Here is a 55,792-nt window from a genome sequence, read left to right as displayed (position 1 = left end):
CTCCGCCCGCGTGCGGCTGAGCGATGTTGTGGCCGGACCTTACCGGAGCCTGCGAGCCTATCCGGGCGACCGCCTGACCGTCATTTCCGAACCGATGACCTTTTCCGTCCTCGGTGCCTCGGGCCGCGTGCAGCAGATGCCCTTTTCACGCAGCACGATGACAGTGCTGGAAGCGATCGCCGCAGCCGGTGGGCCCAACCCCAATTCGGGCGATCCCAAGGCGGTGTTCCTGTTCCGCTACAACGGACCCAACGAAACCGAGCCGACGGTTTATCATTTCAACATGATGCAAACGCCGACCTACTTCCTCGCCCAGCAATTCGCGCTGCACGATGAGGACGTGCTTTATTTCGGCAACTCCGCCTCCAACCAGCCGCGCAAGGTCATTCAAACCATCGGCCAGCTGTTCTCGCCGATCGTGACCGCGACTACCGTGGCCAACAGAATCAGCGACTAGCTGTCTAGCGAAAGCAAATGTCCCTGCTTGAACACGCCGCTGTCGCCCTCGCGCTGCAGATCGTCGTCGGGCTGGTGACGCGTAACTGGTGGGCCGGAGCCCTGCTCGCCTGCGGCTATTTCATCGGGCGCGAATTGGCTCAGGCGGAATATCGCTGGATCGAGCAATTCGGCGCAGGCCTGCGCGCCAATGCTCCATGGTGGGCCGCGCTCGATCCGAAGGTCTGGACCAAGGCCGATCAGATCGCCGATGTCGTCGGCCCCATTGCGGCGAACAGCCTGCTGTGGGCCGTAATGCGGCGAAGAGCCTCTGCGGCCTAATCGTCTGTCGGGCGGCGCCTGCCGACCTTCTGCCACGGTTGCCCGAGCTGCCGCTCGAACCGGTCGCGAAAGCCCCACAGCCAGCCGACTCGCCGCTCGGCCAGACCCGGCAGGCTGAGCAGATCGCCGCCCAGCCACGGCAGAAACGGATTGCGCCGCGAGTATGACCACAGCTCCACCCGCTCGCCCGGCCGCGTGGCCGCACCGCGCGCGTGGAAGCCACCCGTATCGGCCACCACCAGCGTGTTCTCGGGCAGCGCGAGGCCCTCGCCCGCGCCGAGCTGCATTTCCGCCAGATCCTCCGCGTCGACCCGCGGCGAACCACGCGCCGACAGCCGGTCGATAGCCTGCGGATCGGCGAGGCTGCGGCGATGCTCCCAGTCCAGCCGCTCGGGCGTGAAGCGATGCGAGCCGCGCACATAGGTGAACGGGCCGTCCTCCTGCGCCACCGGGTTGAGGAACAGCCAGGCCTTCATCGAGGCATGGAAGCTGTCGGCATGGATCGCCTGTTGCGGATCGAGATCGTCGCCGCCGCACTTGCTGACGATGGTCTGGACATAGTGCAGCGGTTTCGTGCGAAAGCTCGCGACGTAGTGGAACAGCGCGTTCAGATCGGGCCGGTCGAGCAACTGGCCCAGCGCAGGCACCGTTGCCAGCATCTCGGGATCGACCGCGATGCGCCGGGTGATGGCATCGCCCTGCCGCATCTCGCGCGCGGGCCATTCGTGCGTGAGGATCGTCTTGCGCATGGCGGCGAACTCGCCTGCGGGGAGCACATTTTCGATCACGACGAAACCGTCACGGTCGAAGGCCTCGCGCCACTCGGGCCGGACGTGGCGCGCCAGACGGCGGCGGCGCCAGCGGCACAGCTGATCCGCCAGCCGCACCCGCGCACGGTGCAACCCCATACGGTTCAGCCGCTTTGATCCGATCAGCGGGTGATCGAGAAAGCTCTTCGCCGAAGTCGCCAGTTGCAGGACATGGATCGGCGCAAGCGCGATCGCCCTGGCCCGGCTGGCAATGCTCATGATCAGCGGCCAGACAGCTCGGCATCGGTGCCCGGCGCGGCCTTGACCACCGCGTCGAGCGCCTTGAGCTGCGCGATCAAAGCCTCGAACCGGTCGAGCGGCAAGGCATTGGGACCATCCGACAGCGCCTTGGCCGGATCGGGGTGTGTCTCCATGAACACCCCGGCCACACCCACGGCCACCGCCGCACGGGCCAGCAGCGGCACGAACTCGCTCTGCCCGCCCGAACTGGTGCCGAGGCCGCCCGGTTGCTGCACCGAATGCGTCGCATCGAACACCACCGGGCAACCGGTGCGGGCCATGATCGCCAGCCCCCGCATGTCCGACACCAGCGTGTTGTAGCCGAACGACGTGCCGCGCTCGCACAGCAGGAAGTTGTCGGGATCGTGCCCCGCCGCGCTCGCCGCATCGCGCGCCTTGGCGACGACGTTGGCCATGTCGGCGGGCGCCATGAACTGGGCCTTTTTGATGTTCACCGGCTTGCCGGTGGCGGCAACGGCAGCGATGAAATCGGTCTGCCGGGCAAGGAAGGCCGGGGTCTGCAACACGTCGACCACCTGCGCGACCACCGCCGCCTGGCTGGCTTCGTGGACGTCGGTCAGCACGGGCAGGCCGGTTTCGGCCCGCACCTTCTCAAGGATACGCAATCCCTCGTCGATGCCGGGGCCGCGGTAGGATGCACCCGAGCTGCGGTTCGCCTTGTCGAACGAGCTTTTGAAGATCAGCAGCACGTCTTGTCGCCGGGCAATCTCGGCCAGCCGTTCGGCCACGGCAAGGCTATGGGCCTCGCTCTCAATCACGCAGGGGCCTGCGATCACAAACAGCGGAGAGCCCGGTTCGAGCGGATGGCCGCACAGTTGCATTATATCAGTGCCAATCCCTGGAAAGTACGCATTTCACTCATTTAGCAAATGCTGACTGTTCATGGCCAAAGTATGAACAAAGTGTTTTCGCATTTGCACACACCGCTTGACATACTGGCCCCTCCCGCCCGATCAAGCACAGATGTGCTGATGCTGGGGAGATCGGTGCAGACCCTCTTGCAGGGTTTGAACAATAGTTGTGTGGCAGATCAGCATATGAAAACAGAACTCTCCCGCCCGCAGGAAATCAGCGCTGCGATCAATACGCTCGATATCGAAATTGCGGGCCTCCACGAGCTGAGGGACTCTCTCGAGCAGTCCGACCTCGGGGCCAATTTCGTGAAGGCCGTCAAGCTGTTTGCCGGAAACAAGGGCCGCGTGATCGTCACCGGCATGGGCAAGAGCGGGCATATCGCGCGCAAGATTGCCGCCACCTTCTGCTCAACCGGAACGCCCGCCTTTTTCCTCCATCCCGGCGAGGCCAGCCATGGCGATCTGGGAGCGATCTCCACCGAGGATGTGGTGTTCGCCGTGACCTGGTCGGGCAACACTCCGGAACTGAGCGATATTTTCACCTATTGCGGGCTCAACCGGGTTCCGCTGGTCGTCGCCACCTCCAACCGCGACGGCATGGCCGGCGAAGCCGCCGATATCTGCCTGTGCCTGCCGCAGGTGCGCGAAGCCTGCCCCAATGAACTGGCCCCCACCTCCTCCACCACCGTGCAAATGGCGCTGGGCGATGCGCTGGCCGTGGCCCTGATCGAGACGCACGGGTTCTCCCCCAGCAACTTCCGGCTGTTCCATCCCGGCGGCCGCCTCGGTGCCCAGCTGGCGACTCTTAGCGATGTGATGGGCACCGGAATGGCGCTGCCCTGCGTACCGGTCCATGCCACCTTGCGCGAAGCGACGATCGAGATGAGCCGCAAGCGCTATGGCTGCACCGCCGTCGTCGACCGGGCCGACCACCTTGTCGGCGCCTTCACCGATGGCGACCTGCGCCGCGCGATCGCGCTGTCCGATCTCGACGAGCCGATCGACCGGCACATGTCGCCCCGGCCAGTCGCGGCAGAGCCGACGATGCTGGCAACCGAAGCGCTGACGCTGATGAACGACAACGCGGTTTCGGTGCTGTTCGTGACCGAAGGCCACAAGCTGGTCGGCATCGTCCACATGCACGACCTCGTGCGTCTGGGCACACTGTAAGCCTCGGGCTGGCCCTGATGGCCCCCGACCTCATCGTCATCCCGGCGCGCTATGCTTCGACGCGCCTTCCGGGCAAACCGCTGCGCAAGATCGCCGGGCGCACCATGCTCGAACGGGTGCTCGCGAACGGCAACCTTGCGGCACGCGTCGCGGGCGATTGCGAGCTGGTCGTAGCCACCGACGACGAACGCATCGCCGACCACGCCCGCGCGCTGGGGGCAAGGGTTGCCCTTACCGATCCTGCGCTCGATTCGGGCAGCGCCAGAACCCATGCCGCCGCGCTCCAGCAGGATCACCTGCCCGGGCGGGTGATCTGCCTGCAAGGCGACGCGCCGTTTATCTCGGGCGAGATCGTTGCGGGTCTGCTGACGCGCCTGCGCGAGGGCACGGCGCAGGTGGCAACCCCGGTTTATCAGCTCGACTGGGACCGGCTTGACCGTCTGCGCGAACACAAGCGCACCGCACCGTTCAGCGGCACGACCTGCCTGCGCGATGGCGAGGGCAAGGCGCTGTGGTTCTCCAAGGCGATCCTGCCCGCCCTGCGCGACGAGCAAAAACTGCGCGCACAGCCGCTTTCGCCGGTGTGGCAGCACCTCGGGCTTTATGCCTATACGATGGCAGCGCTCGACTGGTTCGTGGGCGCAGCGAAAGGCACTTACGAAACGCTCGAAAGCCTTGAGCAGCTGCGCTTCATGGAAAGCGGCTGGACCATCGCCACGGTGCCCGTGCCCATGCCCGCTCACGCCTTGTCCGGGATCGACACGCCCGAGGATCTCGCGCTCGCCGAACAGGCGATTGCGCGACTGGGCGACCCCTTTCCGGCATAACGCGTGCAGCCATTGCCGCGCGAAAGTCTGAGCCGTAAAGCCGGGGCGATGTTCATTATCGTCCGCCATGGCAACACCTTCGAAGCCGACGAGCAGCCGCGCCGCATCGGCGCCCGCACCGACCTGCCCCTGACCGCCAAGGGCAAGGAGCAGGCGCGCGCGCTTGGAGCCTGCTTTGCCGCGCGCGGCTGGCGCTTCGGGCGGATGCTGGTGTCCCCCTTGCTGCGCACACGGCAGACCGCCGAGGCAATTCTCGCGCATATGCCAAGTGCCCCACAGGTCGAGACCGCCGATTTTCTGCGCGAGGTCGATCACGGGCCCGACGAGAACTTGCCGGAGGAAGCGGTTGTCGCCCGGATCGGGAAGGAGGCGCTTAATGCATGGGAGCACGGCGCGGAGGTTCCTCCGGGCTGGGTGGCAGAACCCGAAGCGCGCATCGCGGCATGGCGGGACCTGTTTACCGCCGAACCTGCTTCCGACCAACCGACGCTGCTCGTCACCAGCAATGGCGCGGCCCGCTTTGCCCTGCTGGCCGACCCGCATCTGCATAAGGCCGCAAAGGCGCTGCCATCGCTCAAGCTGCCGACCGGCGGATACGGCATCGTTGCCCGCAATGGACAGCAGCAGTTGGTGCTGCAAGCCTGGGGCGAGCGGCCTTGAGCCACGCCCCCCCTCTCCTGCGCGCACCGCCGTTCCCATGGGCGCAGCATGCGGGCGCGCCCGCGAACCCCGCCCCGGATCTCGCGCCTGCTGACAGCGACGCCCTGCTCGAAGCCATGCGCACAGCGCGCGTGGGGGGAGCCTTCTGGGCCGCACCATGCGCGCCCGAGCGGCTTGCCGAAACGGTGCTCCGCCCGCGCAACAAGGCGGAACTCCCGCACTTGCAGACAGCCTATGGCGCGAGCGACGTCCTCGATTGCCCGCACGACTGCGACCCCTGGTCGATCCTGCCGCAAGCGAAGCGGCTGGTCGCCCATGGCGATGACGAGTGGATCGCCATCGCCGCCATCCTCGGGGTCGCGGTGCAAGTCCTCTCGCCAGGCCCCTATGGTGCCCCAGCGGACGACGAAGCCACGTTGAAGGCCACGGCGCTGACGGCGCTGGCCCAGCCCATGCGCGATCCGTTCTCCGGCAACTGGCTCACCCCGCACGAGGCCATCGCCCTGCTGGCGGAATGGCGGCGCGTGATCGACGGCAATCGCGGCACAAGCGGCCAGACCATCGTCGCCGCCTGCGGCATGAGCTGGTGGAAGCGCGCCGAAATCCGCCGCTTTCTCTGGGTGCCCGGCACGCGCCTGCGCATCGCCCACAGCGGCACCAGTGCTCTCGCCCATGCGCAGCGACACGGCGGCGCGGTGGCGGTCTGGCCCTCGCGCATCTCGCCAAGGCTGATCGCACAGGCCCGCGAAAGGGGTGTGGCGCTGGTGCGGGTGGAAGACGGCTTCGTTCGTTCCGCCGGTCTGGGCAGCAATCTGGTGCCTCCCTCTTCTGTAGTGGTCGACCGGCAGGGCATCCATTTCGATCCCTCTGCGCCAAGCGATCTCGAAACGATCCTCGCGGTCACCGACTTCGCCCCGGCGCTGATCGAGCGCGCCCGCCAGCTGCGCAAAAACATCGTTGCCGCCGGGATCAGCAAATATGCCCGCAGCAGCGGCGCACGCGGCAAGTCTGACGAAAGCCTGAAACGGACGCGCCGCGTGGTGCTCGTGCCCGGTCAGGTCGAGGACGACATGTCGGTGCTGGCGGGCGGCGGCGGGCTGGCCTCCAATCTCGAACTGCTCAAACGCGCCCGCGCCCGCGAGCCCGAGGCGGAAATCTGGTGGCGTCCGCACCCCGATGTCGATGCCGGGCACCGCAACGGCGCGGTGGCCGACGAAGACGCGCTCCACTATGCCGACCGCATCGTGCGCGAAGGCAGCATGGCCGATCTGCTCGACGAGGTCGACGCGCTGCATGTGCTGACCTCGCTCTCCGGCTTCGAGGCGCTGCTGCGCGGGCGCGAGGTGACCTGCCACGGCACCCCGTTCTTCGCCGGCTGGGGGCTGACCCGCGATCTGGGCACGGTGCCCGACCGGCGCGGACGCCAGCTCACGCTCGACGAACTGGTGGCGGGCGTGCTGCTGCTCTACCCGCGCTATCTCGACCCCGTCACCGGCCTGCCCTGCCCGCCCGAAGTGCTGATCCGGCGCATGGCGGAAGGTACGATGCCCAATCGCCAGGGCTGGATAGAGCCGCTGCGGCGGCTGCAAGGCCGGATCGTCTCGCGTTTCCAGAAACGCAAAGCTAAGGCCGCGCAGCCATGACCAGGGTAGTGCTCGATATCTCGCGGCTGATCTCGCGCGTCCGCCATTTCACGCCTTCGGGCGTCGACCGGGTGGAGATGGCCTATGCCCGCGGCCTGCTGGAGGCCTATGGCGACGCGCTGGCGTTCAGCGCTGTTCATCCCTCGGGCATCTACGGCCGGATTGCACGCCCGGCGGCGCTCGCCTACCTCGACGAGCTGGACCGGCGCTGGGCCAACAGCGAAAGCCGGAAAGGCAAGCGCTCGCTGGCCGATGCCGCGCCGTGGATCTCGCGGTTGTTGCCGCGCAACGCCGGGGTCGGCTCGGCTGACGTGCTGGTGCAGGTCTCGCCGCACCACCTCCACCACCCGGACAAGGTCCGCCGCAAACTGGGGCGCGAACAGGCCCGCTTCGTGTGCATGGTCCACGACCTCATCCCGATCGAGTTTCCCGAATATGCCCGTCCCGGCGGCGCCGCACTGCACGAGCGGCGGATGGCAACCGTGGCCGAGCTGGCCGATGCGGTGATCGTCAATTCGGCTGCCACCGGCGCGTCGCTGGCGCGCTGGATCGAAGGACGCGGGCTGCTGCCGCCGCCGATTGCGGCCGCCTTGCTGGGCACACAAGCCATCCCCGAGGCCGCTCCGCGCGATGACCGGCAGGCGCGGCCCTACCTGCTGTGTCTTGGCACCATCGAGCCGCGCAAGAACCACCTGTTGCTGCTGCACCTGTGGCGAAGCATGGCCGAGCGCCTGCCCGCCGCCGAAATTCCGCGCCTGGTGGTGATCGGCCGCCGCGGCTGGGAAAACGAACAGGTCCTCGACCTGCTCGACCGCTGCCCGGCGCTAAAGCCCTTCGTCGAGGAGGTGAACAGCTGCGGCGATGGCGATCTCGCGCGATGGCTGCGCGGGGCCAATGCTCTGGTGATGCCGTCGTTCACGGAAGGCTTCGGCATGCCGATTGCCGAGGCACTGTCGGTCGGCACCCCAGTCATCGCCAGCGACATCGCGGCCCATCGCGAGGTCGGCGGCGATGCGCCCGACTACCGCGACCCGCTCGATGGACCGGGCTGGCGCGACGCCATACTCGACCATGCGCAGCGCGGCCCGATGCACCGGGCGCAGATGACGCGAATGAAAGACTGGCACGCCCCGGACTGGCCTGCGCACATGCAGATTGCGGTGCAGCTCATCGAGAACTGCGCGCGCAAATAGGAAAGGCTACTTGCCCGCTTCCTGTTGCCGACGAGCACCGTGGACCCGTGTTGCGAACAGGCGATCCCAGAACAGCGCAGTAATGGCAAAGTTGCCGTTCTCGTCGGTGAAGTGGTGCCGCATATGATGGCGCTTGAGCATCCGGCCCAGCCGACCGCGCATCGGCCACTGATGGCACGCATAATGGATCAGGTCATAGAGGACATAGCCGCTCATGAACCCGAGAAACAGCCAGGTCCCGGCATGGCCGACCAGCGCGAAGCACAAGGCCCACACGATCAGCCCGACGGGCACACTGACGACCGGCGGCATGAGGTTGCGCAAAAGGTCACGCGGTTGTTCGTGATGGTTGCCGTGAATCAGAAAAACCAGCTGCTGCACCGGCTTCCACGAAGCTTCCCAGTGGAACAGGTAGCGGTGTGCCCAATATTCGAACAGCGTCCATACCAACAGGCCAAGACCCACCAGCGCCAGCCCGTCGAGAGCGGACACTCGCCCCCATCCGGCCCAGGCGATAAGCGGCAGGAGCACGGACCAAACCACGACAAACCAGCGAAGCGAGATTACTGTAAGCTTCTCAACCGCCTGGTTTTCAAAGAGAACGAGCCGGTTTGGGTTATCGTCGGAGGTCGGCATCATCATCTCTTCTGGACAGAAAAGGCTACTGGCTGTCAAGGAACTTGCGCCGAAAACCCTTTTTCAAGGTTAATACATGGCACGCTTGCAATCCCGGTGTAGCCAATCACCCACACCCCAAATTGCCAAGCACTTGCTGATCACAGGTGCTTCAGGTGCGCTGGGCCGTGCCTTGGCGCTGTATCATGCCGGGCCCGACACGGTCCTGAGCCTGTGGGGCCGCAACGAAGTGCGCCTTGCCGACACCGCCGAGGCTGCCCGCACGGCTGGTGCCGAGGCCAGCGAACGCAGTCTCGACCTCACCGACTGCGACGCCGCTGTCGCCGCGCTCGTTGCCGAAGACAGCGAGACTGCGTTCGATGTGGTTTACCTCGTTGCAGGGATTGGCGATGTCTGCCCGGCAGATGCGCTTGTGGAGCCGCCGGAACAGGTCGCACGGATGGTGCAAACCAACTTCACCGCGCCTGCCGCCATGGCCACGGCGATAGCGCAGCGGATGGCTGAGCGCGGGCGCGGGCGGATCGTGATCATTGGCTCGGCAGCAGGGCATCATGCGCTGCCGTCGGCTGCCAGCTATGCAGCCTCCAAGGCCGGGCTGGCGCACTTCGCCGACGCGCTACGGATCGCGATGAAGCCGCACGGCGTTTCGGTTGTGCTGGTCGCACCGGGCTTCATCGCCAGCGGTGCCAACAAGAGGCCTATGGCCATACCCGTCGAGGTCGCCGCAAGGAGGATTGCGCAGGCGGCGGAGCGCGGCAAACGCCACTATGTGACGCCCTGGCCCTTCACCGCGCTGAGGCTTCTCGAGAAGCTGCTGCCCACATTTCTGCGCGACCGGGTACTGGCGGCTCTCAAACCCTGAGCCAGCCCGGTCGCGTCAGACCATGCCCAGAATGGCGCGATGCAATTGCGCGGGCGTAATGTCCTCGCGCGCATTGGTGCCCGGGACCAGATCACCGTTGCGGTCCAGCTTCAGGATCACATAGGGCGTGTGGCGAGGCCCGCCCGGCTGGCTGAGCCCCGGAATGCTCGGGCGGTGGTCGCCGAAGAAGGCCAGCACCGCCGGTCGGCGAAGGGCCGCCAGTCCATCGAGCAACTGGCCAAGCATCGCGTCGCTCGCCTGAACGCGGCGGAGATACTGGTTCAGCAGGCTGTCGTCTTCCAGCGCCCCGTCGACCGACCACGGACCGTGATTCTCGATCGTGACGGCATAGATGAACCGGCGCTCCTCGGCAGCTTGTGCCAGCTGCAGGATCTTGTCGGCCACGGCCTTGTCGGTGACGTAACGGCCCTCGCCCGGAAGCGGCGGAGCGAAAGCATCCTCGCTCACCAGTTCGGCAAAGCCGGCCGCCGGCATGATCGCGTGGCGATTGTAGAAGCGCATGTCGTGCGGGTGGACGAACAGGCTGCGCCACGCCCCGGTGCCGAGCCTGTGCGGCAGCGCCCATTCGGCCTCGCGCGCGGCGGTGAGGAACGGATCGTAACGGCAGAAGCCCAGCGCCTCCTCCTCGCGTCCGAACAACACGCCATATTCGGTGCGCATGGTGTAGGCACCAAAGCCGCTGACCAGCAGGTTGCCCCATTGGGCCGCCTGCAAGCGGGCGCTCTCCAGCGCGGGCAGCGCATATTTCCTGTCGCCGAACAGCTCGACCGGATCGGCAAAGCTCTCGCACTGGATCGCGATGACGATCTCTGCCTCGTTCGCAACTGTCGCAGCATGTGGCTCTGCCGAGCGCAGCGTCTGTGGCGGGGTGCCCCGCCACCGCAACCAGTAGAGCAGCAAGGTCGGCACCAGCCCCAGCTTTGCCACATCGCCTTCGGCATCGGGCCTTGCGGCGAGCTTGCGGAATGCTGGCAGGCGCAGCGAGAGTGCGATCGCCATGATCCCGATCACAGCGATTGTCGCACCGCCCAGATGGATCGCCACCGAGGTATCGAAGCGCCAGACAAACGCCGCGATCAGCGACGCCAGCACGGCCAGTCCAACGATCTTCTGCCAGATCGACAGGGCCGAGAAATAGAATTGCGGATGCTGAAATACCGCGAAGAACAGCGCCAGATCGGAAAAGTGCAGTGGCTCGCCCAGAATACGCAGCTTGGCATTGGACGAGACCACCAGCAGCACTTGCAACGCCAAAGCCGTCAGGGCCGCCAGCAAGGTGTCTCCACTCAGGGCGAGGAACAGACCGAATGCCACCATGCTCGAAAGCGCGGTCAGCCACAGACCGGCCTCCTGCCGCAGACCTGACCGGCGGGGATGGGCAAGGCAATCGGCCAGCAGGGAGCCGATCACGGCAAGCGACAAGGGGAGAGTGAATTCCATGAAATGCGCGGCAGGCGTTAACCGGACAACCGTCTCAAGGCTAGCCCACACGGAGATCGCACTCGTGTAACGAGCTATTCCGCTGGGGATTTCTTCCACGTTGGATTCATTTTTCTTACGCTTTTCCTCTAGGCCTCCTTATGAGGGGGCATTGAGGTTTGACGTTGTGGGTTTTGAAAGTTTTCCCGATTTGAATTCAGCCCAGGAAGAGCGGGCCAATCGCATGCTGCATGACAAGCTTGCGAGCATCTCCGCCGGTGGGCGAAGCGCGCCTGACGGTGGCCCTCACCCCCGCAACGTTCTGTTGCTTCAAGGCCTGATGGGACGTCTGTTTCGCCGTCTGGGTCAAGGGCTTATCGATTCTGGGCACAACGTCTTCAAGGTCAATTTCAACGGCGGCGACCGGCTGTTCTGGCGTTTGCCGGGCGGAATCGATTACCGTGGCACGTTGAAGGAATGGCCGGCAGCCTTTCGCGCGATCGTGCACGATAACGCCATTACCGATGTAGTTCTGTTCGGCGACTGTCGCGCGCACCATGTCCCTGCCGTGGCAATCTGCCGCGAACTGGGCGTGCCGGTTCACGTGTTCGAGGAAGGCTATATTCGGCCTGACTGGGTCACGCTGGAGCTTGGGGGAGTAAACGGCCATTCGGAGCTGCCCAGCGATCCGACCTGGTATCGCCAGCTCGCCGCCGAACTGCCACCAATTCCCCAGCACAAGCAGGTGCCAGCCTCGTTCACCCGCAGGGCACTCGAAGGGCTAGCCTATAACGTCGCCGACGTGTTCACCCGCTGGTACTATCCGCATTGGGAAAATCACCGGCCCTGGCACCCGCTGATCGAAGGCGTCGGCTGGGCCCGCAAGCTGCTGCGCGGAAAAGAGCGGCGCGAGAACGCCGCCGCACTGATGCATCAGTTGCTCAAGTCAGACAGGCCTTACTATCTTTTCCCGCTGCAACTGGCGTCGGATGCGCAGATTCGCCTGCATTCGCCCTTTGCCACCATGCACGACGCGATCCTGCTGGTCCTGCGCTCGTTCGCCAGAAACGCGCCTCGGGGCACGCGGCTGGTGGTGAAGGAACACCCGCTCGACAACGGTGTGGTCGACTGGCACGAAGAAGTGCGCTCGATGGCCGAAACGCTCGGTATCGAGGAGCGGGTCGACTATCTCGGGTTCGGCGACATCGTCCCGGTGGCCCAGCACGCCAAGGGTATGGTGACAATCAACAGTACGAGCGGAACATTCGCGCTCGACATGGGCATACCGGTCATCGCCTTGGGCCAGGCGATCTACGATATGGCCGACCTCACGTTCCAGCATGGCATCGACCGGTTCTGGACCGAAGGCACCCCGCCCGACGAAGAAACCTTCGCCGCCTTCCGCCGCGTGCTGGTCGAAAAATGCCTGATCCCCGGCGGGTTCTTCTCCGAAGAGGCGCTAGACAAGGTGGTGCGGCACGCGGTCGCGCGACTCGAAGGCCACGCGCTGACGCCCGAATAGCTAGCGCCGCGACGCCGCGACGCGGGCGATGCTCGCCAGCTCCTGCGCCAGCAGCAGTTCGGCCACCTGGCTGTTCGACAGCAGCAGGCGGTGCAACTGCGTGAGGCGCGGCACAAGCCGTTCGAGTTTGCCGCCGCTCCACTGCTGCAACTGCTGGCCGATTTCGCGCCGTTCCTTGAAGAACACCCGTTCGTTTTCGAGAAAGCGGCCGATGTCCTCGCCGGGGCGCAGCTTCGCGCTCAGCGAGGCGAGCTGCGCCGCGCGCCGCTCCAGCGCCAGCGCCACGCCCACCGGGTTTATCGACAAATCGCGCATCCGCCGCACTTCGCCCGGCAGCTTGCGCAGGTCACCCGAGAGCGCGACGTTCACAAGCGCGGCAAAGCCATCCTCCTCGGTGCTTGCACAGATCGCCTCGTAGCTCGCCACATCGGCGCTCTTGGGCGAGGTGTGCGACGCGTCGAGATAGAGCGCCAGCTTCTCGACCTCGGCCCCGGCCAGCCGGATGTCGAGATTGACCGAACGCGCGATCCGTTCGGCCAGATCACCGCCAAGGCGCACCCCCGCCGCATCGGCCAGCGCGCGCACGTCGATGATCATGTCCTTGAGGTCGCGCGGGTAGAAGATGCCGACCATGGCATCGTCACGCTTCAGCAGCAGCTTGGCCGAGCGCGACTTGTCGGTGGCTCCGCTCGCGACAATGAACACCGGCCAGGCCTGATCGGCCTCGCCGCGGTCTTTCAGATCGAGGAACGTCTTGAGCGCATCGTGCGCATCCTCGCCATTGACGCGCACCAGCAGGTGTCGCCGGTCGCCGAACAGCGAGGTCGAGCGCGCCTCGTCGACCAGCCGTACCGGGTCCGAGCGCAGGTCCGAGCCGTTCAACTCGTAGCGCTCCCCCGGATCGGGCAGCGCGGCGATCAGCCTGGCCGCTGCAGCAGCAGCGCCGGCCTCATCGGGGCCACACAGAAAGTAGAGACGGCAGGCATCGCCGGCCCGCTGCGCGGAGCGAAAGATGTCGCGCTGGGTCGCCTTCACCGCTGCTCGCGCAGAGCGCGCGCCAGCCTGACCTGAATTTGCCCGGCGACATCCTGCGCCAGATTTTCCATCGCCGTCTGCTCGGCGGCGATGGTGGCGAATTCGGAGGAGACGACGTCGATACCGGCATCGGACCCGGCAGTCGCATCGACGAGAATCTCGCCCGTCGCCAGCTCCACCAGCTGGTAGCGCGCCCGCAGCGACAGCCGCTCACGCCCGATGGTGTCGTCGGTCAGCAGGCCGAGCCCTTCCAACTGCTGGTCGAGCACGACATCGAGCCGATAGCGCGGCGAACCCTCAGTGCCCGCCTCGCTGAACCTGTCGTTCAGGGCATTGCGCACCAGCCAGCCCTCGCGCCCCGGAATGGGGGCCACCTCGATCGCACCGAGCCCCTGCGCCACCACGCCCGACGAGCCGCCCGAATAGAGCGGCTGCAACCCGCAGGCGGAAAGGCTCGCCAGCAGCAACAGAGGCGCGATCATCCTCATGCGACGATGTTCACCAGTCGGTCGGGCACCACGATCACCTTGCGAATTTCCGCGCCATCGATGGCACGTTGCACCTTTTCGCTGGCAAGCGCCATGGCTTCAAGCGTCTCTTTTGCCGCGCCCTTGGGAGCGGTGAGCGTATCGCGCAGCTTGCCCTTGACCTGCACCGCGATGGTGACCTCGTCCTCCACCAGCAGCGCGGGGTCGACCTCGGGCCATGCGGCCTCGGCAATCAGGCCGCTTTGGCCGAGCGCTTCCCAGCCCTCTTCGGCAAGGTGCGGCATCATCGGCGAGACCAGCGCCAGCAAGGTGCGGATCGCCGCATTGCGATCAGCCGTGGGCGCGGCTTTCTCGGTCGCGCCGGTCAACTCGTAGATGCGGGCCACGGCCTTGTTGAAGGCCAGCGCCCCGATATCCTCGGCTACGGCAGCGACAGTCTGGTGCGTGCGGCGGGCCAGAGCCTTGTCCTCACCCTCGGCGCTCTCGTCAAGCTGGCCGAACAGACGCCACAGGCGCTGCACGAAGCGGCCGCAGCCCTCGATCCCCGCTTCGGACCACGGCAGGTCGCGCTCGGGCGGGCTGTCCGACAGCATGAACCAGCGCACGGCGTCGGCGCCATACTGAGCGATGATGTCCTCGGGGTCGACGACGTTCTTCTTCGACTTGGACATCTTGATGACCTTGCCGATATCGACCGGCTGACCATCGGCCTTGAGCGAGGCACCCTCGCCGCTGCGGTCGATCTCGGCCGGGCTGAAGAACACTTCACGCGGGCCGTCCTTGCGCGAATAGGTCTCGTGCGTGACCATGCCTTGCGTGAACAGCGAGGCAAACGGCTCCTTCACGTCGAGCAGCCCCACATGGGCCAGCGCGCGGGTCCAGAAGCGGGCGTAGAGCAGGTGCAAAATCGCGTGCTCGATGCCGCCGATATATTGCTGCACCGGCATCCACTGCGCGACCTCGGCCTTGTCGAAGGCCTTGTCGGCAGGCTGACTGGCGAAGCGCAGGAAATACCACGAGCTGTTGACGAAGGTATCGAGCGTATCGGTCTCGCGCCGGGCCGCCGCACCGCACTTGGGGCAGTCGACCTGCTTCCACGTCGGGTGGCGTTCGAGCGGGTTGCCCGGAATCGAGAAATCGACATCCTCGGGCAGCGTGACCGGAAGCTGGTCGGCGGGCACGGGCACCACGCCGCAGGCATCGCAGTGGATGAACGGGATCGGCGTGCCCCAATAGCGCTGGCGCGATACGCCCCAGTCGCGCAGGCGCCACACGGTCTTGCCCTCGCCCCAGCCGCCTTGCTCGGCGCGCGCGATGATCGCGGCCTTGGCCTCGTCCACGCGCATGCCGTCAAGGAAGTCGGAGTGGACCAGAACGCCGTCACCGGTTTCCGCCTCGCGCAGCGGCACCTCGGCATCGCCCGGATTGGCTGCAATCACGCGGATAATGGGCAGGCTGTACTTGGTCGCGAACTCGAAGTCGCGCTGGTCGTGGCCGGGCACCGCCATCACCGCACCGGTGCCGTAGTCCATCAGCACGAAGTTGGCGATGAACACTGGCAGGTCGGCCCCGGTGAACGGGTGCCTGGCCGTGAGGCCGGTGTCAAAGCCCAGCTTCTCGGCGGTTTCGAGTTCGGCAGCAGTGGTGCCGCCCTCGCGGCACTTGGCGATGAAGGCCTGTGCCTCGGGGTTACCTGCGGCAACGCCCTGCGCGATCGGGTGGTCGGCAGCGACCGCCACAAAGCTAGCACCGAAGATGGTGTCGGGCCGGGTCGAATAGACCTCCACCGTGCCGCCGTCGGAAAGGTCGAAGCGGAACTGCAAGCCCTGCGACTTGCCGATCCAGTTCTCCTGCATCGTACGGACCTTCTGCGGCCAGCCATCGAGCGTATCGAGGCCTTCGAGCAGATCGTCGGCGAACTGAGTGATCTTGAGGAACCACTGGTTAAGCTTGCGCTTCTCCACCAGCGCGCCCGAGCGCCAGCCGCGCCCGTCCACGACCTGCTCGTTGGCGAGCACGGTCATGTCGACCGGGTCCCAGTTCACCGCCGATTCACGGCGATAGACAAGGCCCGCCTCGTACAGCGCGAGAAACAGCGCCTGTTCGTGGCCGTAATAGGAGGGATCGCAGGTAGCGATCTCGCGGCTCCAGTCGAGCGCAAAGCCGAGCTGTTTAAGCTGCCGCTTCATCGTGGCGATGTTGTCGTAGGTCCAGCCTGCCGGGTGGACGCCCTTTTCCATCGCCGCGTTTTCGGCCGGCATCCCGAAGGCGTCCCAGCCCATCGGATGCAGCACCTCGCGCCCGCGCATCTTGTGATAGCGCGCCAGCACATCGCCCATCGTGTAGTTGCGCACGTGGCCGATGTGGATGCGCCCCGAGGGATAGGGGAACATCTCGAGGATGAAGCTCTTGGGCCTGGCGCTGGTGCTGTCGGCCTCGAAGCAGCGTGCTTCGTCCCACGCCTGCTGCCAGCGCGAATCGGCTTGGCCAGGATTGAACCTGGTTGCGAATCGGGAATTTGTCATAGCGGGCCCCTAGGCCAGATCAGCCGATGGCGGAACGCCGGAGATCGCGCGCCTTGGTAAGGATGATGTCCTCCAGCCGCTGCACGGTGGCAGCCTGCACCGGCGCCTCGATCCACGTTCCGTCGCGCAGCACCTGACGGCTGGCGGCAACGCGCAGGGCATCGGCGCGCAGATCCTGATCGAGGATCGTCACCGACAGCTTCACCCGCTCTTCCGGGCTGCTGGGGTTGGCATACCAGTCGGTCACGATGACACCGCCCGCGCTGTCCGCCTGGGTCAGCGGCATGAACGACAGCGTTTCGAGGCTGGCGCGCCAGAGGTAGGAGTTGACGCCAATCGCAGTGACCTGCGAGGCGGCGAGGTCCGCCCGCAGGCGCTTGTCGTTGCCGCCACCGCAAGCGGCCAGCGCGGCAACCCCTGCGCCCAGCAGCAGCACGCGAGCAAAGCGGCCAGCACGTTCAGTCGAAAAAGCCATTGGCGTTCCTGTCAGCAAATTCCATGTTGCGCTCCGCTATAAACCGGCCACTTGACGCGGCAAGGCCCGGTGCGAAGCGCGGCGCACTTGCGGCGACTAGCCGTGAACCACCGCTTAATCAAACCGGCGATTGTGGATCGCGTGCAACACCTTATCCACAACCTGACACGAATGCAGCTTATTCATGGCCATATCGCCGTCATATGCGTATCACATATAAGCAATAGGCGAAGACTCGTGAGTTACCCGCATAAGGGGCTTAAGGGTCTGGCCATCTTGGCCCGATAAGTTACGTTGGGTCTGGTAAGTTGAGGAAGCATGATGTTCAGGGGGTTTTCCAGATTGGCACCGAAGCTGGCGCTTGCCGCCGGCGGCGTGCTGCTGGCTGCTGCCCTGCCCAGCTCGGTGGTTGCGATCGGCCTTATCGGCAACGATTCGACCTATTCTGAAGCCGGTCCTTCTGTTTCCTTTACCCCGGCTTCCGCCGATCCGCGCATTGCCCGCATCGTGGCGCAGCGGGCCGGTGGCAAGGCGCCGCTGATGCGCTTCACCCCCGCCAATTCGGCCAGTGACGGCTCCGGCCGCGCGGTTACCGTGGCGGTGCGGGTCGATCAGCGAGTCGCACAGATCCTTTCAGGCCGCACCTCGGTCGATGGCGGGCGTGATGGCGCCTCCGCCGATGGCAGCCTGCGCCTGGCTTCGTCGCGCTACAACCTCGGCCTTGCACGCGGTTACAGCAGCTTCGCCCAGTCGCCCACGCAGACGAGCGGGCTTGCCGCCAGCCTGTCCTCGGCCGAAGTTCCCGATCTCGCCGAGTTCAAGCCTCGCGCTGGCGCGGCTGAGAAGCCGAGCCGCTTCGCCGCCCGAATCGAGCTGGAAGAAGAAGCGCCCGCAGGTCGGCCAGCCAATACAAACGATCAGCTGGGTGACCGGATGCTCGACGTCGGCGGCAGCTACAGCCTGACGCGCAACCTCAATGTGACTGCCGGCGTGCGCTACCAGCAGGAACGCGACCTGCGCCCGCTGCCCGATGTGCGCCAGCAGGATAGCCAGGCCGTCTATATCGGAACGCAATTCCGCTTCTGATCGCAGCGCCAAAAGCGTTGGTTTCCCTTTACCTTAGCTCATCGCTTTGCCATGATTCTCCTATCGTTGTTGGGAGAGAAGCATGGCTCGCGTTGCAGTAGTTACCGGCGGAACCCGCGGCATTGGCCGCGCCATTTGCGAAGCGCTGAAAGCCGATGGCTTTACCGTGGCTGCGAACTACGCGGGGAACGATGAAAAGGCCAAGGCCTTCGCCGAAGAAACCGGCATTCCCGTGTTCAAGTTCGACGTGGGCGACTACGAGGCAACGCTCGCCGGGTGCGAGCAGATCGCCAGCGAGGTCGGCCCGATCGACGTGGTGGTCAACAATGCCGGCATCACCCGCGACGGCACGCTGCTGAAGATGAGCTATGAAGACTGGAGCGACGTGCTGCGAATCAACCTCGGCGGCTGCTTCAACATGGCCAAGGCGACCTTCGCCGGCATGAAGGAGCGTGGCTGGGGCCGGGTGGTCAACATCGGCTCGATCAACGGGCAGGCCGGACAATATGGCCAGGTCAACTATGCCGCCGCCAAGAGCGGCATCCACGGCTTCACCAAGGCGCTGGCGCAGGAAGGCGCGCGTTTCGGTATTACCGTCAACGCCATCGCACCCGGCTATATCGACACCGACATGGTCGCTGCCGTGCCCGAGAACGTGCTGGAAAAGATCGTCGCCAAGATCCCGGTGGGCCGTCTCGGCCATGCCGACGAAATTGCCCGCGGCGTGAGCTTCCTCGCATCCGAACAAGGCGCCTTCGTCACCGGGTCGACACTGTCGATCAACGGCGGGCAGCACATGTACTGAGGCGCTCCCGCGCCGATTGACCGGACAGGCGCAAAGGTCAGCTCATGAAAATGCCGACGACGTGCCAAACGCCGTCTTCGCGCACCAGCGTCATGGTCTCGACCACGCCCGTCCGGTTGGCGAAGTCGGTGCGGAACTTCACGCTGCTGTAGCGTTCGGGCGTGGGCGGGAAGTCGACTGACAGCAGGAGCGCGGCCTACGTGTTGCCCGTCAGGGTTTCGTAGCCGGACAACCTCTGCCACCCAATCGTTCTGCGCGTTCAATTGAGCCTGGGGTGGGCGGCGGCTGCCAGCCACCCCAAAAAATTCGTAGGGCCCCCGGCCCGCCTCGCCTAGCGTGAGAAACCATGGACACGCTCTATCACCCGCCGGTCAAACGCTCGGTCGAGATTGCCGGCCACAAGACCTCGATCAGCCTTGAGCCGCTGTTCTGGGAGCTGTTGCAAAGCGCTGCCCAACGCGAGGGCCTGCCTCTGAACGCACTGGTGGCGCAGATCGACGCCGAACGCATCGACGCCGATCCTGCGCCCGGTCTCGCCACGGCGCTGAGATTGTGGCTGGTTGCCGATCTGGCCGGGCGGCGCGATCAGTAGTTGGCGGGCGGATCGCTGGCAGGGAAACTCTGATCACTTTCCTCGTCCACTCCGGTCCACTCGCGACGCGGCTTGTCAGCCATTGCGGAAGGCCCCGAATCGCGCACCTGTGCGAAATTCTCGCCATCGCCCTGCCCGTCCGCGAAGGCCGCATGCTGGCCTCGCCGCAACTTGTCGAAATAACGGTATCCAAGTGCGCCTGCAGCAGCGAGCGCAGCCAGCCTGATCAAGGTCATGAGACTATCCTCCAGTTTCCCACCCAACGCGCAGGCTGACAAAAAGTTCATTCTGTCGCAGGAATGTGCCCCAATGTTGCACTGCGGTGACGATCCGCCTTGACCACTTTGTGCCCTCGCTTCATCACCTTAACCATGAGCAAACCCAAAGCGATCCGCAAAGCTGTCTTCCCGGTTGCCGGGCTTGGCACCCGCTTCCTTCCCGCCACCAAGGCTATCCCGAAAGAGCTGCTCCCTATCGTTGACCGGCCACTGATTCAGTATGCCGTGGACGAGGCCCGCGAGGCGGGGATCGAGCAGATGATCTTCGTCACCGGCCGCGGCAAGACCGCCATCGTCGAGCATTTCGACAAGGCGTTCGAGCTGGAAACCACCATGGAAGAGCGCGGCAAGGACATGTCGGTGCTCGAACCGACCCGCGCCACGCCGGGCGATATCATCACGGTGCGCCAGCAGGTGCCGCTGGGTCTTGGCCACGCGATCTGGTGCGCCCGCGCCATCGTCGGTGACGAGCCCTTCGCCATCCTGCTGCCCGACGAGATGATGGTCGGCAAGCCGGGCTGCATGGCGCAGATGGTCGAGGCCTATAATGAAGTGGGCGGAAACCTCATTTCGGTGCTCGAAGTTCCGCACGAGGAGGTCTCGTCCTACGGCGTGATCGATCCGGGCGCGAGCAGCGGCGCGCTGACGGAGGTCAAGGGCCTGGTCGAGAAGCCGCCGGTGGCAGAAGCACCGTCGAACAAGATCATCTCCGGCCGTTACATCCTTCAGCCCGAAGTGATGCGCACGCTGGAAACGCAGGGCAAGGGCGCGGGCGGCGAAATTCAGCTCACCGATGCCATGGCGCGCATGATCGGCACCCAGCCGTTCCATGCCGTCACCTTTGCCGGTCGCCGGTTCGACTGCGGCAGCAAGCTCGGCTTCGTCGAGGCGACGCTGGCGCTGGCGCTTGAACGCGAGGACATGGGCGCCGATGTCCGCGCCATGGCGGAGCGCCTGCTCGCAGAGTAGGCCTCCTTCAAGGCATCACCCAAGCAAAAGGGCGGCAATCGCGAGATTGCCGCCCTTTTGCTTGGGCCTGAAGCTCAGTTGCCGGAGATCATTCCGGCCCGCCGCGCGCGGCCAGCGGGCTGTTGTCGATCGCGAGTTCGGCGGTCATGTAGGGGATCGGGTTGACCGCTTCGCCAGCCACGCGGACTTCGTAGTGGAGGTGCGGGCCGGTCGAACGGCCGGTGGAACCGACGTAGCCGATCAGGTCGCCCTTCTGCACGTTGTCGCCCACGTTCACGACATAGCTCGACAGGTGCGCATAGCGGGTCTGCATCGCGCCGCCGTGCTCGATCTGGACGTAGTTGCCATAGGAGCTGAACGGCTGCGCCATGCCCACCATGCCGTCAGCCGTGGCATAGACCGGAGTGCCGGTCGGCGCGGCAAGGTCGACGCCCTTGTGGCCGCGGCGCTGGCGCAGGATCGGATGGTTGCGCATGCCATAACCGCTGGTCAGCACGGCGTTTTCGAGCGGCATCCGCGAAGGGACCGAGATCGCGATGCTGGGGCCGGCCATGATGTCGCCCGACTGGGTCACACGGCCACCGGTTTCGAGGGTCTGCCAGTTGGCGAACAGTTCGCTGAATTCGGTATCGACACCGCCCGATGCGGTGGAGGCGCCGGCCGAAGCCGCAACGCCGACGGTGGTTTCGTTAGCAAGAGCCGGGGCTGCGGCAAGGCCAGTCAGCGCCACGAGCGCGGTTGCAATTTTCGAGAGCATACGATCCCTTTTGCTCTTTCTTGGGGCCAGCCTTCCGGCCGATCCCGCAGTTCCCAAAGCAGCGATGTGTTCGCGCTTTTTCCGTCGGGAACCAATAGAGCGGTCAAAGGTTAATCAGGCAATCGCAGTATAATATTCTCGCGGCAGACCGGCAGCTTGGCGCGCTGAGTCGTTGAACGGCGGCTTAATGCGTGCGCCGAAACGTTCCCGAACCAGCTTTTGCCAGTGATTCTCCGGCACGAATCCGCGCTTTTCGCAGAGCCTGTCGAAATGGCTTGTGCCCGCCGCGACGTGGCGGATCTCATCGTCAAGCACCCGCTCAAGGATCTTCGCGCCCCGCTCATCGCCCTGCGCTCTTACGCGTTCCAGCGTAGCAGGTGTTACATCAAGCGCCCGCGCTTCCAGCACCATCGGCACGATTGCCAGCCGCGCGAGCACGTCGTCGGCGGTGTCGCTCGCGGCCTGCCACAGACCGCCGTGGACGGGCAGATCGCCATAGCGCGCGCCCATTTGCGCAAGATGGCGCTCGATAATCGCGAAGTGCATCGCCTCATCCGCCGCCACGCGCAGGAAGTCGGCGATAAAGCCTTCGCCCTGCGCCGGGCCGAAACGGCCGACCATGTCGAGCGCCAAGTCGATGGCGACGAACTCGATATGGGCGAGCGAATGCCACAGGGCGATCCGGTTGCGCTCCGAGCCGCCGCGCCCGCGCTTGGGCATGTGCGAGGGCGGCAGCACCTCCAGCCCCGCGGGCCATTCGGGGTGATCGGGCATGGCCACCGAAAACCCGGTCGGCAGGCGGCCCAGCCGCCAGTCGCGCACCAGTTTGCGCGTCGCCATCACTTTGGCGCGCGCGTCACCAGTGAGCAGCGCAGCGCGGATCGCCTGCGACAGATCGAGTTCGGCAGGAATGGTTACAACTCCTGCGCTGCGGCCAGCACCTCGGCAGCGTGGCCCTTCACCTTCACCTTGCGCCAGACGCGCGCGATCTTGCCCTCGCCGTCGACCAGATAGGTGGTGCGCTCCATGCCCATATACTGGCGGCCATACATGCTCTTCTCGACCCAGATGCCCAGCGCATCGGCGAGGCCATCGGTCTCGGGGTCGGTGGCGAGCGGGGCTTTCAGATCGTGCTTGGCGATGAAGTTCTGGTGCTTCTTCGCCGAATCCTTGCTGATGCCGAGCAGCTTCGTGCCCGCCGCCGCGAAGTCTGCGGCCAGCGCCGAGAAGTCGACGTTCTCGGTGGTGCAGCCGGGGGTATTGTCCTTCGGGTAGAAGAACAGCACCAGCTTCTCGCCCTTGAAGTCCGACACCTTCACGCTCCCGCCTTCGGGCGTTTCCAGTGCAATGTCGGGGACGCTATCGCCGATATCGGGTCTTTCGCTCATCATTCGATCTCCAGTTTCTGGTCAAACACCGCTGCCCATTGCGCGGCGATGGCTTGCCGCGAGGCCATGATCGCGCGGCGCAGCGCGGGCAGGTCGTCCGTCCCGCAGGCCTGCGCCAGCACCGCGCTCGCAGGCGGTGAGGGCTCGCTGCTTCCCGGTGCGAGCAAGCGCGCGGCCACCAGCACGCGGGTCAACGCAAGGTGATGCTCGACATAGCCCGCAGGCAGTAAACCCGCTGCCTCCAGCCCGCCGATGGCGGTCTCCAGCGCAGGCGCAAGGCCCACGCCGTGGCGCAGTTGCAGGTAGTGGACGAGGAACTCGCTATCCATCAGCCCGCCGCGCTGAAGCTTCACATCGAGATCGCCGCGCGGCGGCTTGTGGGTGGCGACATCGCCGCGCATCTTGAGCACGTCGGCGCGCAGTTTCTCGGGGTCGCGCGGGGCGAGCAGCACCTCGCGGATCGCCTGCTGCAAACCCGCCTGCCCCTCGGCGCTACCGAAGATCGGCCGCGCGCGGGCGAGCGCCATGTGCTCCCAGGTCCAGGCCTCGCTCGCCTGATAGCGCGCGAAGCTCTCGACACTGACCGCGAGCGGCCCCTGCTTGCCCTGCGGACGCAGCCGCGTGTCGATCTCGTAGAGCGCGCCCTCGGCGGTCGGCACCGACAGCGCGGCAGTGACCCGCGTCGCCAGCCGGTTGAAATAGAGCGAGGTCGAGAGCGGACGCCGCCCGTCCGATTCCTCACCGATCTCGCCGTTGAACAGGTAAACCACATCGAGATCGGAGGCGTGGGTGAGCGCCCCGCCGCCCAGCCGCCCGAGGCCGAGAACGATCAACTCGCTGCCCGCGATTGTCCCGTGGACCTGTTCGAACTCGTCGATGGCGGCCTCGGCCCCGGTGCGCACCGCGCCTTCGGCCACGCGGCACAGCCCCTCGGCAATGGCGAGCGGATCGTGGCGGCAGTCGATCAGCTGCACCCCGAGCGCGAACCGCTCCTCGCCCACCACCTGCCGGATGCGGCTGAGCCGGGTCTCGTAGTCGGGCTCCTCGCACTGGCGCATGGCCTCGGCGAGATCGTCGACACTGCCGGGCAGGTCGAGCGCGCGGGCGTCGATCAGCGCATCGAGCAGCTCGGGCCTGCGCGCCAGTTCATCGGCGAGCGGCTGGGTCAGCGTCAGCACCCGCAGCACGGTGTCGAGCAGGCCGGGGCGCTGTTCGAACAGGCGGAACAGGTTGATCGCGGTCGGCAAGCGTTCGAGCAAGGTCTCCCACCGCGCCATGGCGCGCGCCGGGTCGGGCGCTTCGGCCAGCGCTTCGAGCAAACGCGGGCGGATCACCGCGAAGGCCTGCTGCGCCCCGGCGCTGCGCATCACGCGCAGGCTGCCGGTCCAGTGATCGACCCGCGCGTCGAAATCGGCGCGGAACGTCTCGGGCACGGTGATGCCGCCCGATGCGCCATCGTCGCCCTCCCCGAGCAGCCCATCGTAATGTGCGCCCACGCGCGCGCAGATGTCGCGCAATTCGGTCAGCAGCGCCGCGCCGTCCGCCATCCCGTCAAGCCGCGCGACATTGTCGAGCGCCTCGGCGCTGGCGGGCAGTTCGTGGGTTTGCCGGTCCTCGACCATTTGCAGCCGGTGCTCGACCACGCGCAGCCGGTCGTAAGCCTCGCCCAGTTCCTGCGCCGTCGCCGGGGTGATAATCCCCTCGCCCGCCAGCGCATCGAGCGCCGCGCGGGTGCCGCGCAGCCGCAAAGAGGGCAGGCGGCCGCCGTAGATCAGCTGGTGGGTCTGGGCGAAGAACTCGATCTCGCGGATGCCGCCGCGCCCGCGCTTTACGTCGAAACCGGCTCCGGGCTCGCGCGGGCCGGGATAGGCTTCGCGAATGCGCAAGGTGAGGCGGCGGATTTCCTCAATCGCGGTAAAGTCGAGACTGCGTCGCCAGACGAACGGGCGCACCTCGTCAAGGAAATGCTCGCCCGCTGCGATATCGCCCGCCGCCGCGCGGGCCCGGATATAGGCCGCGCGCTCCCACGCCAACGCCGAGCTTTCGTAGTGCGAAAGCGCGGTCGGAAAGGAGATCGCCAGCGGGCTGACTTCCGCCGCCGGACGCAGCCGCAGGTCGACGCGCATCACATAGCCCTCGCCGGTGTGCGAGGAGAGCAGCTCGACCAGCTGGCGCGAATAGCGCTGCGCGGCCTCGCCCGGATCGTCGCGCTCGCGGCGCGGGAGGGTGGCGGGGTCGTAAAGCAGGATCGGGTCGATGTCGGAGCTGTAGTTCAGCTCGCCCGCGCCCTGTTTGCCCAGCGCCAGCGCGGTGAACCCGGCGAACTCGGCCTCGGGGCAGCGCCGCGCGACCACCGCGCGCATCGCCCGGTCAAGCGCGCTGTCGGCAAAGCCCGTCAATTCGCGCAGCACCTGACTGAGCGGGAAGGCCCCCGCCAGATCGCCAATCGCCAGCACCAGCGCATGCGAGAGCCGCTCGATCCGCAGCGCCGCGCCGATATCCTCGACGCCCTCGCCCGAGCGGCGTGCTGCGACAAGCGCCTCTTCGCCGCGTCCCTGCGCCAACAGCTCAGCCAGTTCGGGCCGACGGCGCAGCGCCAGCGCGAGAAACGGAGCATGCGCCTGGGCGCGGGCGAGTGCGGATTGCCAGTCGGCGGTCATGCCTGCCTCCTGCCTTGTGCCGCGCGCGCGGGCAAGTGTTGCGCTTGCGATAGGGCGGCGGTCCTGCCATTGCTCGCGCCATGACAAATTTCGGACGAAACCATATGCTCACCCGCACGCTCGCTCCGCTTTGCGCCTTGGCGCTGTCCACCGTGGCCTCGGCGCAGGAGGCCCCGCCGGTCCCGGTCGACACGCTGAAGGAGGTCACGCGCGTCCTCTCGTCCGACGAATTCGAGGGCCGCGCCCCCGGCACGCCGGGCGAGGAAAAGACCATCGCCTATCTTGAGGAGCAGTTCGCCGCCGCCGGGCTCGAGCCGGGCAACAACGGCAGCTGGGTGCAGGAGGTGCCGCTGGTCGAGATCGCCGCGCAGAACATCGCCCCGCTCACCATTGCCGGCGCCGACTACAGCTTCGGCGACCAATGGGTCGGCGTGACCTACCGCGAGCAGGATCACGTGGCGCTCGACGATAGCGAGATCGTGTTCGTCGGCTTCGGCATCAACGCGCCCGAGCGCGGCTGGAACGACTATGCCGGCGTCGACATGCACGGCAAGACCGCGCTCATCCTCGTCAACGATGCCGACTATGCCGCCGACACGCTCGAAGGCACGTTCAACGGTCGCGCCATGACCTACTATGGCCGCTGGACCTACAAGTTCGAGGAAGCCGCGCGTCAGGGTGCGGCGGGCGCGATCATCATCCATGCCGATTTCCCCGCCGCTTATGGCTGGAACGTGGTCGAATCGAGCTGGTCCGGCCCGCAGGTCTATGCCGCGCGCAACGATGGCGGGATGAGCCAGACGCTCGTCAACGGCTGGGTCACGCACGATGTTGCCGAAAAGATCGCCAGCGCGGCAGGCATGGACCTCGCGCAGATGGAGCAAGCCGCCACGCAGCCCGGTTTCACCGCCGTCCCGCTCGGCATCACGGCCAGCACCTCGTTCGACAACGATATCCGCCGCTTCGCCTCGGCCAATGTTGTGGGCGTACTGCCCGGCTCCGAGCGGCCCGACGAATATGTGCTCCACACCGCGCACTGGGATCACCTCGGCCGCTGCACTCCCGCCCCCGATGGCGACGACATCTGCAACGGCGCGGTCGACAATGCCACCGGCACTGCCGCGCTGGTCGCGCTTGCGAAGATGCATCACGAGGCCGGGGCACCGGCACGCTCGCTCGCCTTCGTGGCAGTGACTGCGGAGGAATCGGGCCTGCTCGGCTCGGAGTACTATGGTGCCAACCCGGTGTTCCCGCTCAGCCAGACGGTGGGCGGGGTGAACATGGATGCGCTCTATGTGCTCGGCCCGGCGCGCGACGTGGTCGCCATCGGCGGCGGCAAGAGCGAGCTTGACGCAACGCTTGAGCGCGCCGTTGCTGCACAGGGCCGCACGATCACCGCCGACCCCAGCCCGCAGGCCGGGTACTACTACCGCTCGGACCACTTCAGCCTCGCCAAGCGCGGCGTGCCGATGCTCTATGTGAAGAGCGGCGAAGACCTGTTCGACGGCGGGTTCGAAGCGGGCGAAGAAGGCCACGCCGACTATACCGCCCACCGCTATCACGGCCCCAAGGACGAGTACGATCCGAACTGGGACTGGAGCGGCGTGGCACAGGATGTCGGGCTTTACTATGCGATTGGCCGCGAGCTGGCCGAAAGCGCGGACTGGCCGAACTGGGTCGAGGGCGACGAATTCCGCGCCACCCGCGATGCCAGCTGCGCTGCCGGCGAGGGGTGCTGAACGCATGAGCCAGACGATGCCGCCCGAGTGGGCCGAGCAGGAGTGGATCTGGATCGGCTTTCCCGCCGCTGCCGACCTGTGGGAGGACGATCTCGCCCCGGCGCAGGCGCAGGTTGCCGCCTTCGCCAATGCCATTGCGGAAAGCGGCCAGCAGGTGCGCCTCGTGGTGCGCGATGATGAGAGCGAGGCCGCCGCGCGGGCGCTGGCGCATCCGGCGGTGGTCTTCGAGCGCCACCCCTATGGCGACATCTGGATTCGCGACACCGGCCCGCTGATCGTCCGCACCGACGATGGCAAGCGGCTCGCACAGGGCTTCGGCTTCAATGGCTGGGGCGAGAAGTATCTGCTCGATGGCGATCAGGAGACTGGCGCCTCGCTCGCCGAGGCGGGCCATTTTGCCTATCGCAAGGCCGACTGGGTGCTGGAGGGCGGCTCGATCGATCCCGATGGCACCGGCCTCGTGGTGACGACCGAGCAGTGCCTGCTCAACCGCAACCGCAACCCCGATTTGTCGCGCGAGGAAATCGCGGAGCATCTGGCACAGGAGCTGGGCTTCGAGCGCATCCTGTGGCTCGGTGACGGCCTGCTCGGCGACCACACCGATGGCCATGTCGACAACCTCGCGCGGTTCGTCGCGCCGGGGGAAATCGCTATTCCCGTGGCGACCAGCGACGACGATCCCAATGCGGCCGTCTATGACGATGCGGCGCAACGGGCCGCCGACTTCGGGCTGACGGTCCACCGCATCCCCTCCGCCGGGCTTTACGGTGAGGAGGATGCCGAGCCGGCGAGCTACATGAACTTCGTGATCGCGAACAAGGTGGTAGTGGTGCCGATCTACGGCTGCGCCAACGATGCGGCGGCAGTCGAGGCGATCGGAAAGCTGTTTCCGGGGCGCAAGGCAGTGGGCCTGATGGCCGACGCGGTGCTGACCGGCGGCGGCTCGTTCCACTGTTGCAGCCAGCACGTGCCCGTCGCCTAGGCTGGCACTTTAACAGTTTGTTTACCGGAGCGCGGTCATACTTTTCGGGTATGACCGCTTCTTTCGCCCGCATCCGTCAGCTCGCCGCCAGCCCGGTGGACCTGCTGCGCATTGCCGTGGTCATGGGCTGCGCTCTGGCGCTGATTCTCGCCGGACAGGCGCTCCCCTTCTAAAGCAGGCGGCCAAGCGCCACCATTGCCGTCACCGCCAGCACCGCGCCTGTCGCCACCTGCCATTGCCGCGTGGTGACGCGGCCGAAGGCGTGGTGGCCAAGCCAGTCGCCTGCCAGCACGGCGGGAAAGAGCAGCGCCGCCAGCACCAGTTCGCGCCATGAGCCCACGCCTCGCCACCAAAAGAAGGCCACCGACAGCGGCGAAAGGACGAGGAAGATCGCCATCATGCTTGCCCGTGCCGCGCGCGGGGCGAAGCTGCCGCGCAGGTAGAACGGCCCCATCCCCGGCCCCGGCATCCCCGCAAAACCGCCGAGAAAGCCCGTCGCGATCCCCGCCAGTGGCAGCGCGACAGGGCGCGGCAGCCGCAGCGGCCCCATCGGCGCGACCACCAGCACGAAGGCCCCCAGCGAAACCAGCGCGATCAGCACGCGCGCCAGATCGGCTGAGAGCGCATTGAGCGCCCACAGGCCCAGCGGCGTGGCCGCCACGGCAACCAGCACGAAGGGAACAGACGAACGGTCGGCATCGCGGCGGATGCGTCCGAGGTCGGTCAGCGCGATCAGCGACAGCGACACCAGCCCGACGAACACCGCCAGCTGCGGCGCCATGGTCAGTTGCAGCACCGGCACCAGCACCACCGACAGCCCGAACCCGGCCAGCCCCCGCACGAAGCCCGCCGCCAGCGCCGCGCCGAGTGCCAGCGCGAGTTGCAGTGCCGTGAACCCCGCAAGGGCGTCCATCTTCGCGCCCTAGGCCCTGGCCGGGAAGCGGAAATGGACGAGCGGGTAAGGCCGCCCCTCGTTATCGCACTCCGAACGGCCAATCCGCTCGAACCCCTTGGCAAGGTAGAATGGGACCGCGTTATCGGCCTGCTCGTTGGCATCGACCCGCGCCTGCGGGGCAAGCGACAGGGCATGGGCGACAAGCGCCGAGCCGACGCCCTGTCCGTGCCGCGCGGGAGCGACGAACAGCGCCTCGATCATGTCGCCGTCAAGCACCATGAACCCGGCCACCTCGCCGCCCAATTCCGCCACCCACAGCGGCGACTGCGGCAGGAACGCGCCGACCTGCGCGTCAATCGTCTGACGGTCTGCGGGCGTCAGGAAGCCGTGGGTCGCGTCCACCGCAGCCCGCCAGATTGCCAGAGCAGCCGCGCAGTCACGCGGCTCGCCAGCGCGGATAATCACGCCAGATCGGGCGGGCTCGACGCACCCGCGATCAGCGCCACGGCCTCGTCGAGGGTCAGCACCTGCTGGTCCTTCTCGCCGAGGATACGCAGCGCCACCTTGCCCTCTTCCGCCTCGCGCATGCCGAGCACGAGCAGATAGGGCACCTTGGCGAGGCTGTGCTCGCGCACCTTGTAGTTGATCTTCTCGTTGCGATAGTCGCTCTCGCAGCGGATGCCCGCCGCCTTGAGCTTCGCCATCACCTGTTCGCCATAAGGATCGGCGTCGGAGACGATGGTCGCCACCACCGCCTGCACCGGCGCGAGCCAGGCGGGCAGGCGGCCCGCAAAGTGCTCGATCAGGATGCCGATGAAGCGCTCGTAGCTGCCGAAGATCGCGCGGTGGAGCATCACCGGGCGATGCCGTCCGCCGTCCTCGCCAATATAGCTCGCGTCGAGCCGCTCGGGCAGCACGCGGTCGGACTGGATCGTGCCGACCTGCCAGGTGCGGCCAATCGCGTCGGTCAGGTGCCATTCGAGCTTGGGGGCATAGAACGCGCCTTCGCCGGGCAGCTCTTCCCAGCCATAGTCGTCGTTGGCCATGCCTGCCGCCGCGACCGCATCGCGCAGCTCCTGCTCGGCCTTGTCCCACATTTCGTCGGAGCCGAAGCGCTTCTCGGGGCGCAGCGCCAGCTTCACATGATAGGTGAAGCCGAAGTCGCGATAGACGCGGTCGGCCAGCTCGCAGAACTGGCGCACTTCGTCGACCACCTGATTCTCGGTGCAGAAGATATGCGCATCGTCCTGCGTGAACTGGCGCACGCGCATCAGGCCGTGGAGCGCGCCGTGCGGCTCGTTGCGGTGGCAGCAGCCCATTTCGCCCAGCCGGATCGGCAGGTCGCGGTAGGAGGTGATGCCCTGCTTGAACACCAGCACGTGGGCCGGGCAGTTCATCGGCTTGAGCGCCATCCATTCGGCCGCATCGCTGACGATCGGGCCTTCGTCCTCGGTGTTGGGCACCTCGTCGGGGATCACGAACATGTTTTCGCGATACTTGCCCCAGTGGCCCGACTGCTCCCACTGGCGTGCGTCCATCACCTGCGGGGTCTTGATCTCGCGGTAGCCGCCGCCGTCCATCTTGCGGCGCATATAGGCTTCCAGCTCGCGCCAGATGCGATAGCCCTTGGGGTGCCAGAACACCGAGCCATGCGCCTCTTCCTGCAAGTGGAACAGGTCCATCTCGCGGCCGAGCTTGCGGTGGTCGCGCTTGGCGGCCTCTTCCAGCCGGGTGAGGTGCGCGTTCAATTGCTTCTTGGTCAGCCAGCCGGTGCCGTAGATGCGCGTGAGCTGCGCGTTCTTCTGGTCGCCGCGCCAGTAGGCCCCGGCAACGCGCATCAGCTTGAAGGCATCGGGATCGAGCTTGCCGGTGGAGGGCAGGTGCGGCCCGCGGCACATGTCGAGCCAGGAATCCTCAGAGTCTTTTGGGCCGCTCCTGTAAACGGTCAGTTCCTCGCCCTCGGGCAGTTCCTTCGCCCACTCGGCCTTGAAGGTCTCGCCATCGGCCTGCCACTTGTCGATCAGCTGCTGGCGGGTCCAGACCTCGCGCGTGAGCACCTTATCGGCGCGGATGATTTCGCGCATCTTCTCTTCGATGGCCGGAAGGTCGTCCATCGAGAACGGCGCGCGGCTCTCGGGCGCCTTCACGTCGTAGTAGAAGCCGTCGTCGGTGGCGGGACCGAAGGTGATCTGGGTGCCCGGCCACAGCGCCTGCACCGCCTCGGCCAGCACGTGGGCATAGTCGTGCCGCGCCAGCTCCAGCGCCTCGGCCTCGTCGCGGCTGGTGACCAGCGCCAGCTCGGCGTCGCCCTCGAACGGGCGGGTGAGATCGCGCAGCTCGCCATTTACGCGCGCGGCCAGCGCCGCCTTGGCCAGCCCCGGCCCGATTTCCGCCGCCACATCGGCCGGAGTCGAGCCCGGTGCCATCTCGCGAACGGAACCATCGGGAAGGGAGATCTTGAAGTGATTGCTCATGATACCAGATATCTGTCGATTGCCTGCGCGCGCCATGGCACAAGGCGCGGCGCGCTGAAAGGTTTTAGCGCGTTGCTGGCGGCGCCAATGGAGAGGAGTGCCGAATGGAACTGGCCGAACAAGCTTGCGACTTCCACGAAGTCGACGGGCGCCGGATCGCTTTTCGCCATGTCGCGGGCACTGGCCCGACCATCGTGTTCCTGCCCGGCTACATGTCCGACATGGACGGTTCCAAGGCCACTGCCATCTATGACTGGGCCGCCAGCGAAGGCCGCGCCTGCCTCCTGCTCGACTATTCGGGCTGCGGCCACAGCGACGGCACTTTCGGCGAGGGCACGCTAACCCGCTGGAAAGACGAGGTGCTCGCGCTGATCGCGGCGCAGGTGCAAGGCCCGGTGCTGCTGGTCGGCTCGTCGATGGGCGGCTGGCTGATGCTGCTGGTGGGCATGGCTTTGGGTGAGCGGCTGCACGCAATGATCGGCATCGCCGCCGCGCCCGACTTCACCTCCTGGGGCTATGACCGGGAACAGAAAGCCGCGCTGGCCGCTGGTCAGACGGTGTTCGAAGACAATCCCTACGGCCCCATGCCCACCCCCACCTATCCGGGTTTCTGGCAGGACGCGCAGCTCCAGCGGATGCTGATTCGCCAGGTGCCGCTCACCTGCCCGGTGCGCCTGCTGCACGGGCAGGAGGATGACGAGGTGCCGTCCGATATCTCGGTGCTGCTGATGCGCGCGCTCGCGTCGGACGACGTGCAGGGCATTCTGGTGAAGGGTGGCGACCATCGCCTGTCGCGCCCGCAGGACATTGCCCTGCTAGAACGCACGCTGGAGAGCCTGTTGTGACGCAATTCTCCGTTCTCGACCTCGTCACCGTGCGCGAGGGCAGCGACGTTTCCGAAGCCCTCGCCGATGCCGCCGCCTTGGCGCAGACTGCCGAGAAGGTCGGCTACAAGCGCTTCTGGGTGGCCGAGCACCATGGCTCGCCGGGCATTGCCGGGGGCGCGACGTCGGTGGTGCTGGCGCATATCGGCCATGCCACCCGCACGATCCGCGTGGGCTCGGGCGGAGTGATGCTGCCCAACCACAACCCTTTCGTGATCGCCGAGCAGTTCGGCACGCTCGACGCTCTGTTTCCGGGGCGGATCGACCTCGGGCTGGGCCGTGCGCCCGGTGCGGGGCAGGTGCTGGCACAGGCGCTGCGCAAGGATCTGCACCGCGCCGCCGAATATTTCCCGCAGGACGTGGTCGAGCTGCGCGCGCTGCTGACCGGCGATCTCGAGCTGCCGATCATGGCCACCCCCGGCCTCGGCGCGAAGGTGGAGATGTGGATGCTGGGGTCAAGCCTGTTCGGCGCGCAGCTCGCCGCGCGGCTGGGCATGCCCTATGCCTTTGCCAGCCACTTCGCCCCCGCGCACCTCGATGCCGCGCTGGAGGCCTACCGCACGCAGTTCCGCCCCTCGGAATACCTCGACAAGCCGCATCTCATGGCCGCTATGACGATGATCGCCGCCGAGACCGACCACGAAGCCGAAACACTCGCCAGCAGCCACGAACAGGCCTTCGTGCGCCTGCGCAGCGGCGATCCGGGCCGCCTGCCGCCGCCGATCCCCGAATATCGCGCCACGCTGCCGATGCAGGCGCAGGCGATGCTCGAAAGCCTCTCGACTGCCGCTGCCGTGGGTTCACCCCGCACCGTGGCCGAGCGGGTCGAACGCTTCATTGCCCGCACCAATGCCGACGAGATCATCTTCTCCGGCGCAACCTACGATCCGGCGGCCCGCCGCCGCTCGCTCGAACTGGCGATGGAACGCATCGCCGCCTGATTCCCCCCAAGGCCCACTGCTGCGCTACGGCGCAAGGAGACTACCCAAATGGCCACGACCACGCCGACCTCGCCCGCTTCCACAGCCGCTGACCTGACCGAGCAGGAGCGCGGCTTTGCCGAGGTGCTCAAGCGCCGCATCACCGGCAGCTTCCTGCCCGGCGAAGCGGGGCTCGATGGCGCAGCGCTCGACGAGGCGGCCGCCTTCGTGCTCGCCACCGCCCGCCAGCGCGAAGACGGCAAGCCCGCCATCCGCATGAGCAACGAGGCCGGGGCGCGCCGCTTCCTGCGCATCGCGGTGGTCAACAAGGACGTGCCGTTCCTCGTCGATTCGATTGCCGCCGCCATGCAGGCGCGCAACCTGCCGATCGACCTGCTGATCCACCCGATCCTGCCCGTCCGCCGCGAGGGCGGGGCGCTGGTCGACGTGCCCGAGGGCGCGGGCACCGGCGAAAAGCGCGAATCGTGGATCTATATCGAAACCGCGCGGGTCGATGCGCGCGAACGCAAGGCGCTCGAACAGGCGCTCGAAACCGCGATTCTCGACGTGCGCGCCGCCGTCGCCGACTGGCCCGCGATGCAGGCGCGCATCATGCAGGATGCCGACCTCGTGGCCGATGGCGAGGGCGCGGCACTGCTGCGCTGGCTCGGCGACGGGATGATGACCCAGCTCGGCCATCTCCTGCGCCGGCGCGACGGCGGAATTGAGAATGCGCTCGGCATTTTCCGCCGCCCCGGCGATCCCGTAGTGGCCGACGATACCTTCGCCCGCGCCTTCGCCTGGTTCGACGGCGAAAATGGCGCGCCGGGCCGCGCGCCGCTGGTGATCAAGGCCAACCGCCTCTCGCGCGTTCACCGCACGGTGCCGCTCGATCTGTTCATCGTGCCGGTTTACGAGGATGGCCGGGTGGCCGCGCTGTCGGTCCATGCGGGCCTGTGGACCAGCGCCGCGCTGTCCTCGCCGCCCGAGAAGGTGCCCGTACTGCGCCGCCAGTTCGCCACCCTGATGGAGAGGTTCGCCTTCTCGCCGCAGAGCCACGACTACAAGGCGCTGGTCCATTCGCTGACCGTGCTGCCGCACGACCTCGTGATCAGTTTCTCGGATGACGATCTGGTGCGCGTGGTCGCCGCCATGATTGCGCTGGGCGAACGCCCGCGCCCGCGCGCCACGCTCGTTACCGCGCCGCTGGGCCGCCACCTGTTCGCCTTCGTCTGGCTGCCGCGCGACCTGCTCTCGACCTCGGTCCGGCAAGAGATTCAGAGTTTGGTCGAAAGCGAGACCGGTGCCGCCACGCTCGACTGGAGCCTCATGGTCGAAGGCGGCAACCTCGCGCTGCTGCGCTATGTGCTCGACTACCGCGGGCAGGAGCAGACGCCCGATGCCGAAGCGCTCGACCGCGCGGTGCAGACCTTGCTGCGCGGCTGGCTCGACGCGGTGGAGGATGCACTGGGCGAAACCGACCGGAAGGCCGACGCCGCCGCGCTCGCGATGCGCTATGCCAATGCCCTGCCCACTGCATATCGCACGCGCTACGGCCCGGCCGAGGCGGCGCAGGACATCATCCGCCTGCGCGCGCTCGACGACGAGAATGCGCCCGAACGCGGGGTACGGCTCTATTGCGCCGAGGAACACTGCACCGGCCCGCTGCGGCTGAAGATCTATCAGCACGCCGGGGCGATGCCGCTGTCCGACGCGGTGCCCGCGCTGGAGAACTTCGGCTTCCGCGTACTGTCCGAAATGCCGACCGAACTCGCGGTCGACAACGCCGGGACGATCCACGATTTCGGACTAGCCGTGCAGCCGGGGGTCGATCCGGTCAGCCTGCTCAAGCGCGCCGACGTGATCGAGGAGGCCATCGGCCATGTCATCAACGGCGGGGCCGAGAACGACATTTTCAACCGGCTGGTGATCAGTGCCGGGCTCGATGCGCAAGACACCGAATGGCTGCGCGCGATCTACCGCTATCTGCGGCAGGCCAATATCGCCTTCACGATCCACACCGTGGTCGAGGCGCTGGCAGGCGCACCGGCGGTCACACGCGGGCTGATCGACCTGTTCACCGCTCGCCACGATCCCGCCTGCAAGGGCGACCGGGCCAAGGCGGAAGAGGCCGCCGAGGATGCCATCCGCGCCGGCCTCGCCGAAGTTTCCGCGATCAACGATGACCGCGTGCTACGGCTCTACTGGAACACCATCAAGGCGATCCTGCGCACCAACGTGTTCGCCCCGGCGGGGCGCGAGGCGCTGGCCTTCAAGTTCGATTCCTCGCTCGTACCGGGGCTCCCCAAGCCGGTGCCGTGGCGCGAGATCTTCGTCTATTCGCGCCGGGTGGAGGGCATTCACCTGCGCGCTGGCCCCGTGGCGCGCGGCGGCCTCAGGTGGTCGGACCGGCGCGACGACTTCCGCACCGAGGTGCTCGGCCTGATGAAGGCGCAGACGACCAAGAACGCCGTGATCGTGCCGACCGGGGCCAAGGGCGGGTTCTATCCCAAGCAGCTGCCCAACCCCGCGCTCGACCGCGATGCCTGGTTCGCCGAGGGCAAGGAGAGCTATAAACTGTTCATCCGCACACTGCTGTCGCTGACCGACAATCTGGTCGAGGGCAAGGTGGTTCACCCGGCGGGCGTGGTGATCCACGACGGCGAAGACCCCTATTTCGTGGTCGCCGCCGACAAGGGCACGGCCACCTTCTCCGACACCGCCAATGCCATCGCCATCGAACACGACTTCTGGCTCGGCGACGCTTTCGCCAGCGGCGGCTCGAACGGCTATGACCACAAGGCGATGGGCATCACCGCGCGCGGGGCCTGGGTCTCGGTCCAGCGGCACTTCCGCGAAATGGGCGTGGATGTGCAGGAAGAGCCGGTGCGCGTGGTCGGCGTGGGCGACATGTCGGGCGACGTGTTCGGCAACGGGATGCTGCTGTCGAAGGCGATCAAACTGGTCGCCGCCTTCGACCACCGCCACATCTTCATCGACCCCGATCCCGATCCGGCCACCAGCTGGGCGGAACGCAGGCGGCTGTTCGACCTCCCTCGGTCAAGCTGGGCGGACTATGAAGCCGACCTCATCAGCAAGGGCGGCGGCGTGTTCCCGCGCACCCTGAAGCGGATCGAACTCTCGCCCGAAGCGCGCGCGGCGCTGGGCATTGCCGAGGAGGCGCTCGACCCGGAAAGCCTGATGAGCGCGATCCTCACATCGCCCAACGACCTGCTGTGGTTCGGCGGCATCGGCACCTATGTGAAGGCCGCTCACGAGAGCAATGCCGAGGTCGGCGATCCGGCCAACGACGGGCTGCGCGTCAATGCGGCGGACCTGCGCGTGAAGGTGGTCGGCGAGGGGGCCAACCTTGGCGTTACCCAGGCCGGACGCATCGCCTTCGGCCTCAAGGGCGGGCGGATCAACACCGACTTCATCGACAACTCGGCGGGCGTCGACTGCTCGGACAACGAGGTCAACATCAAGATCGCGCTGAGCGCCGCGCTCAAGGCGGGCAAGCTCACCGAAGACCAGCGCAATGCCCTGCTCAAGGACATGACCGACGAGGTCGCCGGGCTGGTGCTGGAGGATAACCGGTTGCAGGCGCTGGCGCTGTCGATTGCCGAGAGCGGCGGGGCGCGCTCGATGGGCGCGCATGTGCGGCTTATCGAGATGCTGGAGGACATCGGCGTGCTCGACCGCGTGACCGAGGGCCTCGCCAGCGACGACGAACTGGCGCGGCGTGGCAGCGATGGGCAGGGCCTGACGCGCCCCGAACTCGCCGTGCTGCTGTCGAGCACCAAGATGGCGCTGCAGGATGCGGTCGAGCACTCGCCACTCGCGCAGGACGACGATGCCGATGCGCTGGTGCTGGCCGACTTCCCGCGCCTGTTGCAGGAGAAGTTCCCGCAGCAATTGCTCGATCACCAGCTGCGGCGCGAGATTGTCGGCACGGTGGTGGCCAACCGGATGGTCAACCGCATGGGCCTGATCCATCCGTTCGAACTGTCGGAGGAAGAGGGCGTCGGCCTGTCCATCGTCGGCAGCGCCTTCGTGGCGGCCGCGGCCATGTTCGAGATGGAGGCGCTGTGGGAAGAAATCGACGCCACAGCCATGCCCGAAGCCGCGCGGCTCGGCCTGTTCGAACAGGCGGCGAGCGGCCTGCGCGCGCATATCGCCGACGTGATCCGGGCCGCCAACGGTGCCTCCAACCCGGCCGATCTGCGCGAGCGCCTCGGAAAGGTGGTGAGCCAGCTCGCCGCGCACGTCGATACGCTGATCGGCAAGCAGGCCTCGGCCCACGTCAGTGCAATTGCCGACGACCTCGAAGCACTCGGCGCGCCCGAAGTGCTGGCGCGCAAGGTGGCGCGGCTGTTCGCGCTCGACGGGGCCATCGGCATCGCCAGCCTTGCCAACTCCTCGGGGATCGATCCGCTCGCCCTGGTTCGCGCCTTCACGCTCACGGGTGCTTCGCTCGGCATCGACTGGGCGCAGGGCGAGGCTTCGGTGATGAGCCCGGCCGACCCGTGGGAGCGGCTGCTGGTGGCGGGCCTCGCGCGCGATTTCCAGCAGATCCGCCGCGAGTTCCTCGCCCGCCTTGCCGCCATGACGCCGGGCTTCGCCCAGGACCCCGAAGGCGCAGTGCGGCAGTGGGCCGAGCAGAACGAGGATCAGATCGGCCAGTTCCGCCAGACCGTCGCGCGCGCACAAGCGGTGCAGCCGGTCCGTCCGGCGGTGCTGGCGCAGCTCGCAGGGCAGGCGCGCAACCTGTTGCTCGATCAGGATCGGCCCGCGCCTGTCGCGGAGGCTTGACGCTGGGCCAGTAAACCGGGCAACACGCCGCCATGACAAGCTACGACGTGATCATCGTGGGAGCCGGCCATGGCGGCGCTCAGGCCGCCATCGCCTTGCGGCAACAGGGTTTCACCGGCTCGATCGCCATGATCGGGCGCGACCCGCTGCCCCCTTACGAGCGACCTCCGCTGTCGAAGGAGTACCTTTCGGGCGACAAGCCGTTCGAGCGGCTGTTGATCCGGCCCGAGGCCTTCTGGACCGAAAAGGAGGTGACGCTGCACCTCGGCAAGGCGGTGACGCGGATCGATCCCGAGGCGCATCAGGTCACGCTCTCGGGCGGCGAGACGATGGGCTATGGCAAGCTGATCTGGTCGGCGGGCGGCAATGCGCGCAGGCTCTCGTGCAGCGGCGGCAATCTCGAAGGCGTCCACGCGGTGCGCGACAAGGCCGATGTCGACACGCTGATGGCCGAACTCGCCGAGGGCAGACGCCGGATCGTGGTGATCGGCGGCGGCTATATCGGGCTGGAGGCGGCAGCGGTGCTGCGCAAGCTGGGCTGTGAGGTCGTGCTGATCGAATCGCTCGACCGCGTGCTCTCGCGCGTGGCGGGCGAAGATCTGTCGCGCTTCTATGAAGCCGAACACCGCGCGCAGGGCGTCGACCTGCGGCTCGGCGTCGGGGTCGAATGCCTGCAGGGCGACGGCACCCGCGTAACCGGGGTCGAGCTGACCAATGGCGAAGTGGTGCCTTGCGATGCGGTGGTGGTCGGGATCGGGATCGTGCCTGCGGTCGGTCCGCTGATCGATGCCGGTGCTGCCGGGGCCAACGGCGTCGATGTCGACGAATTCTGCCACACCAGCCTGCCCGACATCTATGCCATCGGCGACTGTGCGGCCCATGCCAACGGCCATGCCGGCGGTGCGGTAATCCGGCTCGAAAGCGTGCAGAACGCCAACGACATGGCGACCACCGCCGCCCGCTCGATCTGCGGCGCGCCGGTGCCCTACGAGGCCTTCCCGTGGTTCTGGTCGAACCAGTACGACCTCCGGTTGCAGACCGCCGGGATCAGCTCTGGGCATGACGCCACGGTGCTGCGCGGCGACCCGGCGGAGCGGAGTTTTTCGGTGGTTTATCTGAAGGATGGCCGCATCCTCGCCATCGACGCCGTCAACCGCACCAAGGACTATGTGCAGGGCCGCAAGCTGATCGAGGCGCGTACGCAGGTCGATGCGGGCGAGGTGGCCGACGCCGAGCGGCCGCTCAAGGAACTGATGTAAGCTTGTCCAGCGCCCAGCGCGCGGCTTCGGCGACCACCGGATCGGGATCGTCGATCAGGGTTCGCACCGGCGCGATCAACTCGGCATTTCCGCTGTTCCCGGCGGCGATCAGGCAGTTGCGCACGAAGCGATTGCGCCCGATCCGCTTGATCGGCGAGCCCGAGAATTTCGCCCGGAAAGCGGCATCGTCGAGCGTCAATAACTCCGCCACAATTGGTTCAATCAGCTCCTCGCGCGCGGCGAAGGCCTTGTGCCGCGCTGCCGTGTCGGCAAACTTGTTCCACGGACACACGGCGAGGCAATCGTCGCAGCCGTAAATGCGGTTGCCGATGGCTTCGCGAAACTCCTCCGGGATCGGCCCGGCATATTCGATCGTCAGATAGGAAATGCAGCGCCGCGCATCGAGCTTGTAGGGCGACACGAAGGCCTCGGTCGGGCAGGCTTGCTGACAGGCGCGGCACGATCCGCAGTGGTCGGCCTGCGGCTTATCGGGCACGAACTCCGCCGTGGTGTAAATCGCGCCGAGGAACAGCCACGAGCCGTGTTCGCGGCTCACCAGATTGGTGTGCTTGCCCTGCCAGCCCAGCCCCGCCACCTGCCCGAGCGGTTTTTCCATCACCGGCGCGGTGTCGACGAAGACCTTGAGTTCGGTCTCGGGCGCCTGCTCGACCAGCCAGCGCGCCAGCGCCTTCAGCGCCTTCTTCACGACATCATGATAGTCGCGCCCATGGGCATAGACCGAGATGCGTGCCTTTTCCGCATCGCCCTCCAGCGCCAGCGGATCGACTTCCGGCGCATAGCTCATCCCCAGCGCGATCACGCTTCTGGCGACCGGCCACATCGATTGCGGCCCCTGCCGCACATCGGCGCGGTCGGCCATCCATTGCATATCGCCGTGGTAGCCCGCCGCGATCCACTCGTGCAGCCTTGCGCTGCGCACCGGGTCATCCTCCGCCGGAGCGAAGCCGATGGCGGCAAAACCCAGCTCGCGCGCCTTTTCGCGCAACCGGTCCTGCAACGTGGCCTCGGCGAGATTAACCATGGTAGGGGTGTGCAAGCTTCATCCCTCTCCCCTAAAGCGACAGCATGACCATGGCGACAGGCGATTTCTCCGCAGGCACTGACACCCCGGCCCCGCTCGCCATCGACGCGCGCGGGCTGGTAAAGCGGTTCGACGGCACCACGGCGGTCGACGGGGTGGACCTCGCCATCCCCACCGGCGCGATCTACGGCATCCTCGGCCCCAACGGCGCGGGCAAGACCACCACCCTGCGCATGCTGCTCGGCATTATCGACCCCGACGAAGGCGAGCGCATGGTGCTCGGCGCCAGCAACCCGCAGGATGTCGCCCGCTTCATCGGCTACCTGCCCGAGGAACGCGGGCTCTACCCGGCGATGAAAGCCTATGAGGCCGTGGCCTTCATGGGCGCGCTGCGCGGCCTGCCGCTGAAACAGGGCCGCGAGAAGGCGCGCGAACTGCTCGAAAACCACGGCCTCGGCCATGCGGTCGAGCGCCAGATCCGCCAGCTTTCCAAGGGCATGGCGCAGACCGTGCAGCTGCTCGGCACCCTCGTGCACGAACCGAAACTGGTGGTGCTCGACGAACCGTTCTCCGGCCTCGACGCGATCAATCAGGGCAAGCTCGAAGTGCTGATCCGGGGGCTGGCCGACAAGGGCACCACGGTGATCTTCTCCACCCACGTCATCGCCCATGCCGAACGCCTGTGTGAAGGCATCGCGATCATCGCTGGCGGCAAGGTGCCGTTCGCGGGCCGAGTCGACGAAGCGCGCGACCGGATCCCGGCGCAGGTCCGCCTCGAAACGCGCCGCCGCGAGGGGGGCTGGCGCGCCGCGCTGCCAAATGACACCCGGCAAGTGGGCAATTTCTGGACCTTCGCCCTGCCCGAAAGCGGGGTGGAGCCGCTGCTCAAGGCGCTGATCGAGGGCGAGGCGGGGATCCTCTCGCTCTCTATCGAACGCGCCGGGCTGCACGACGCCTTCGTCGCCATCGCGGGGGAGGCGGCGGCGAAAGACATGGTCGCAGGCGAACCGGGAGAGCCAGCATGAGCACGCAGAAACACCCCGGCGGGCGCCTCTCGCTGTTTCAGGCCGCCTATGTCGTCGCGCGGCGCGACTTTACCGCGATCCTGTTCAGCCGCGCGTTCATCTTCTTCCTGCTCGGGCCACTGTTCCCGGTGGTGGTGATGGCCTTGGCGGGCGGCGTCGGCGCGCAGGTGCAGCAGGGCGCGGGCGTGGCCAGCGTCGGCCTCGCCATGAGCGCCGAGGATAACCGCGCGATGCTCAAGGCGGGCGAGGCCCTGTCCGAACGTCTCGGTTCCGCTGTCCCCCCGATGAGCGAATTGCGTGCGGTCGCGCCGGGGGAAACCTTCGACGCGCGGGCCGCCTTGCAGAAAAGCGAGGGCCAGCTCGCCGCCGTCGTCACCGGCACGCCTGCTTCGCCGCATCTCACCGCCACCGAAGGCAGCATCGAACGCTGGCAGGGCGTGATCAGCATGATTGCCGCGCAGGCCGAAGGGCAAACACTCGCCTATCCCGAAGTTGCCACCAGCGAAGTCGCCTCCAGCGCCGCCGCGCGCAACTCGGCGCGGATCAACACCGCACAGGGCGGGCAGGTACTGCTGTTCCTGCTGATCATGCTGCTCGCCTCGATGGTGCTGTCGAACCTCGTCGAGGAGAAGGGCAACAAGATCATCGAGGTGCTGGCCGCTGCCATTCCGATGGACGCGCTGTTCCTCGGCAAACTGTTCGCGATGCTGGCGGTGTCGGTGGTGGGCATCGCGGTCTGGGGCACCACGGCGGGCATCGTGCTGACGGCGGGCGGGGTCTCGCTCTCGGACTACGCGATGCCGGGCGTCGGCTGGCCGATGTTCATGGTGCTGTTCGCGCTCTATTTCGGCATGGGCTATCTGTTGCTGGGCGCGATCTTCCTCACCATCGGCTCGCAGGCGAAGACGGTGCGCGAGGTGCAGACGCTGTCGATGCCTGCCACCATGTTGCAGGTGCTGGTGTTCTTCCTCTCCAGCCTCACCATCACCAATGCCGGCGGCTGGATCGACTGGCTCGGCATGGCCTTTCCCCTAAGCTCGCCCTTCGTGATGGTCGCCCACGCGGCGATGGACGAGCGCCTCTGGCCGCACGCGCTGGCGCTTGGCTGGCAGGCGCTGTGCGTGGCGCTGTTCGTGCGGGTCGGGGCGAGCATGTTCCGCAAGCGGGTGATGAAGTCCGGCCCGCAAGGTGCTATAAAGGGAAAGGAGAGTAGGCGCGGGCCGGTCGGGTTCGTGCGCGGCCTGTTCAGCAAGGGTTCCGCCGCGGCCCGCTAGAGGTGCCCTCATGACCCACGGCCCCCGCCTCACCCGTCGCGCCGCGCTGACATGGCTCGGTGTGGGCGTCTCGCTCCCCGTGCTGAGCGCTTGCGGCAGCGAACCGGCGCAGGCGCAGCAGAGCTTCCGCGTCACCCGCAGCGACGCCGAATGGCGCCGCCGCCTAAGCCCCATGCAATACCGTGTGCTGCGCGAAGAGGCGACCGAGCGCCCGTTCTCCTCGCCGCTTAACGACGAACACCGCGCGGGCACCTTCGCCTGCGCCGGATGCGGCAATGCGGTCTATTCTTCGCAGGCCAAGTTCGACAGCGGCACCGGCTGGCCCAGCTTCTATCAGGCGATTGACGCCGGCGCGGTGGGCTATTCGACCGACCGCAAGCTCGGCTACGTGCGGCGCGAGGTGCATTGTGCAGATTGCGGCGGGCATCTCGGCCACGTGTTCGATGACGGCCCGCGTCCGACGGGCAAGCGCCACTGCATCAACGGGGTGGCGCTGACTTTCCGCCGCGCCTGAGATCTACAGGGCGACGTTCTGCATGGCAGCGACGATGCGTGCCAGTTCGCTCATCTGCAGCGTATCTTCGAACACAAGGCCATAGGCTCCGTTGCGCCGCCAGCGGATCTTCGCCCGGGTCGAGGGAAGGTGCGTGGCCCTGAGAACGACGTTCGATGCCAGCATCATGTGCTCTTCGCAGGCGATCTTCGCGCCCTGCCCGGAGATGTCGCAGATCCGCACGGGAACATCGCGCCCCGGCATCGCGACAATCGCCGGTGCTTCCAGTTCGATGCGGATCGGGCGCTTGGCATAGCGGCTCGGAGAGGTGATCAGCCGGTCGAGATCGGCGCGCTCAAGGAACTTGAGGCCCATCCGGTCGCCATCGCGCCACATCACCTCGGCCGGGATGCGGTCGCCGTTCTGGAATTCGATCGTATAGTGATCGCATTCGGGCAGGGAGTGGAACACGCAGACGCTGAGACCGGTCTCCGAAAGATCGCGGATCACGCACAGGAACTGGTGGTCGGGCGAAATGATCTTCGCCGGCCGAATCAGCAGGCCGACGCGCGGCGCGGCGCGCATCTCGGCCCCAGTGGCCTCCTGCCCTGGGTCTGGGGTGCTCGTACTGTCGAGCCTTGCTGGGTCTTGCATAAGGCGACGGTCCCAATTGATTGCGGCGGGCGGCTTAGGCCTCCTGCCAGAATCGCTTACTGACATAGGATCGTTCAGGATTGGTTTATCAACACCTAAGCGCCCGCACGGAAATATACCGCGCTGCCCATAATGTCGGATGCCTGCGCCTTTGGATGGTTTACATATTGCAAAGCAAACTCGCTCCGCGCTCGGTTTGGCGAGCTGGTGCGGGCGGCGGGACTCGAACCCGCACGAGCAAGGCTCAGGGGATTTTAAGTCCCCGGCGTCTACCATTCCGCCACGCCCGCACTGCGAAAAGCCCGCCTAGCGCGGGAATGGCCGCCTTACCAGTAGCGGGAAGTGGCTATCCGCGCCCCTTCGCTGAGCGCGGCCAGTTTCGCCCAGACCACTTGCGGGTCGAGCGCATTGCTGCCCGCGTGGACCGAGAAACCGCAGTCCACCCCCGCCATCACCCGCTCGCGCCCGAGCAGGTCGGCGTAGCGGCCGATCCGTTGCGCGATTAGTTCGGGATGCTCGATATAGGGGCTTTGCGGCTCGATCATGCCGGGGCAGAGCACCTTGTCTTGCGGCAGGGGATGGCTTTCGAAATAGGCGAACTCGTGCGCGTGGCGCGGGTTCGCGCCTTCGAGCAGCACCGTCCGGGGCCTCGCCTGCCACACGATGTCGGCGATCTCGGCGAGCGCCACGTCGCAGTGATGCGGGCCGGGATAGTTGCCCCAGCACAGGTGCATCCGGCATTGCTCGGGCGGAATGTCCCGCAAGGCATGGTTGAGCGCGGCGACGTTCATGCCGATGCGCTGGCGGAACTCTGCAAGGCTGAGGTGGGTGAACTGCACATGCCGGCCCATGGCGAGGTCGGGACAATCGACCTGCAAGGTGATCCCCGCCGCCGCGATGGTCTCGTATTCGTGCCGCAGCCCCTCGGCGAGGGCGAAGACATAGTCCTCATCGCTGGCGTAGTACTGGTTGGGGAAGAACAGCGCGGTGACGCCCGGCGAGGCCGCCGACATGAAGGTGCCGTGGCCCTTCGCCAGCCGTTTGAGCCGCTCGGCGTCGATGCGCGGGGCCTCCATGTCGATCACTTCTATCGGCGCGGTGCAGGCGGGCGCCGAGCGTTTTGCCCGGCCCTTGTTGCCGAACACCTGCGCCTTGGCGCCGGGGAAGTCCTCGAGGTCGGCGAATTCGTATTGCCCCGCCTCGCCGCCAAAGCCTGAGAGCCGGTGCTTGATGTAGGTGGCATAGCTCGGCTTCGACATCTCGCCATCGTTGACGACGGTGAGCCCCGCTTCGATCTGCCGCGCGACCACCTCCGCCGTCGCCCGCTCCACCGCGGCATCGAGCGCGGCGGGATCGACCGCCTCACCGCCTTCGCGGGCGAACATCAGGTCGAGCAGATAGTCGGGACGCGGCAGGCTGCCGGTGTGGGTGGTGGCGAAACCGCTCATCCGCGCGGCCCTATGCGGCCTCTTCCTTGCGGAACGTGTTGTTGTTCTCGTGGTTGCCCGCCAGCCAGCGCTTCAACTCGGCATGGGCCTTGGCCTGACGCTCGGCCTTGCCATCGGCGGCGCGCGGATCGTCGTTGCAGAACTCGACGATCATGCCATTCGGGTCCTTCACATAGACTGAGCGGCAATAGCCGTGCTCCAGCACATAGGTATCGGGCGCTGAAATCCCGGCCTCCTTGATGCGCTGCTCGATCCCCGCCTGACATTCGGCATCGACGTTGAGCGCGATATGGATGAACGGCGAGGACGGAATCTCCGGCCCGAACTCGGCCTGATCGTCGGCATTGGCGAACTGGAAGAACGCCAGCGAGCTGCCATCGCCAAGGTCGAAAAACACGTGGCAATAGGTCCGCTCCTTGCCGAACAGCATATCGGCCTCGCACCAGGTGGCCGACAGCGGCAGGCCGATCACGTCCTCGTAAAAGGCGCGGGTCATCTCCAGATCCTTGGTCACATAGGCGGTGTGGTGCAATCTGCTCGGCAGTTTTGCCATGATCCATTCTCCCGTTGGGCCGAGTCTTTTTGCACGGCCTCATCCTTAGCAATCTAACGCATCATGGCTTGCGGCCAAGTATTTCTTCATTGTGCTGGCCCAGCTCGGGCGGCGGGGTGACACTGCTCTCCACCTCGCCATCGAACCGGATAGGATTGCGGATCGTGCGGAAGGTGCCACGTTGGCCCTCACCGCTGATCTCCAACTGGTGGTGCTTGGCGAGATCGCCCTCCAGCACCTCCTTGCTCGAATAGACCGCCGAGTGCGGCACTTCGAGGCTGGTCAGCCGCTCCTCCCAATGGGCACGCGGCTGGCCGGCGAAGATCGGGGCGAGGAATTTCACCACGTTTTCATAGTTCGCGATCCGCGCCGGGCGGCTTTCGAACTCGGGCTGGGCGAGCATGTCGGGCTGGCCTACCGCCTCGGCAAGGTTCTCCCAGAACTTGGGCGGGCTCGACATGTGCAGCGCGATCCAGCCGCCATCCGCGCATTCGAACACATAGCTTTGCGAGACATGCGGGCGGCTCCATGGCCCCATCACCTCGTCGGCGCTGAGATAGTGCGTAAAGTCGTCGAGGTTGAAATGCGCCATGGCCTCGAACATCGAGGTTTCCACGCGGCGGCCCTTGCCGCTCTTCTCACGCTCATAAAGCGCGGCGAGCACGCCATAGGCGGCATAGAACCCCGTCACCGCATCGCCAATCGCCGGGCCGACCACACGCGGATTGCCGGGATTCACGAGCAGCCTGAGAAAGCCCGAGGCGGCTTGCGACACGGTGTCGAAAGCCGGACGGTCCTTCCACGGGCCATCGTTGCCGAACCCCGAAATATCGACATAGATCAGCCGCGGGTTGATGTTCTGGAGTCTGGCCGCATCGACAAACAGGCGTTCCGCGACACCGGGGCGGAAATTCTGGATGAACACGTCAGCCGTTGCGACCAGCTCGTCGAGCGCCTTGCGATCCTCCTCACTCGCCTTGGTGTTGAGCGTGATCGACTTCTTGTTGCGGTTGTAAGTCTGGTAATGCGGCGAATAGAGATCGCCCTTGAAGGCGCGGAACGGGTCGCCCGTCTCGGGCATCTCGACCTTGATGACCTCGGCCCCGAGGTCCGCCAGCAGCATCCCGCAGGCCGGGCCGGTGATGAAGGTGCCCATATCGAGCACACGAATGCCGTTCAGCGGCTTTGCCATAAATGTCTCTCCCGATTTTCTCTCCACTTGCCGTTCGTGTCGAGCGAAGTCGAGACACTTGCGCGCAAAGGTGTCTCGACTTCGCTCGACACGAACGGATAGGCTGCGACACAACCAGACGGGAGAAAGACAAGATGCGCATCGGCAAACAGGATCAGCCCTACACTGCGATCTGCACCTCGGACGCGGAATCGATCACCGTGCGCGGGCGCGACCTGTGCGAGGACATCATCGGCAAGTTCGATTTCTCCAGCTACTTCTGGCTGCTGGTGACGGGCGAGGAGCCCAACGAGGACCAGAGCTTCTTCCTCAACGCGGTGCTCTGCGCGCTGGCCGAGCACGGGCTGGTGCCCTCGGTGGTGGCCGCGCGGATGACGCTCGCCGCCGCGCCCGAGGCGGTGCAGGGCGCGGTCGCGGCGGGGTTGCTGGGCTGCGGCTCGGTGGTGCTGGGCAGCGCCGAGATTGCGGGCAAGTTCTACCACGACTGCGTGACCGACCAACGCGCGAGCGGCGATGCGGTGGACATGGTGGCGCGGCGCAAAATCGCCGAGTGGCGCGCGCATACGAAGGCGGTCCCCGGCTTCGGCCACCCGCAGCACTCCGAGGGCGATCCGCGTGCGAACCTGTTGTTGAAGCTCGCCGACGAGCGCGGTGTCTCGGGCGAGCACGTGGCGATGATGCGCGCGTTGCAGGCGGCGCTGCCCGAGGCGATTGGCCGCGCGCTGCCGGTGAACGTGAACGGCCCGATCCCCGCGATCATGCTCGATCTGGGCTGGCCACTGGCGGCGCTGAAGGGGATCGGTTTGTTGTGCCGGACTGGCGGGCTGATCGGGCACCTGACCGAGGAGGCAGAGCGGCCGATCGGCTTTGTGATGAGCGGGGCTGCGGCTGGGGCGATTAGTTATGATGGGGAGTGACTTTCCTACATTTTGTGTCTGTGTTATACATGTATGACAAATGGAGATTCGCCATGCTCGCCGTTCGCCTCGATCCTGAACTGGAAGCCCGCCTCACCGCCGTTGCCAAGCGCATGGGCCGCTCGAAGAGCCATCTGGCGCGCGAAGCCCTGATCGAGCGGATCGAGGAACTGGAAGACCTCGCCTTGCTTGAAGAGGCGCTGCGCAATCCCGAACCGGGCGAGAACATCACTCTGGATCAGTTGAAGCGCGAACTTGGCCTGGACGGTTGAGATCACGCCCGGCGCGCGCAAGCAATTGCGCAAGCTGGGCCATGCGCCATCAGCACGGATCGTAACCGGACTTGAAGAGATCGCCGCGCTCGATCATCCGAACCAGCGTGGCAAGGCGATGGTCGGCAATTACAGCGGCTATTGGCGCTATCGCTTCGGTGACTTCCGCGTGATCGCGCGGATCGAGGACGACAGGCTTGTGGTTGTCGTGGTGGCTGTGGGGCATCGCCGTGAGGTTTATGATTGAGCGGGGCTGCTGCTGGGGCGATTGAGTGTGATGGGGGGGGGTAAAGATGGTTAAGTTCGGAACCGTTTTGATTGCCTTTCTGTGGTCACTTATTTTGGCAATGAACCTACACCTCTTGATCCTGATGGCGCAGGCAACAACACCATCTGCTTCTCTTCGAGACCATATTCTGTTGCATATTATCCCACCGTTTTTGGTGGTCCTCGCACTGATAGGAGCGGGCCTCATCCTAAGACGCGCCGATAAATGGGAGCCACAAGTTGGCTTTTTGATCGTCCTTCTTGCTATTGCGCTTTTTCCTTTCCTTGTCTTCACCGTGGGAGTTGTCTGAGAAGACCCCATCCCCCAAAACAATTAGACTTGCAATCATCTCCCCCGCTGGCACCATGCGCGGCGGGAGAGTACAACAATGCTGGCAGGCGAGTTCGACTACATCGTCATTGGCGCAGGTTCGTCCGGCGCATGCGTGGCCGCGCGGCTGGGCGAGGATACGTCCAAAACCGTCTGCGTGCTCGAAGCGGGCGGGCATGACAGCCATCCGTTCATCCACGTGCCCAGCTTCGTCGCCGCCGCCATCGGGCGCAAGGCCACCAACTGGGGGTTCGAGACCGTCCCCCAGCCCGGCATGGCGGGCCGCAGGATCGGGGTGCCGCGCGGAAAGGTCATCGGCGGCAGCGGCTCGATCAACGGCATGGTCTACTTTCGCGGCCACCCCACCGACTATGACGACTGGGCCGACGCTGGCTGCACAGGCTGGTCCTATGCCGAGGTGCTGCCCTACTTCACCCGCACCGAGCATAACGAGGACTATCCGGCGAGCGTCTTCCACGGCACCAGCGGCCCCATAAATGCAAAAATGGTCGAGGGGCCGAACCCGCTCAATTACGCCTTCATGGCCGCGCTGGCCGAGCAGCAATTCCCCGCCTGCCCCGATTTCAACGGCCCCGATCCCGAGGGCTATGGCCGCCGTCAAGGCCTGATCCGCGACGGCCAGCGCGAGAGCACGGCCAAGAACATGCTCCGCCCGGCGATGGCGCGCGGGAATATCCATTTGCAGGTCGATGCGCGGGTGGCGCGCATCGTGGTCGAGAACCGGCGCGCGGTGGGTGTCGAGCTGACCGATGGCCGCATCCTGCGCGCCCGTCACGAGGTGATCCTGAGCGCCGGTGCGGTGCAGAGCCCGCATATCCTGATGCTCAGCGGCATCGGCCCCGCCGCACATTTGCGCGAGCACGGCATCGCGGTGGTCCACGATCTGCCGGGGGTCGGCCAGAACTATCAGGACCATGTCGCCAGCCCGATCCACATGGAGACGGGCGACATGACCAGCTACGGCATCAGCTGGCGCGCCATGCCGCGCAACGTTCTCCAGTTTTTCAACTATCTGCTCACCCGCAAGGGTCCGCTGGCGGGCAATGTGTTCGAGAGCGTGGCCTTCCTGCGCACCGATCCCTCGCTTTCGAAACCCGATGTGCAGTTCGTGTTCCAGCCCGCCAAGCGGCTGACGGTGAAGGGTGTGCCGTTCCCGGTCGGCCATGGCTATGCGATCAGCCCGGTGGCGCTTTATCCGAAGAGCCGGGGCGAAGTGACGCTGGCCTCAGCCGACCCGGCCGCAGCCCCGCTGATCGACCCGCACCTGCTCGAACACCCCGACGATATCCAGCCGCTGATCCGCGCGCTGAAGATCGCCCGCACGGCCTTCGCCAGCCAACCCTTCGCCAAGTATCAGGGCACCGAGGTCGCCCCCGGCCCCGAGTGCCAAAGCGACGAACAGTGGGACGCCTATATCCGCGAGACGGGTTACACGGTTCACCACCCGGTCGGGACCTGCAAGATGGGCGCGGCGGGCGATTCAAGCGCCGTGGTCGATCCGGAGCTGCGCCTGATCGGGATCGAGGGCCTGCGTGTCGCCGATGCGAGCGTGATGCCCTTGGTGATCGGCGGCAACACCAATGCTCCCTGCGTGATGATCGGCGAGAAATGCGCCGACTTCGTTCTCGGCAAAGCCCGGTTGACACCGGCGCAGCTCCCGGAGGAAAGTGTAGCACGCTACAAGCCGAAGACGGCTGTGGCGGCATGACAAGACTCCCCTCCCTTCAGGGAGGGGCTGGGGGTGGGTGGTCCGGCACTGGCGACGTGGCACACCCCCAACCAACCCTCCCCCTTAAGGGAGAGGGCCAAAAGGAGAGAGGAATGGCCGCAGAGCACGTAAAGAGCTGGCAGGTCGGCGATGTCACAATCAGCCGCATCGTCGAGCTGTGGGACTTCCGCGACGACATCCACATGACCATGCCCGACGCCACCCCCGAGGAGGTTATCGCGCTCGACTGGCTGCACCCGCACTATGCGACGCCTGAAGGCCAGCAGCGGATGAACTTCCAGGGCTTCGTGGTGCAGACGCCCGACAAGGTGATCGTGGTCGACAGCTGCATCGGCGCCGGGCGCGAGCGCGATTTCGATGTCTTCTGCAACCTGCCCGAAGGCTTCCTCGAAGACCTCGCCAGCCTCGGCATTACGCGCGAGCAGGTGGACATTGTGTTCTGCACGCACCTGCATTTCGACCATGTCGGCTGGAACACCTACAAGGACCCGGAAACCGGCACCTACAAGCCGACCTTCCCCAACGCGCGCTACCTGTTCGGCAAGACCGAATACGAGGCATGGGAGAAGGTGCTCCGCCACGATGGCGTCCATTCGGATGGCCATCTGGTCGAATGCGTCGATCCGATCGTGGCGCTCGGCATGGCCGACTTTATCGACACCGACCACCGGATCTGCCCCGAACTCACCTGCGAGCCGAGCCATGGCCACACGCCGGGCCACATCCATGTCCGCATCGAGAGCAAGGGCGAAAGCGCGGTCATCACCGGCGACCTGATGCACCACCCGATGCAATGCGCAATGCCGCACCGCGACGCGACCTTCGACATGGACAAGGACGCTGGCCGCGCCACCCGCGTCGCCTTCGTCGACACATACAAAGACAGCGGCATTCTGATCGTCGGCGCGCACTTCGCCGAGCCGACCGCCGGGCATTTCGAGACGGGCGCGGATGGCAAGGTGTGGTTCCGGGGGCTGGGGCTGTGAGTGCCTTCCTCACCGTTCGCCCTGAGGAGGTGAAGCCGCAGGCTGAACCGTCTCGAAGGGCCCGATCCGGAGCGCAGCCATGACCAAGCCGATCCCCGACTACCCGCTCGACATCTTCACCCCCGCAGCGGTGCGCGATGCCCGCGCGGTCGACGATGCGCTGCGCGAGTTCGCCCCCGTGGTGCGGCTGCACGACGGCACCTGCATGATCGCGCGGCACGAACACGTCACCAGCGGATTGCTCGACTGGAAGAGTTTCTCCTCCACCAGCCGCCCCTGGCACGATCCCAACTCGCCCCGGCCCGAAATCCTGCTGACCGACGATCCGCCCCGCCACACGCAGGTGCGCAAGGTGGTCTCCGACGCGCTCAGCCCGCGCGCGCTGGAGCGGACCAAGGCGATCTTTCAGGCCTCCGCCGAAGCGTTCGTCGGCAAGCTGCGCGAGCGTGAAGGCGAGGCCGTGGACGCCGTGGGCGAGATTACGCAGGCGTGGATCTTCGATATCCTGCCCGAGGTGCTCGGCCTGCCAAAGGAGGGCCGCCACCACATGCACGGCTTCTCGCAGATGGTCTGGGCGACGATGGGCCCGCCCGGCGAGCTGTTCGACGAGGCGATGGACCACGATTTCTCCGCCGTGGTCGAATGGCTCGGCACGGCCTGCGACCGGAACGCGCTCGACCCCGAAGGCATCGGCGCGAGCATCTTCGCCGCCGCCGACGCGGGGCAAGTGACCGAGGACGAGGCCAAGCTGCTGCTGCAAACCGTGCTCAGCGCCGGGGCCGACACCACCTACCTCACCATGGCCAACGCGATCCGCGCCTGGGCGCTGTTCCCCGAGGAATACGCCAAGCTGCGCGCCAATCCCAAGCTCCTGCGCAGTGCTTTCGACGAATCGCTGCGGTGGGATTCGCCCAGCCGCATGGCGGGCCGCATCGCCGCGGTCGATGTCGCGATTGACGATTACGTGATTCCGGCGGGCACTCGCTGCGGGCTGATGTTCGCCGCCGCCAACCGCGATCCACGCTTCTGGGACGCCCCCGACGAATACCGCATCGAGCGCGACACGCGGCACTCGCTCGGCTGGGGTTACGGGGTGCATGGCTGCGTCGGGCGAATGCTCGCGCAAACCGAGGCACAGGCCTTTCTCGGCACGCTCGTGCGCGAGGTCGAGGCGTTCGAAATCGCGGGCGACTACGAACCGTGGATGACCACCGTCGGCCACGGTCCGATCAGGCAACCGGTAAGGCTCAAGTTCACTTGAGCTTGCCCGTCACCCGTATCGACGCGATCCGCTATGCCCGTCACGAGCGGATGGCCGCCGCCAACTTCGCCGCGCCGGTCGACGATCACGATCTGCCGATGCCGCTCGACTATTTCGTCTGGGCGATCCACCGCGAGGGCGCGCCGCCCCTCGTGGTCGATACCGGTTTCGGCGAGGAGGCAGCAGTGGCGCGCGGGCGCGTGATCACCCGCCCGGTGAGCGAAGGGCTGCGCGCCGCCGGGGTCGATCCGCTGCTGGTCGAGGACGTAATCCTCACCCACCTGCACTACGACCACGCCGGCAGCTTGAGCACCTTTCCCAATGCACGGTTCCACGTGCAGGACGCCGAACTGGCCTTCGCCACCAGCCGCCGCATTCTCGACGAACCGACCCGCGCGCCCTTCGATGGCGAACCGGTCGCGCAGCTGGTGCGCAAGCTCTATGCCGACCACGTGGTGTTTCACGATGGCGACAGCGAGTTCGCGCCGGGCATCCGGCTGGTGCAGCTGGCCGGGCACACCGCCGGATTGCAGGCGGTCGTCTGCGACACCGCGCGCGGGGCCGTGGTGCTGGCGAGCGACGCCGCGCATCTTTACGCCAATATCACCCGCGCGATTCCCTTCCCGATTTTTGTCGATGTGGCGGCCTATGCCGCCGCGCAAAAACGCCTGATGGACCTTGCGGGTCAGTCGCTCGACCATGTCATTCCGGGCCACGATCCGCTGGTGCTGCGCTGTTTCCCCTCGGATGACGATATCGCGCGGGTCGATCTCGCCCCGCACACCCCCATCGCCACAGCCCTATCGGAGCACACATGACCAAGGTTGGATTTCTCGGACTGGGCCGCATGGGCGCAGGCATGGCCGCGCGGCTGATCGGCCATGCGGACAGCCTGCTGGTCCACGATATCGACGCCGAGGCCGTCGCCGCGCTGGTGGAGAAGGGCGCGGAAGCGGCGGGCAGCGCCAAGGCGCTCGGCGCGCAGTGCGACATCGTGTTCACCAGTCTGCCCACCCCGGCCATCGTGCGCGATGCCGTAGCCGAGATCGCCAGCGGCGGCAGCCCCGCGATCCTGTGCGATCTGTCGACCTCGGGGCCGCAGCTCGCGGTCGAACTCGATGCGCTGCTGGCACCGAGGGGCGTCGCGAGCTTCGATGCGCCGGTGTCGGGCGGGATCGCCAAGGCGCACGATGGCACATTGTCGCTGATGGTAGGCGGCCCGGCTGAGCATTACCCCATGCTTGAACCGCTGCTCGAACGGCTGGGCAAGCCGACCTTCATGGGCGAAACGCCCGGAGCCGGGCAGACGATGAAACTGGTCAACAACCTGCTCGGCGCGGTCGCCATCGGGGTGACGGCGGAGGGCATGGCTTTCGGGATCAAGGCCGGGCTGGACCCCGCGAAAATGATCGAGGTGCTCAACCAGTCGACCGGGATCAATTCCGCCACCCGCGACAAATGGCCGAAATCGGTCCTTCCGCGCACTTTCGACTTCGGCTTTGCGGCAGCGCTAAGCCTGAAGGACACGCGCCTGCTGCTGAAGGAAGCCGAGGCGGCGCAGGTTCCGCTGCCGCTTGGTCAGGTGGTCGCCGACTATCTCGAACGCACACTGGCGCGCGAGGGGGGCGCGGCGGATTTCACCGCCATCGCCAAGGTGGTGGAGGAAGCCGCCGGGCTCGACCCCGAAAGGCCGGCCTGAGCCTCCTCCATCCGCAAGCTCAGACGGCGGCGGAGGCCACGCCGGTGTCGGCCTTGGCCTGTTCCGCCGGCGACTTGGCCTTGCGCTCGGAATACTTCTTGTAGGCATAGCCGCCCGCGCCCACGGCCAGCAGCGCCGGCAACGAGAGGCGGCGCACCACGGCCACGGCCGTCGCGCCGAGCAGCGCCCCGCCGGTGCCGCCGATGTTCGAGGTCTTTTCCGCCATCTTGGCGCCTGCGATGCCGCCGATAATCTTGCCAATCATGGAATGTCTCCTGTTAGGGGTCTTTGCGAGGTAAACCCCTGATCGCAGCCACTGGTTCCTGACTATCGTGTCCGGCACCGCGCGGGCGGCGGCACGTCCTGCAAGGCCGCGCGCACCAGCGCGGTCCAGATTTGGTAGCCCGATGCCCGCATGTGCAGCCGGTCGGGGCCGTAGATGTCCTTCGGCGTACCGGCAGGGGTCAGCATCGGCGACGCCACGTCGATATAGGCCAGATCGTTTTCGGTCAGCGCCAGCTCGCGCGCCATGGTGTTGAAGGCGATCTGCTGTTCGCGCTGCGCCCAGCGCGATGGCGAGGGCTTGAGTGAAATCACCCACATCGGGGTATCGCCCAAGCGCTCGCGCTTCAGCTTGAGCAGGTTCTCCAGATCGCGGAACACCTGACGCGGGCTCCTGCCCTGGGCGAGATCGTTCTCTCCCGCGTAGAACACGATGGCGCGCGGGGCATAGGGCGTGACGATGCGGTCAAAGAAGCGGACCGTATCGGCGATGGTCGAACCGCCGTAGCCGCGATTGATCACCCGGCGGTCGGAGAAATCGTCGGCCAGACTGCGCCACAGCCGGATCGAGGAGGAACCGACAAACAGCGTCGAGCAGGTTGGCGGCGGAAAGGCCGCGTCCACCAGTTCGAAGGCCTGAATGTCGGCCTCGAACGGGACCGGTCGAGC

56 protein-coding genes and 1 tRNA gene (1 of these 57 cut by a window edge) are annotated in these 55,792 nt (G+C 66.4%); 32 read left to right on the top strand and 25 right to left on the bottom strand.

Annotated features, from left to right (window positions below; all coding sequences use genetic code 11):
* Both D2V17_RS12995 and D2V17_RS12990 read left to right on the top strand, forming a co-directional pair.
* A protein-coding gene (locus D2V17_RS12995; RefSeq protein WP_119593233.1) for a polysaccharide biosynthesis/export family protein crosses the window boundary here: on the top strand, positions 1-457 show its final stretch. 665 nt of this gene lie to the left of the window's left edge; the window shows 457 of its 1,122 coding nt (coding positions 666-1,122); its start codon lies beyond the left edge, outside the window; it ends in the stop codon at positions 455-457.
* A gap of 17 nt (positions 458-474) precedes the next feature.
* Positions 475-777: a hypothetical protein gene (locus tag D2V17_RS12990; protein WP_119593232.1), complete on the top strand. Its 303-nt coding sequence runs from the start codon at positions 475-477 to the stop codon at positions 775-777.
* Here the strand turns inward: D2V17_RS12990 and D2V17_RS12985 are convergent.
* Together D2V17_RS12985 and kdsA are read right to left on the bottom strand one after the other, a co-directional pair.
* A complete protein-coding gene (locus D2V17_RS12985; RefSeq protein WP_119593231.1) occupies positions 774-1,805 on the bottom strand; it encodes a phytanoyl-CoA dioxygenase family protein in 1,032 nt (343 codons plus the stop codon). The two genes, D2V17_RS12990 and D2V17_RS12985, sit on opposite strands and share 4 nt — an antisense overlap.
* A gap of 2 nt (positions 1,806-1,807) precedes the next feature.
* Positions 1,808-2,668 carry a 3-deoxy-8-phosphooctulonate synthase gene (gene kdsA / locus D2V17_RS12980; protein WP_119593230.1) on the bottom strand — a complete coding sequence of 287 codons (861 nt, stop codon included), beginning with the start codon at positions 2,666-2,668 and terminating at the stop codon, positions 1,808-1,810.
* 216 nt (positions 2,669-2,884) lie between these two features.
* Between kdsA and D2V17_RS12975 the strand changes: the two genes are divergently transcribed.
* The 5 genes from D2V17_RS12975 to D2V17_RS12955 are packed head-to-tail and all read left to right on the top strand — an operon-like array spanning position 2,885 to position 8,194.
* Positions 2,885-3,871, top strand: coding sequence for a KpsF/GutQ family sugar-phosphate isomerase (locus tag D2V17_RS12975; protein WP_119593229.1), 987 nt, complete (start codon positions 2,885-2,887; stop codon positions 3,869-3,871).
* A 17-nt stretch (positions 3,872-3,888) separates the two neighbouring features.
* A complete protein-coding gene (locus tag D2V17_RS12970; protein WP_119593228.1) occupies positions 3,889-4,698 on the top strand; it encodes a 3-deoxy-manno-octulosonate cytidylyltransferase in 810 nt (269 codons plus the stop codon).
* Positions 4,699-4,746: 48 nt separating this feature from the next.
* A complete protein-coding gene (locus tag D2V17_RS12965; RefSeq protein ID WP_119593227.1) occupies positions 4,747-5,358 on the top strand; it encodes a histidine phosphatase family protein in 612 nt (203 codons plus the stop codon).
* On the top strand, positions 5,355-7,001 hold the full coding sequence (locus D2V17_RS12960) for a capsular polysaccharide export protein, LipB/KpsS family (RefSeq protein ID WP_119593226.1): 1,647 nt from the start codon (positions 5,355-5,357) through the stop codon (positions 6,999-7,001). Before D2V17_RS12965 ends, D2V17_RS12960 begins: the two co-directional genes overlap by 4 nt.
* Positions 6,998-8,194, top strand: a complete 1,197-nt coding sequence (locus D2V17_RS12955) for a glycosyltransferase family 4 protein (RefSeq protein ID WP_119593225.1) — start codon at positions 6,998-7,000, stop codon at positions 8,192-8,194. The genes D2V17_RS12960 and D2V17_RS12955 overlap by 4 nt, the downstream gene beginning before the upstream one ends.
* Before the next feature lie 6 nt (positions 8,195-8,200).
* Here the strand turns inward: D2V17_RS12955 and D2V17_RS12950 are convergent, their stop codons facing one another.
* A complete protein-coding gene (locus D2V17_RS12950; RefSeq protein ID WP_245978708.1) occupies positions 8,201-8,686 on the bottom strand; it encodes a sterol desaturase family protein in 486 nt (161 codons plus the stop codon).
* 277 nt (positions 8,687-8,963) lie between these two features.
* Here D2V17_RS12950 and D2V17_RS12945 point away from each other — a divergent pair, with 277 nt between their 5' ends.
* Positions 8,964-9,692, top strand: coding sequence for an SDR family NAD(P)-dependent oxidoreductase (locus D2V17_RS12945; RefSeq protein WP_245978707.1), 729 nt, complete (start codon positions 8,964-8,966; stop codon positions 9,690-9,692).
* A 15-nt stretch (positions 9,693-9,707) separates the two neighbouring features.
* On the opposite strand, the gene D2V17_RS12940 is transcribed toward D2V17_RS12945, so the two are convergent.
* Positions 9,708-11,153, bottom strand: coding sequence for an LTA synthase family protein (locus D2V17_RS12940; RefSeq protein WP_119593222.1), 1,446 nt, complete (start codon positions 11,151-11,153; stop codon positions 9,708-9,710).
* Between the two features lie 319 nt (positions 11,154-11,472).
* On the opposite strand from D2V17_RS12940, the gene D2V17_RS12935 reads away from it, so the two are divergent.
* Positions 11,473-12,654, top strand: coding sequence for a capsule biosynthesis protein (locus D2V17_RS12935; protein WP_119593281.1), 1,182 nt, complete (start codon positions 11,473-11,475; stop codon positions 12,652-12,654).
* Here D2V17_RS12935 and holA read toward each other — a convergent pair whose 3' ends face one another.
* From holA to D2V17_RS12915, 4 genes are read right to left on the bottom strand one after another with little or no spacing between them, the layout of a single operon-like run.
* A complete protein-coding gene (gene holA, locus D2V17_RS12930; RefSeq protein WP_119593221.1) occupies positions 12,655-13,689 on the bottom strand; it encodes a DNA polymerase III subunit delta in 1,035 nt (344 codons plus the stop codon).
* A complete protein-coding gene (gene lptE / locus D2V17_RS12925) occupies positions 13,686-14,177 on the bottom strand; it encodes an LPS assembly lipoprotein LptE (RefSeq protein WP_119593220.1) in 492 nt (163 codons plus the stop codon). Before lptE ends, holA begins: the two co-directional genes overlap by 4 nt.
* Complete coding sequence (leuS, locus tag D2V17_RS12920) at positions 14,174-16,702, bottom strand: leucine--tRNA ligase (RefSeq protein ID WP_119593219.1); 2,529 nt, start codon at positions 16,700-16,702, stop codon at positions 14,174-14,176. Before leuS ends, lptE begins: the two co-directional genes overlap by 4 nt.
* A 19-nt stretch (positions 16,703-16,721) precedes the next feature.
* Complete coding sequence (locus D2V17_RS12915) at positions 16,722-17,177, bottom strand: DUF3576 domain-containing protein (RefSeq protein WP_119593218.1); 456 nt, start codon at positions 17,175-17,177, stop codon at positions 16,722-16,724.
* A gap of 342 nt (positions 17,178-17,519) precedes the next feature.
* Here D2V17_RS12915 and D2V17_RS12910 point away from each other — a divergent pair, with 342 nt between their 5' ends.
* Positions 17,520-18,263 carry a hypothetical protein gene (locus D2V17_RS12910; protein WP_245978706.1) on the top strand — a complete coding sequence of 248 codons (744 nt, stop codon included), beginning with the start codon at positions 17,520-17,522 and terminating at the stop codon, positions 18,261-18,263.
* Positions 18,264-18,345: 82 nt separating this feature from the next.
* Positions 18,346-19,068 (top strand): acetoacetyl-CoA reductase, encoded by a 723-nt coding sequence (phbB, locus tag D2V17_RS12905; protein WP_119593217.1) that lies wholly within the window; start codon positions 18,346-18,348, stop codon positions 19,066-19,068.
* A 37-nt stretch (positions 19,069-19,105) separates the two neighbouring features.
* Here phbB and D2V17_RS12900 read toward each other — a convergent pair whose 3' ends face one another.
* Positions 19,106-19,252: a DUF4019 domain-containing protein gene (locus D2V17_RS12900; RefSeq protein WP_281270582.1), complete on the bottom strand. Its 147-nt coding sequence runs from the start codon at positions 19,250-19,252 to the stop codon at positions 19,106-19,108.
* A gap of 162 nt (positions 19,253-19,414) precedes the next feature.
* On the opposite strand from D2V17_RS12900, the gene D2V17_RS12895 reads away from it, so the two are divergent.
* On the top strand, positions 19,415-19,660 hold the full coding sequence (locus D2V17_RS12895; protein WP_119593215.1) for a ribbon-helix-helix domain-containing protein: 246 nt from the start codon (positions 19,415-19,417) through the stop codon (positions 19,658-19,660).
* On the opposite strand, the gene D2V17_RS12890 is transcribed toward D2V17_RS12895, so the two are convergent.
* Positions 19,654-19,896: a hypothetical protein gene (locus D2V17_RS12890; RefSeq protein ID WP_119593214.1), complete on the bottom strand. Its 243-nt coding sequence runs from the start codon at positions 19,894-19,896 to the stop codon at positions 19,654-19,656. The genes D2V17_RS12895 and D2V17_RS12890 overlap by 7 nt on opposite strands.
* 135 nt (positions 19,897-20,031) lie before the next feature.
* Here D2V17_RS12890 and galU point away from each other — a divergent pair, with 135 nt between their 5' ends.
* A complete protein-coding gene (gene galU / locus D2V17_RS12885; RefSeq protein ID WP_119593213.1) occupies positions 20,032-20,907 on the top strand; it encodes a UTP--glucose-1-phosphate uridylyltransferase GalU in 876 nt (291 codons plus the stop codon).
* A gap of 88 nt (positions 20,908-20,995) precedes the next feature.
* Here galU and D2V17_RS12880 read toward each other — a convergent pair whose 3' ends face one another.
* From D2V17_RS12880 to glnE, 4 genes are all read right to left on the bottom strand, one after another.
* Positions 20,996-21,664 carry a M23 family metallopeptidase gene (locus tag D2V17_RS12880; protein ID WP_119593212.1) on the bottom strand — a complete coding sequence of 223 codons (669 nt, stop codon included), beginning with the start codon at positions 21,662-21,664 and terminating at the stop codon, positions 20,996-20,998.
* Positions 21,665-21,778: 114 nt separating this feature from the next.
* The gene (locus D2V17_RS12875) at positions 21,779-22,576 is read right to left on the bottom strand and encodes a ferritin-like domain-containing protein (protein WP_425453647.1); all 798 of its coding nucleotides are present in this window, start codon (positions 22,574-22,576) and stop codon (positions 21,779-21,781) included.
* Between the two features lie 2 nt (positions 22,577-22,578).
* The gene (locus D2V17_RS12870; protein ID WP_119593210.1) at positions 22,579-23,052 is read right to left on the bottom strand and encodes a peroxiredoxin; all 474 of its coding nucleotides are present in this window, start codon (positions 23,050-23,052) and stop codon (positions 22,579-22,581) included.
* Positions 23,052-25,712, bottom strand: coding sequence for a bifunctional [glutamate--ammonia ligase]-adenylyl-L-tyrosine phosphorylase/[glutamate--ammonia-ligase] adenylyltransferase (glnE, locus tag D2V17_RS12865; protein ID WP_119593209.1), 2,661 nt, complete (start codon positions 25,710-25,712; stop codon positions 23,052-23,054). Before glnE ends, D2V17_RS12870 begins: the two co-directional genes overlap by 1 nt.
* 104 nt (positions 25,713-25,816) lie before the next feature.
* Here glnE and D2V17_RS12860 point away from each other — a divergent pair, with 104 nt between their 5' ends.
* Genes D2V17_RS12860 through D2V17_RS21930 form a run of 3 tightly spaced genes read left to right on the top strand, consistent with a single transcriptional unit; the run spans position 25,817 to position 28,606 of the window.
* A complete protein-coding gene (locus D2V17_RS12860) occupies positions 25,817-27,451 on the top strand; it encodes a M28 family metallopeptidase (RefSeq protein ID WP_119593208.1) in 1,635 nt (544 codons plus the stop codon).
* 4 nt (positions 27,452-27,455) lie between these two features.
* Entirely contained in the window at positions 27,456-28,433 is a 978-nt protein-coding gene (locus tag D2V17_RS12855) for an agmatine deiminase family protein (protein ID WP_119593207.1), read from the top strand.
* Between the two features lie 50 nt (positions 28,434-28,483).
* Entirely contained in the window at positions 28,484-28,606 is a 123-nt protein-coding gene (locus D2V17_RS21930; RefSeq protein ID WP_281270579.1) for a hypothetical protein, read from the top strand.
* Here D2V17_RS21930 and D2V17_RS12850 read toward each other — a convergent pair.
* The 3 genes from D2V17_RS12850 to thrS are packed head-to-tail and all read right to left on the bottom strand — an operon-like array spanning position 28,603 to position 31,802.
* A complete protein-coding gene (locus D2V17_RS12850; RefSeq protein WP_119593206.1) occupies positions 28,603-29,346 on the bottom strand; it encodes a sulfite exporter TauE/SafE family protein in 744 nt (247 codons plus the stop codon). The genes D2V17_RS21930 and D2V17_RS12850 overlap by 4 nt on opposite strands.
* 9 nt (positions 29,347-29,355) lie before the next feature.
* A complete protein-coding gene (locus tag D2V17_RS12845) occupies positions 29,356-29,793 on the bottom strand; it encodes an acetyltransferase (RefSeq protein ID WP_119593205.1) in 438 nt (145 codons plus the stop codon).
* Positions 29,790-31,802, bottom strand: coding sequence for a threonine--tRNA ligase (gene thrS, locus D2V17_RS12840; protein ID WP_119593204.1), 2,013 nt, complete (start codon positions 31,800-31,802; stop codon positions 29,790-29,792). Before thrS ends, D2V17_RS12845 begins: the two co-directional genes overlap by 4 nt.
* A gap of 104 nt (positions 31,803-31,906) precedes the next feature.
* Here thrS and D2V17_RS12835 point away from each other — a divergent pair, with 104 nt between their 5' ends.
* The 4 genes from D2V17_RS12835 to D2V17_RS12820 are packed head-to-tail and all read left to right on the top strand — an operon-like array spanning position 31,907 to position 39,677.
* A complete protein-coding gene (locus D2V17_RS12835; protein WP_119593203.1) occupies positions 31,907-32,647 on the top strand; it encodes an alpha/beta fold hydrolase in 741 nt (246 codons plus the stop codon).
* On the top strand, positions 32,644-33,627 hold the full coding sequence (locus tag D2V17_RS12830) for an LLM class flavin-dependent oxidoreductase (protein ID WP_119593202.1): 984 nt from the start codon (positions 32,644-32,646) through the stop codon (positions 33,625-33,627). Before D2V17_RS12835 ends, D2V17_RS12830 begins: the two co-directional genes overlap by 4 nt.
* Before the next feature lie 48 nt (positions 33,628-33,675).
* On the top strand, positions 33,676-38,418 hold the full coding sequence (locus D2V17_RS12825) for an NAD-glutamate dehydrogenase (RefSeq protein ID WP_119593201.1): 4,743 nt from the start codon (positions 33,676-33,678) through the stop codon (positions 38,416-38,418).
* A 32-nt stretch (positions 38,419-38,450) separates the two neighbouring features.
* Positions 38,451-39,677, top strand: a complete 1,227-nt coding sequence (locus D2V17_RS12820; protein ID WP_119593200.1) for an NAD(P)/FAD-dependent oxidoreductase — start codon at positions 38,451-38,453, stop codon at positions 39,675-39,677.
* On the opposite strand, the gene queG is transcribed toward D2V17_RS12820, so the two are convergent.
* Positions 39,661-40,719 carry a tRNA epoxyqueuosine(34) reductase QueG gene (gene queG / locus D2V17_RS12815; RefSeq protein WP_119593199.1) on the bottom strand — a complete coding sequence of 353 codons (1,059 nt, stop codon included), beginning with the start codon at positions 40,717-40,719 and terminating at the stop codon, positions 39,661-39,663. The two genes, D2V17_RS12820 and queG, sit on opposite strands and share 17 nt — an antisense overlap.
* A 44-nt stretch (positions 40,720-40,763) precedes the next feature.
* Between queG and D2V17_RS12810 the strand changes: the two genes are divergently transcribed.
* The 3 genes from D2V17_RS12810 to msrB are packed head-to-tail and all read left to right on the top strand — an operon-like array spanning position 40,764 to position 43,532.
* Positions 40,764-41,744 carry an ABC transporter ATP-binding protein gene (locus D2V17_RS12810; RefSeq protein WP_119593198.1) on the top strand — a complete coding sequence of 327 codons (981 nt, stop codon included), beginning with the start codon at positions 40,764-40,766 and terminating at the stop codon, positions 41,742-41,744.
* On the top strand, positions 41,741-43,018 hold the full coding sequence (locus tag D2V17_RS12805; protein ID WP_119593197.1) for an ABC transporter permease: 1,278 nt from the start codon (positions 41,741-41,743) through the stop codon (positions 43,016-43,018). The genes D2V17_RS12810 and D2V17_RS12805 overlap by 4 nt, the downstream gene beginning before the upstream one ends.
* Before the next feature lie 10 nt (positions 43,019-43,028).
* Positions 43,029-43,532: a peptide-methionine (R)-S-oxide reductase MsrB gene (gene msrB / locus D2V17_RS12800; RefSeq protein ID WP_119593196.1), complete on the top strand. Its 504-nt coding sequence runs from the start codon at positions 43,029-43,031 to the stop codon at positions 43,530-43,532.
* A 3-nt stretch (positions 43,533-43,535) separates the two neighbouring features.
* Here the strand turns inward: msrB and D2V17_RS12795 are convergent, their stop codons facing one another.
* The 5 genes from D2V17_RS12795 to D2V17_RS12775 form a co-directional block, all read right to left on the bottom strand.
* Positions 43,536-44,096, bottom strand: a complete 561-nt coding sequence (locus tag D2V17_RS12795) for a PilZ domain-containing protein (RefSeq protein WP_191229180.1) — start codon at positions 44,094-44,096, stop codon at positions 43,536-43,538.
* A 274-nt stretch (positions 44,097-44,370) separates the two neighbouring features.
* Positions 44,371-44,455: transfer RNA gene (locus D2V17_RS12790), tRNA-Leu, on the bottom strand.
* Between the two features lie 36 nt (positions 44,456-44,491).
* On the bottom strand, positions 44,492-45,613 hold the full coding sequence (locus tag D2V17_RS12785; protein WP_119593194.1) for a cobalamin-independent methionine synthase II family protein: 1,122 nt from the start codon (positions 45,611-45,613) through the stop codon (positions 44,492-44,494).
* A gap of 10 nt (positions 45,614-45,623) precedes the next feature.
* Entirely contained in the window at positions 45,624-46,166 is a 543-nt protein-coding gene (locus tag D2V17_RS12780; protein WP_119593193.1) for a VOC family protein, read from the bottom strand.
* A gap of 61 nt (positions 46,167-46,227) precedes the next feature.
* Entirely contained in the window at positions 46,228-47,358 is a 1,131-nt protein-coding gene (locus D2V17_RS12775) for a CaiB/BaiF CoA transferase family protein (protein WP_119593192.1), read from the bottom strand.
* Between the two features lie 134 nt (positions 47,359-47,492).
* On the opposite strand from D2V17_RS12775, the gene D2V17_RS12770 reads away from it, so the two are divergent.
* The 9 genes from D2V17_RS12770 (at position 47,493) to D2V17_RS12730 (ending at position 54,841) form a co-directional block, all read left to right on the top strand.
* Complete coding sequence (locus D2V17_RS12770) at positions 47,493-48,275, top strand: citryl-CoA lyase (protein ID WP_119593191.1); 783 nt, start codon at positions 47,493-47,495, stop codon at positions 48,273-48,275.
* A 53-nt stretch (positions 48,276-48,328) separates the two neighbouring features.
* Positions 48,329-48,547 (top strand): type II toxin-antitoxin system RelB family antitoxin, encoded by a 219-nt coding sequence (gene relB, locus D2V17_RS12765; RefSeq protein WP_119593190.1) that lies wholly within the window; start codon positions 48,329-48,331, stop codon positions 48,545-48,547.
* Positions 48,531-48,794 (top strand): type II toxin-antitoxin system RelE family toxin, encoded by a 264-nt coding sequence (locus D2V17_RS12760; RefSeq protein WP_119593189.1) that lies wholly within the window; start codon positions 48,531-48,533, stop codon positions 48,792-48,794. Before relB ends, D2V17_RS12760 begins: the two co-directional genes overlap by 17 nt.
* Positions 48,795-48,840: 46 nt before the next feature.
* On the top strand, positions 48,841-49,125 hold the full coding sequence (locus tag D2V17_RS12755) for a hypothetical protein (RefSeq protein WP_119593188.1): 285 nt from the start codon (positions 48,841-48,843) through the stop codon (positions 49,123-49,125).
* 78 nt (positions 49,126-49,203) lie between these two features.
* Positions 49,204-50,874: a GMC family oxidoreductase gene (locus tag D2V17_RS12750; RefSeq protein WP_119593187.1), complete on the top strand. Its 1,671-nt coding sequence runs from the start codon at positions 49,204-49,206 to the stop codon at positions 50,872-50,874.
* A gap of 113 nt (positions 50,875-50,987) precedes the next feature.
* Positions 50,988-51,881 (top strand): MBL fold metallo-hydrolase, encoded by an 894-nt coding sequence (locus tag D2V17_RS12745; RefSeq protein WP_191229179.1) that lies wholly within the window; start codon positions 50,988-50,990, stop codon positions 51,879-51,881.
* 79 nt (positions 51,882-51,960) lie between these two features.
* On the top strand, positions 51,961-53,142 hold the full coding sequence (locus D2V17_RS12740; protein ID WP_119593185.1) for a cytochrome P450: 1,182 nt from the start codon (positions 51,961-51,963) through the stop codon (positions 53,140-53,142).
* Positions 53,139-53,960: an N-acyl homoserine lactonase family protein gene (locus tag D2V17_RS12735; RefSeq protein WP_119593184.1), complete on the top strand. Its 822-nt coding sequence runs from the start codon at positions 53,139-53,141 to the stop codon at positions 53,958-53,960. The genes D2V17_RS12740 and D2V17_RS12735 overlap by 4 nt, the downstream gene beginning before the upstream one ends.
* Positions 53,957-54,841, top strand: a complete 885-nt coding sequence (locus D2V17_RS12730) for an NAD(P)-dependent oxidoreductase (RefSeq protein ID WP_119593183.1) — start codon at positions 53,957-53,959, stop codon at positions 54,839-54,841. The genes D2V17_RS12735 and D2V17_RS12730 overlap by 4 nt, the downstream gene beginning before the upstream one ends.
* Before the next feature lie 19 nt (positions 54,842-54,860).
* Here the strand turns inward: D2V17_RS12730 and D2V17_RS12725 are convergent, their stop codons facing one another.
* Positions 54,861-55,106, bottom strand: a complete 246-nt coding sequence (locus tag D2V17_RS12725; protein ID WP_119593182.1) for a hypothetical protein — start codon at positions 55,104-55,106, stop codon at positions 54,861-54,863.
* 62 nt (positions 55,107-55,168) lie between these two features.
* Positions 55,169-55,792: SGNH/GDSL hydrolase family protein (locus D2V17_RS12720; protein ID WP_119593181.1), on the bottom strand; the 624-nt coding region annotated here is incomplete at its 5' end.

This window comes from Aurantiacibacter xanthus (assembly GCF_003584015.1).
Classification (GTDB): Bacteria; Pseudomonadota; Alphaproteobacteria; order Sphingomonadales; family Sphingomonadaceae; genus Alteraurantiacibacter; species Alteraurantiacibacter xanthus.
This window is presented reverse-complemented; position numbering and strand designations above follow the sequence as displayed.

Excerpts from the sequence above, each read along its gene's own strand:
- D2V17_RS12825 (WP_119593201.1), top strand. The coding sequence starts at position 33,676 with ATGGCCACGACCACGCCGACCTCGCCCGCTTCCACAGCCGCTGACCTG.
- D2V17_RS12835 (WP_119593203.1), top strand. The coding sequence starts at position 31,907 with ATGGAACTGGCCGAACAAGCTTGCGACTTCCACGAAGTCGACGGGCGC.
- relB (WP_119593190.1), top strand. The coding sequence starts at position 48,329 with ATGCTCGCCGTTCGCCTCGATCCTGAACTGGAAGCCCGCCTCACCGCC.
- D2V17_RS12895 (WP_119593215.1), top strand. The coding sequence starts at position 19,415 with ATGGACACGCTCTATCACCCGCCGGTCAAACGCTCGGTCGAGATTGCC.
- D2V17_RS12975 (WP_119593229.1), top strand. The coding sequence starts at position 2,885 with ATGAAAACAGAACTCTCCCGCCCGCAGGAAATCAGCGCTGCGATCAAT.
- D2V17_RS12965 (WP_119593227.1), top strand. The coding sequence starts at position 4,747 with ATGTTCATTATCGTCCGCCATGGCAACACCTTCGAAGCCGACGAGCAG.
- D2V17_RS12750 (WP_119593187.1), top strand. The coding sequence starts at position 49,204 with ATGCTGGCAGGCGAGTTCGACTACATCGTCATTGGCGCAGGTTCGTCC.
- D2V17_RS12795 (WP_191229180.1), bottom strand. The coding sequence starts at position 44,096 with ATGCGCGCCGCGCCGCGCGTCGGCCTGCTGATTCGGCCGGCGAAGATC.
- D2V17_RS12770 (WP_119593191.1), top strand. The coding sequence starts at position 47,493 with ATGCGCATCGGCAAACAGGATCAGCCCTACACTGCGATCTGCACCTCG.
- D2V17_RS12810 (WP_119593198.1), top strand. The coding sequence starts at position 40,764 with ATGACCATGGCGACAGGCGATTTCTCCGCAGGCACTGACACCCCGGCC.
- D2V17_RS12755 (WP_119593188.1), top strand. The coding sequence starts at position 48,841 with ATGGTTAAGTTCGGAACCGTTTTGATTGCCTTTCTGTGGTCACTTATT.
- D2V17_RS12805 (WP_119593197.1), top strand. The coding sequence starts at position 41,741 with ATGAGCACGCAGAAACACCCCGGCGGGCGCCTCTCGCTGTTTCAGGCC.
- D2V17_RS12955 (WP_119593225.1), top strand. The coding sequence starts at position 6,998 with ATGACCAGGGTAGTGCTCGATATCTCGCGGCTGATCTCGCGCGTCCGC.
- lptE (WP_119593220.1), bottom strand. The coding sequence starts at position 14,177 with ATGAGGATGATCGCGCCTCTGTTGCTGCTGGCGAGCCTTTCCGCCTGC.
- D2V17_RS12940 (WP_119593222.1), bottom strand. The coding sequence starts at position 11,153 with ATGGAATTCACTCTCCCCTTGTCGCTTGCCGTGATCGGCTCCCTGCTG.
- D2V17_RS12780 (WP_119593193.1), bottom strand. The coding sequence starts at position 46,166 with ATGGCAAAACTGCCGAGCAGATTGCACCACACCGCCTATGTGACCAAG.
- msrB (WP_119593196.1), top strand. The coding sequence starts at position 43,029 with ATGACCCACGGCCCCCGCCTCACCCGTCGCGCCGCGCTGACATGGCTC.
- D2V17_RS12730 (WP_119593183.1), top strand. The coding sequence starts at position 53,957 with ATGACCAAGGTTGGATTTCTCGGACTGGGCCGCATGGGCGCAGGCATG.
- D2V17_RS12740 (WP_119593185.1), top strand. The coding sequence starts at position 51,961 with ATGACCAAGCCGATCCCCGACTACCCGCTCGACATCTTCACCCCCGCA.
- D2V17_RS12785 (WP_119593194.1), bottom strand. The coding sequence starts at position 45,613 with ATGAGCGGTTTCGCCACCACCCACACCGGCAGCCTGCCGCGTCCCGAC.
- leuS (WP_119593219.1), bottom strand. The coding sequence starts at position 16,702 with ATGACAAATTCCCGATTCGCAACCAGGTTCAATCCTGGCCAAGCCGAT.
- D2V17_RS12890 (WP_119593214.1), bottom strand. The coding sequence starts at position 19,896 with ATGACCTTGATCAGGCTGGCTGCGCTCGCTGCTGCAGGCGCACTTGGA.
- thrS (WP_119593204.1), bottom strand. The coding sequence starts at position 31,802 with ATGAGCAATCACTTCAAGATCTCCCTTCCCGATGGTTCCGTTCGCGAG.
- phbB (WP_119593217.1), top strand. The coding sequence starts at position 18,346 with ATGGCTCGCGTTGCAGTAGTTACCGGCGGAACCCGCGGCATTGGCCGC.
- D2V17_RS12860 (WP_119593208.1), top strand. The coding sequence starts at position 25,817 with ATGCTCACCCGCACGCTCGCTCCGCTTTGCGCCTTGGCGCTGTCCACC.
- glnE (WP_119593209.1), bottom strand. The coding sequence starts at position 25,712 with ATGACCGCCGACTGGCAATCCGCACTCGCCCGCGCCCAGGCGCATGCT.
- D2V17_RS12990 (WP_119593232.1), top strand. The coding sequence starts at position 475 with ATGTCCCTGCTTGAACACGCCGCTGTCGCCCTCGCGCTGCAGATCGTC.
- D2V17_RS12850 (WP_119593206.1), bottom strand. The coding sequence starts at position 29,346 with ATGGACGCCCTTGCGGGGTTCACGGCACTGCAACTCGCGCTGGCACTC.
- D2V17_RS12935 (WP_119593281.1), top strand. The coding sequence starts at position 11,473 with ATGGGACGTCTGTTTCGCCGTCTGGGTCAAGGGCTTATCGATTCTGGG.
- D2V17_RS12775 (WP_119593192.1), bottom strand. The coding sequence starts at position 47,358 with ATGGCAAAGCCGCTGAACGGCATTCGTGTGCTCGATATGGGCACCTTC.
- D2V17_RS12870 (WP_119593210.1), bottom strand. The coding sequence starts at position 23,052 with ATGAGCGAAAGACCCGATATCGGCGATAGCGTCCCCGACATTGCACTG.
- D2V17_RS12725 (WP_119593182.1), bottom strand. The coding sequence starts at position 55,106 with ATGATTGGCAAGATTATCGGCGGCATCGCAGGCGCCAAGATGGCGGAA.
- D2V17_RS12880 (WP_119593212.1), bottom strand. The coding sequence starts at position 21,664 with ATGCTCTCGAAAATTGCAACCGCGCTCGTGGCGCTGACTGGCCTTGCC.
- D2V17_RS12855 (WP_119593207.1), top strand. The coding sequence starts at position 27,456 with ATGAGCCAGACGATGCCGCCCGAGTGGGCCGAGCAGGAGTGGATCTGG.
- D2V17_RS12820 (WP_119593200.1), top strand. The coding sequence starts at position 38,451 with ATGACAAGCTACGACGTGATCATCGTGGGAGCCGGCCATGGCGGCGCT.
- D2V17_RS12745 (WP_191229179.1), top strand. The coding sequence starts at position 50,988 with ATGGCCGCAGAGCACGTAAAGAGCTGGCAGGTCGGCGATGTCACAATC.
- queG (WP_119593199.1), bottom strand. The coding sequence starts at position 40,719 with ATGGTTAATCTCGCCGAGGCCACGTTGCAGGACCGGTTGCGCGAAAAG.
- D2V17_RS21930 (WP_281270579.1), top strand. The coding sequence starts at position 28,484 with ATGACCGCTTCTTTCGCCCGCATCCGTCAGCTCGCCGCCAGCCCGGTG.
- galU (WP_119593213.1), top strand. The coding sequence starts at position 20,032 with ATGAGCAAACCCAAAGCGATCCGCAAAGCTGTCTTCCCGGTTGCCGGG.
- D2V17_RS12985 (WP_119593231.1), bottom strand. The coding sequence starts at position 1,805 with ATGAGCATTGCCAGCCGGGCCAGGGCGATCGCGCTTGCGCCGATCCAT.
- D2V17_RS12915 (WP_119593218.1), bottom strand. The coding sequence starts at position 17,177 with ATGGCTTTTTCGACTGAACGTGCTGGCCGCTTTGCTCGCGTGCTGCTG.
- kdsA (WP_119593230.1), bottom strand. The coding sequence starts at position 2,668 with ATGCAACTGTGCGGCCATCCGCTCGAACCGGGCTCTCCGCTGTTTGTG.
- D2V17_RS12970 (WP_119593228.1), top strand. The coding sequence starts at position 3,889 with ATGGCCCCCGACCTCATCGTCATCCCGGCGCGCTATGCTTCGACGCGC.